The organism is Pedobacter sp. UBA4863, from assembly GCF_002399615.1.
GTDB lineage: Bacteria > Bacteroidota > Bacteroidia > Sphingobacteriales > Sphingobacteriaceae > Pedobacter.
The window spans coordinates 1-57,671 of the sequence record NZ_DHDZ01000059.1 but is presented as its reverse complement, the minus strand read 5'-3'; the positions used below and the strand labels follow the sequence as shown (position 1 = coordinate 57,671).

The window sequence follows — 57,671 nt, the reverse complement described above, 5'->3', positions numbered from 1 at the left end:
TAAGCAAATTAGCTATTTCAAAAAACATCAAATATTTTTAAAAATTCACTTTCATTTTCAAAATATATTCCCTAATATTGCAGTCCGATTTTAAACGTTATAAAAATCGGCTTAATAGCTTAAAATCATGGATTTAGTAAAATTTGTAGAAGAACAGGTAAGCACTAAAAAAGAATTTCCTTCTTTTAAATCTGGAGATACTGTAAGTGTTCATTATAAAATTCGCGAGGGTAATAAAGAACGTATTCAGATTTACCAAGGTGTTGTAATTCAACGCAACAGTGCTGGTGCTAACGAAACTTTCACTGTTCGTAAAATCAGTAATGGTGTTGGTGTAGAGCGTATTTTCCCTTTCAGTTCTCCAAATATCGAGAAAGTAGAAGTTAACAGCTATGGTAAAGTACGTAGAGCTAAATTGTTCTATTTACGTAGCTTAACTGGTAAAGCAGCTCGTATCAAATCTTTAAGGAAGTAATATTCTTTCTATAGAAAAATATAACCTCGACATCATGTCGGGGTTTTTTTGTTTATATCTTTGCGCAACCAAATTAGAAATCTGAATAACAAATGAAAGATCTTTTAAAAAAGTACGAAGAAAAACAACCGGAAATTGTTTTTGAATGGAAAGACCGAGAATCGGAAGCCGAGGGCTGGGTAGTCATCAACTCTTTACGTGGTGGCGCAGCTGGTGGTGGCACCCGAATGCGCAAAGGACTGGACAAAAACGAAGTAGAGTCGCTGGCTAAAACCATGGAGGTTAAATTTACGGTTTCTGGCCCTCCTATTGGTGGTGCCAAATCGGGCATTAACTTTGATCCTGCCGATCCACGCAAGAAAGAAGTTTTAGAACGTTGGTACAAAGCGGTAATGCCCTTACTGAAAAATTACTACGGTACTGGGGGCGATTTAAATATCGACGAAATTCACGAAGTTATTCCAATTACCGAAGGCTACGGCTTATGGCACCCACAAGAAGGGGTAATTAACGGCCATTATCAGGCTAGGGAGAACGAACGCATACACCAAATTGGGCAATTACGCTATGGCGTTTCTAAGGTTTTAGAAGATTTAACCTACACACCAGATATTAGAAGAAAATACAAAGTAGCCGATATGATTACCGGTTATGGCGTTTCAGAATCGATTAAACATTTCTACGATATTTGGGGCGGCAATATCAAAGATAAAAAAGCAATTATACAAGGCTGGGGCAATGTGGCAGCTGCGGCAGGTTACTACTTAGCGCAACAAGGCGTAAAAATAGTGGGCATTATAGACCGCGTAGGCGGATTAATTAATCCCGAAGGTTTTAACGAAGAAGAAATTGCTCAGTTGTTTAACAAACGCGTGAACAACACCTTGGTAGCCGATAATTTAATCTCTTTTGAAGAAGCTAATGAGAAAATTTGGAGTATGGGTGCCCAAATTTTTGTTCCGGCCGCAGCTTCTCGCCTAGTGAAACAAAGCGAGGTAGATCAAATGATCGCTTCGGGAATGGAAGTAATTGCATGTGGCGCAAATGTACCTTTTGCAGATAAAGAGATTTTCTTTGGCAGCATTATGGAACACGCAGACAATCAACTAGCTGTAATCCCCGATTTTATTGCCAACTGTGGCATGGCCAGGGTATTTGCATATTTGATGCAACGCAATGTAGAAATGAGCGATGACGCTATTTTTACCGATGCCTCCAACATTATCCGCAATGCATTGCTTGCCGTACACAAGTCGTCAGACAAAAAAACAAACCTTTCGAGTACTGCATTCGAAATTGCACTAAAACAACTCATATAAGCTATGGAAATTAACTTTTTCGAACAGGTTTTTTGGGGCAATACCATAAAGCAATATGTCATCATCGGTATCATTATTGTAGTTGGCTTATTATTTAAGAGAATAATTTCTCGATTGCTAAGCAAGCTTATTTTTAAACTATTCAAAAAATTTGCCGACCAAGTTAATTCCGACACTTTTATTGGCTTACTTTTAAAACCAATTGAGTTTTTTATTAGTGTTTTTACACTTTACGTTGCTATAAAGCAGTTAAAGCACCCGCTTGAAGTTACTTTTTTCAACTACAAGAAAACAATAGATAAAGTTAAAGTTAATGAGGCTTTTACCATTGGCGAGCTAATAGACAAAGTTTTTCTTTTCTTAATCGTCTTATCAATTTTTTGGATTGTATTAAGGATTATAGATTTTATTGCTCACGTTTTATTGGCACGTTCGGCCAAAACTAAAAACAAGGCCGACGACCAGTTAGTGCCTTTTATTAAAGAACTGTTAAAATTCCTGGTCTCGTTTATAGGTTTCTTCGTATTGCTAGGATATGTTTTCGAAGTAAATGCCGTAAGCTTAATTACAGGCTTGGGTATTGGCGGTATTGCCATTGCAATGGCCGCAAAAGACAGCCTAGAGAACCTTTTAGGGTCCTTTCTTATCTTTATGGACAAGCCCTTTACCGTAGGCGATGTAGTAAAAGTAGATGGCATTGAAGGAACGATAGAACGTGTAGGCTTTAGAAGTACAGTTTTGCGCAGTGCGGATAAAACTACTTATATTATTCCAAACCGATCGATGATTGATGGCGTACTGGAAAACCTCACCATGAGAAATGCCCGCAGGGTAAAGTTCGATATTGGTTTAACCTACGAAACTAGCAACGAGGCACTTAAAAAAATCATCGTTGAAATAAACGAATTTCTTAAAGGCAACACTGGTACAACAGACGCCACAGTTGCCTTCGATTCTTTTGGAGACTCAGCGCTGAACATTCAAATTATTTACCTAGTACCCATGAAAAAGGAATTTGATTTGGCAAAGGTTAAAGAGGAAGTAAATTTTAAAATAATCGAGATTGTGGAACAAAATGGCTCTGAGTTTGCCTATCCAACACAGCGCACAATAGGAGAAATCACCGGTAAGCAAGAGAAGTGATTTTTTAGAAACGCAGCAAACAGCCCGATTAAATAGTTAGTCGGGCTGTTTGCTATAATCTTTTTGAGCTACGCTCTCCGTTATTCCGATATCGGAGAAAATATGTCCTACTAAACCCCTGGCCTAACTCACTAAGATTGCTTTGTACCTCGCAATGGACGACAGCATTGTTCATCAAACAAAAAAGCCCCGTAAGCTCTAAACTTACAAGGCACTAAACTTTATACTTTTAGCTTATTAAGCTAATTCGCCTAAAACAGTTATACCGCCTTTAACCACTTGGTTAAGCTCTAGGTTTACTTTTGTACCCAATGGCAAGAAAATATCAACCCTCGAACCGAACTTAATGAAACCAAACTGCTCGTTTTGTGTTACTTGATCGCCTTCTTTTACGTACCAAACAATACGGCGGGCCAAAGCGCCAGCAATTTGACGGAACAATACAGGCGAACCGTTCTTATGCTCAACTACCACCGTAGTACGTTCATTTTCTGTACTCGATTTTGGGTTCCAGGCTGCTAAATATTTACCTGGATGATATTTAAAAAACTTAACCACTCCAGAAATTGGGTTACGGTTAATGTGCACATTTACGGGCGACATAAAAATAGAAACCTGTAAACGTTTATCTTTAAAATATTCGCCTTCTTCCGTTTCTTCAATTACCACCACTTTACCGTCAGCAGGACAAATAATTAAATTATCACCATTAGTAAAATTACGTTTTGGGCTTCTAAAGAACTGCAATACCGTAACAAACAAAGCAAAAGAAAATATATACACCAACCACCTTAGCACAAACATATCCGCAAACCTGTATTCTACTACGGCATTAATAATGAAAATAAAAAGTACGGTTAGGGCAATGGAAGTATATCCTTCTTTATGTATAGTCATTTGATCTTATGATTTTAGATTTAATTTGGTTTTAATTAGCTGCAAAACTCGTAAAAATTTATCACTTTTTCCTGAACCTTATGGATTTTAAAAAGCGATAAGATTTATAACCAATAGAAATATTAAACAGCTCTATAAATATGGTTTAGGTTTCTGCCCAAGCCATCGTAATCTAAGCCGTAGCCTACCACAAACTCGTTGGGTATTTCAAAACCAACATAACTGAGTTCTTTAATTTCTTCTTTTAATGCTTCGGGTTTAAACAATAGCGTACAAACGGCAACAGAAGCCGGTTCTTGCTCATAAATTTTTGAAAGAATGTACTTCATGGTTAAACCGCTATCAATAATATCTTCAATAATAATAAGATCTCTACCTTTAAGGTTTTGGGGCATGCCTAAAACATCTTTTACAGCACCGGTACTGCTGGTGCCATGGTAAGAAGCTATTTTAATAAACTCTGTTTCGCAAGCTAAATCTATTTCTTTCATTAAATCGGCCATAAATAAAAAGCTACCATTTAATACGCCAATAAACGATGGTTTTTTACCTTCGTAAGCTACGTTTAACTGTATGGCCATTAAACGAATACGCTTGGCTATGGTTTCTTCCTCTAAAAAAAGTTCGAAATCTTTTTGATGAACGCTGATATTAGTTTCCATTTTTTTCTTGCTCTTTTTCCTTTCTACGTTCTTCGCGGCGTTCTTGCCTAAGTTGTTTACTTGTTTTAGCAGTATCTGCAGTGGCTTGCACTTTGATGGTATCTTTTTTGGCAGCTCCTCCAAACAGGCGGTCAAACAAACTTTTTGATTGATCTTGCATGCCTTCTGGGGTCATCATATCGTCTTCGCCAATTTCTACAGCATTGGTGTCTATTGTAGTAGAATCTGGCAATAGGTACTGCCTTAAACCTTCACGTAAGCGTACATCGTAAAAACCGTAACCCGTACTATCTGCCGGCGCCAAGCCACGACGGGCCATAATATTACCGATATACTTAAAGTATGGCAATAGATAGCCTTTTAACGTGCCATTGCTCATAAATTTATATAATGCCGCCTTTGGTCTGGGCACAATGTTGGCTAAAAAAATACCTTCGCCCAAGGTTAAGTCTGCAGGCGTTTTCCCAAAGTAATGTCGCGAAGCCTCTCCAATACCATAAACGTTGTTGCCCATTTCAATAATGTTAAAATAAACCTCCAACATACGAGATTTGCTCACCAAGCGATTGTTCTCGATGAGCCAAACAATTAAAATTTCTTCTGCTTTACGCACCAATGTTTTCTTTCTGCTCAAGAACACATTTTTAACCAACTGCATGGAAATGGTACTTCCGCCTCGTTTAAACTTTTTCTCTTTAAAGTTTACAGCAATAGATTTACGTATAGACTCTTCTACAAAGCCTTTGTGCCTAAAAAACGATGGATCTTCGGCGGTTAACAAGGCGTTTTTAAAGTTTGCCGATATATCTCCAAGTCTTGTAAAATTAGGGTTCGATGGGCCGATGGTGATATTTCGCATGGGCTTACCATACTCGTAGGGCGTATAGATAAAATCAGAATTAATTTTGGTCAAATCGGTTTTTCCGAAATGAAGTACCTTAAAATCTGTAGGCGTTAAAGTAGAGCTAAATTTTACACTATCTGGACTTGCAGTATCTAAGTAGAAATCGAGATTGTATTTTAATTTACCTTGCACTTTAATTCCATCCAAAGATTCGAACAGGCCCACAGGGAAAGAATTAAAAATAGCTTGTGCATCTTGTTCTGGTGCACTTAGCTTCATTTCGTAGATTTTATTGGGCGAAAGCGTATATTTTAAATAAGGATGGATAGAAGCATCTCGCAAATAAACCGTTGAAGTGCTGTCTAAACAAACAAAGTTTTCGCCAATCAACATGTCGGCTTCTACACGGGCATCGGGTACAATAATATCTTCTGCCGAGATACGGGGTTGGTTAATCAACAGATTTTTGATGGCCCAAGAACCAGATATTTTATAATCGCCACCGCTAAAACTTGCCTCTTTCATCTGTGTTTTTACGGTGTCGAAATTAATTTTGGTATGTAGTTTATTTTCTAGGTAAGGCAGTTCAACCTTCTTGCCATCGGCAAATAACATTACGTCTAGTTGTTTATCACCTGGATCTAGATTGCCGTTAATATGCCAAACCGCAGCAGTATCATTTACTTTAATAGTAGATTTTAATTCGCCACCATCAATGGTTGCCGTAGTGGTTAAAAGCTTCACAAAGGCAGTATCATTGTCGTTTAGCTGCATCATAAAATTCTTGATTTCCATGTCATCGGGTATCTTATAGAAAACCTGATTTAACAGATTGCTAGCCAACTCGCTTAAATCTACCTTGTTTTTGGTGGTTGTACTGTCTTTTTTCTTTCTTTTCAGTATAAAATCAATGTTGGTCAACGTATCCTGCATCACCACGTTAAGCTTTCCATCATTCAGGGTTATTTCCGAAAGTTTTACATCGCCAAACAGCAAAGGAAAAAGCTTTACGCCTATCGTAATATCATTTATGGTTGTTAAGGTATCTCTATCTTTTGGCACCACGGCAACTTTATTCATGTGCACGCTACTTAATCCTCTAAAACCGTATTCGCCAATTTCAACAGCTAAACCATAGTCTTTCTTGGCCTTAGCAATGGCCTTTGCCACCATCTTAGCTAGTAGTGCTTCTCTTTTGTTATAAGCCACCGCTCCGCCAGCCAGCAATAAAAGCAAGAAAACGCCTAAAACCCAGGCGCCAATTTTTAAATATTTCTTTGGTATTTTAATCTTCGGTAACTGCATAAACCGTTTAAAAATTACTGCCCTAATACGCCCTAATCTAATGCGCCTCAACGTTTTTTAACAAACGCAGAAAACAATTGTTTATTCCGTGTTAAAATTACAACAAAAAGCCAGATACAAAATTTTTTATAGCTAATGTTTAGTAATTTTGGCAATATGACAATTACCGAGGAAAAAGTTTTAGCTGCACTTAGCCATGTAGAAGACCCAGATTTGAAAAAAGACCTGGTGACCTTGAAAATGATCAAGGATGTTAAAATTGAAGATAAAAAAGTGTCTTTTACGCTCGAGTTAACCACTCCTGCCTGCCCCATGAAAGACATGCTGAAAAATGCCTGCACCAACGCAGTAAAACACTTTGTAGATGCAGCAGCAGAAATAGACATTACTATTACTTCGAGAGTAACCAAACCAATGGACATTAGCCAGCTAAAAGCCATCAAAAATATCATCTTAATCTCTTCGGGTAAAGGAGGCGTAGGCAAATCTACTGTAGCGAGCAATTTGGCCGTTACCTTAGCTGCCGATGGTGCTAAAGTGGGCTTAATAGATGCAGATATTTATGGCCCATCGGTACCTATTATGTTTGATTTGGTTGGGGCAAAACCAAGTGCCAAAGAAACTGCCGATGGAAAAACTTTAATTCTTCCGATAGAGAAATACGGTATTAAGCTGCTTTCTTTGGGCTTTTTCTCAGACCCAGACCAACCCGTGCCTTGGCGTGGGCCAATGGCCTCAAATGCAATTAAACAGCTTTTTAACGATGCCGACTGGGGCGAGCTAGATTATCTTTTGGTAGATCTTCCTCCAGGCACTGGCGATATCCATATTACCATTAGTCAGAGTTTCCCAATAGCGGGAGCGGTAATTGTAACCACACCACAACAGGTTGCACTTGCAGATACTAGAAAAGGATTGATGATGTTCGGTATGCAGGGTATTAACATCCCTGTTTTGGGCGTGATAGAGAACATGGCTTATTTTACGCCAGAAGAATTACCAGATAACAAGTACTACATTTTTGGCAAAGACGGAGGAAAAGAATTAGCACAACGTTTTGAAGTGCCATTTTTGGGCGAAATCCCATTAGTGCAAAGCATTACAGCAGCTGGAGATAAAGGGGCACCAATTGCGCTACAAACAGATCATCCACAAGCTATTTCATTTAAAGAAATTGCCGGAAAAATAGCGCAGCAGATTTCCATCCACAATGTGCAATAAACGGCTAATTGCTAAATTTTTATTATTTTTATCTTTTTAAAATTAACAGCATGGATTTAATAGCAAGAGTAGAGGAAGCTTTAGAAACTATCAGACCTTATTTGATAGCTGATGGAGGTAATGTGGCCATTGAAGAAATTACATCTGATCATATTGTAAAAGTGAGATTGCTTGGCAGCTGCGGCTCATGTAAAATGAGTTTCATGACCATGAAGGCAGGTATTGAGCAAGCTATTATTAAAGCCGTACCAGAAATTAAAGGTGTTGAGGCCGTTGATTTAGCCGAGCAAGCGTAACAATTTAACACATTTTAACCAAATAGAAACTCGATAGCATATACATTTGTTCTATCATTGTATTACAAATGAAATTTTCTTTTATCGTCATATTGCTTTTAGTTGTTAACTCGGTTTTTGCACAAGACAAGAACCCAAAAAACAAATTAGTTCAGTTTTCTGGTATTGTTACCGATGCCGACAGCAATATGGTTGTGCCTTATGTTACCATTACCAACCTCAGCAACAAATCGCAAAAATACGCCGCTAACTACCAAGGCTTTTTCTCTTTTGTGGTTAACCCCGGCGATACGGTAATGTTTTCGGCAGTTGGCTTTACGAGCAAAACATTAGCGCTTCCTAAAGCCATTGTAGATAATAAATACACGGCAATGGTTCAAATTAAATCGGAAGTGGTTTACCTTAAAACCGTGAGGGTAAACCCTTGGGCTACGGTAGAAGAGTTTAATAAAGATTTCCTTTCTTTAAAGGTAGCCGATGATGACATGGCCATTGCCAAGAAGAACCTCTCTCGCCAAAGTATTAATGGCATGAAACTTACCCTGCCTAGAGATGCCGGAGAGATTAGCAATGCCAATTATCGTTATAATTTCGATAGGATGATGAACGTGAATATGCGCCAGACCAATCCGCTGTTAAACCCATTTGCCTGGGGCAAGTTAATGCAAGAAATCTTTAACGGCGATAAAGCTAGGAGTTCAGAACAATAGGTAACTTTTCCACTCCATTAAACCTAATTCCTCAGGTTTTAAATATTTTTTTCATTTCTCGTGCAACAAAACTTCTGTCTTTGCGACTATCTTATAGTTAGCAGCCAAAAAGCTATGCGGTTTAATTAAAAGCTAGAATAACGCAAAGTTTTAAGAAATTAGTAGAAATAAGTTTTAACCCTTGCACCTGAGTATCTCTATAAACGAACAAGAACTGGTAAAGCAATGTTTAGCCGGCGAAGAAAAAGGCTATGCCCTGCTATACAATAAATATGCAAAGCGTATTTATCATGCCGTTTTTAGGGTAATGGGCAACACTGCGGAAAGCGAAGACATAGTACAGGAAGCGTTTTGTACAGCTTTTGAGCAGCTTGGTAAGTTAAAAAACCAAAGCAACTTTGAGGGTTGGTTAAAACGGATTGCCCTGAACCAAGCAATATCTGCCTTGCGAAAAAGAAAAATGGTTTTTACTGATGAAAGCCAGTTGGAAACAGTTGCAGACGAAGAAATTGACATTAGCGAAGAGTTCCTTTTTCAGTGCCAAATTGAGGATATTAAAAAGGCAATAGCCAATTTGCCCGACGGTTACAGAACCATTGTCTCATTACATCTATTTGAAGATATTGGACAAGAAGAAATAGGAAAAATGCTCGGCATTAGCCATGCAACAGTACGCAGTCAGTACCATCGAGCGAAGAAAAAAATTTTTACAGCATTAAAAGATAAAGCATACTATGGAACGTGATTTTTTTAAGCAATATATTCAAGAGCATAAAGATGCTTTTGAGAATGAAGCTTTGCCTCCAAACATGCTAGGCAATATTTTAGGTAATTTAAAAGCGCGCCAACAGGTACAAACGCAGAAAAAGCAGAAACTTATCTACACTTGGTTGGCAGTTGCTTGCTCGCTGTTTATAGTAACCGGAGCTTATTTGTTTCTTTCGCAAGAAAAAAGTGAGCTAACCAACACCGCACCGTTGCTTGTATCAAATAAGAATGAAAGTATTGAACAACCTGTTATTTCTACGGTAGAAGTTGAGCCTATAAAACAAAAAAGCACGATTAGTAAACAAAGAAACTTTGTCGCTCATCACCCAAAGATTGAGGCATATCAAGAAATCTATACAGGTTTAAGCGATAGCTCATCGGTTGCCAAAAGAATGGATGCCCTTATAAAAGCTAGGTCATTAACTACTTTAAATGAAAAAATGAAGATTGAACTTTGCAGAACTTTTAACGAAGACGGCAACGACAATGTAAGGTTAGCCGCTTTAGAGGTTTTATCAACATTCTCAAACGATAAATATATCCATGAACAGTTGATGGTTGGATTGAGCAAGCAAAAAGATCCAATTGTACAGCTAGAACTGGTAAAGATAATGGGCAACAGCAGCAGCCCACAAACTACTGATAAATTGATTGCCATGGCCAACAATCCTTTTACGGTAGAAGCTGTTAAAGAACAGGTTTATTATGCCTTATTAACGAACAATAATTAAGCAAACAGAAGAACATCATCATTAAAAACTATACAGATGAAAAAATTGAAAATTATAGCTTCGATATTGCTCTTTACAGCAGTACAAGCATTGGCGCAAAAAGAGTTTAAGCTAGCAAAAACTGGCGGAAAATTAGTGTTAAACAATATTTCTAACCTAAAAGTTGAAGGTTACGAAGGAAAAGAAATTATTTTTTCTGCAACTGGCACAAAAGAAAAAACTGACGACCCAAGAGCAGCGGGTCTAAGTGCACTAGGTAACTTTGGCTTTGATAATACCGGCATTGGAATTAGCATCACAGAAAAAGACAATATAACATTTGTGGCTGCAATAGAAAAAGAGCTTAGCTTAACCGTAAAACTTCCACAAAATGTAGCGTTATCTATAAAAACAGCTGGATTAATGCAAGGAGATTCTACCGTAATTACGTTAAGCAATATAAAAACAGAGATTGATGCTTCTACCCAATACGAACACATTAGCCTTAAAAATGTTACTGGCCCAGTTAGCATTAAAACGCTTCGTGGCAACATCGAAGGTAAATTAACCCCTTCTTTTAAAGGACCCATCTCTTTGGTTTCGGTGTATGGCTTTATTGATGTTACCGTACCAGAAAACACTAAAGCGGATATGGCTATTAACACCATGTACGAAACTTTGTACGCAGCAAAAGATTTAAAATTAGTAGTTGAAGAGAAGCAATCTAACGAGAACCAGTATCTAAATGCGATAAGTGTAAGAGGAAAACCTGCTACTGTAATTGTTTCTGACAATTCCTCTCCACAAGTGCTTGTAAAAGACATCAAAACTAAAGGTATTAACGAAGTAATTGTAAACGGTGAACCTGCCCCGATAATTAGTACTCATCCAACAACAGTTGAAGGCAAACACCTTAAAGCTAAAAGTACGGCATCCTCTATCGTTAGTGGAAAGCTGACAGAAACATTAAAGCCAACTAACACTGTATCTGGCACTGGTTTTACTTATGATTTCCCTATTTCTAGTTCCTTCTCAAGCAGAGGTACAATAATAAATGGCAAACTAAACGGTGGAGGAGAGAAAATTGTGCTTAAATCTACTTACGGTAAAATCTATTTACGAAAATAAACCACACAAACTATAAACAGAAAGCCCCAAAATATTTTGGGGCTTTCTGTTATCTTCTTTTATTCTGCCTTGGAAACTTCATTTTATAATCTGGATGGATTTCACCTTTCGATATCTTATCTAGCTTTCCTTTAATCAACTGTTTACGCAACATATTTATTTTTTCGGTAAACAACTTGCCTTCAATATGGTCATATTCATGCTGTATTACACGAGCTGCAAAACCCGAAACCTGTTCTTCGTGCTTTGTCCAGTTTTCATCGTAATAGCTAATCAAAATGTTCGGTTTGCGAAAAACCTCTTCTCTAATTTCAGGAATACTTAAACAACCTTCGGTAAAGCCCCAAGGTTCTCCGGTTTCTTCTAAAATCTGTGCATTGATGAATACTTTTTTGTAACGAGGTTCGTCATCAATATCACCGGTATCAACCACAAACAAACGAATTGGCAAAGCAACTTGGGGTGCAGCCAAACCAACGCCACTGGCATTGTACATGGTTTCCCACATATTTGCTATCAGCTCGTTTAAATTCGGGTAATTTTCGTCTATGGGTTCGCAAACCTTCTTTAAAACTGGATCGCCATAGGCTACAATTGATAATTTCATCGTTGTTTTTATCTTTTCTAATGATTGGTGAGCTATGATGGTTTTGGGAATTCTTTTTCAAGAAACGTAAACCATCATGGTTCATGCTACAAAGGTACAAATTTCAGGTTTAAGGTAAAAGATGCAGGCTTAAGACCCTTATCCTTCCGTCGGATTAAATAACAGGCTGGTCCACTTACTTTCATCAAACACATCGTGGATGATGTTATTCATATCTAAAACACTCACTTGTCTAATTTTTTGAAACACTGCTTCCAAACTGTCAATTTGGTTATAGTCTAACAGGCTTTTTGCCATTGCAATAATCAATCCTATTCTGTTCTCTTCTCCTAAAGCAATTTGCCCAATAAACTTATTTTGTGCTTTATGCAACTGTATTTCGGTTAACGGCTTTTGTTTTAGCTTGTTCATTTCCTTACGGATAAGCTGCATCGCCTTTTCGGCTTTTTCTTTGTCGGTGCCAAAGTAAATGGCAAAAATCCCCGTATCAGAAAGTGGGCTATACGCCGATTCGATAGTATAAGCGATACCGTATTTTTCCCGTAGCTGCAGGTTAAGAACCGAACTCATTCCGTTGCCACCAAACAAGTTATTTAACAACAACAAACCCGTTTTATAAGGGTGGTGTAAAGAATAAGTTTGCGTACCCATCATGCAATGGCTTTGGGCAATTTGTTTATCAACTATTTGATGTGATGAAGAATTAATAGGAGGTACTATTCTAGGGCTAGCATTTGTATTTCCCGGAACTTCAGCAAAGTACTTCTCCCCTATTTTAACCAGTTTATTTAACGAATAGTTACCCAAAACAGCAATCACCATTTGATCGGTACGATATTTACTTTTAATAAAAGATTGAATATCTTTTTTAGATAAACGGGAAACCGTTTCTGGAGTACCTAAGATATTTCTACCAAATTGATGCCCTCTAAAAAGAATGTCTTCAAAATCGTCGTTAATGGCTTCTTCGGGCTGGTCTAGGTAAGATGCAATTTCGTCTAAAACCACGCCCTTTTCCTTTTCTATCTCATCTACTGGAAAGGTAGAATGGAAAACGATATCGTTAAAAAGTTCTAAAGTTCTATCTAAATAAGGACGAAGAAAAGAAGCATGAATACAGGTATATTCTTTGGTGGTGTAGGCGTTTAAGTCGGCACCAACACTTTCTAATCTGTTTAAAATTTGAGTAGTATTGCGCTTTTCGGTACGCTTAAAAATAAGATGCTCGATGAAATGAGCCAAACCCATTTGTGCATCTTCTTCGTCGCGGGAGCCAGCATTAACTAAAATACAGGCATGCGATATTGCCGAGGCAGTGGGAACATGCAAAATACGGATGCCATTTTTAAGTGTATGTACGTTGTACTCCATTGAAGCGGCAAAGATACAGATTAACCCCCAACCCCTAAAGGGGAGTTTGGCAAATACGATAATTTTACAGTATATAGATTGTTTAAAGATTAGTAAATTGAATTTTAACCACGAAGACACAAAGAACACTAAGCTTTGTTATTGTAAATGATAATCTGCGATATGCTTGTGAGATTTGCACGGTTTTACAGCACTGTTTTTTGTTAATCAAACCCGATTGAAGCGAACACGTAGGGGCAAACCTATGTGTTTGCCCCAAAGTAAAGCGGAAAGCGGGACTTTCGAAACCGAAGAATTACCGGAACTGCTTTTCAAATTTAAAACACCCTGCCACTTTGACCTATATTTCACTTTGGAACAAGCCTTGATAAACATGTGTATAAGCAAAAAAATTTTTTAAGATATGACAACAGAAAAAGGAAGTATTTCCATACACACAGAAAACATTTTCCCAATCATCAAGAAATTCCTGTATTCGGACAATGAAATCTTTTTAAGGGAATTAGTTTCTAATGCGGTTGACGCGGTGCAAAAGATTAAACGCTTAGGCGCTCTAGGTCAGTTTAACGGCGAGGTTGGCCAACCTTTGGTAGAAGTGAAATTGGATGAAAAAGCAAAAACTATTACCATTAGCGATAATGGTTTGGGGATGACTGCCGAAGAAATCAAAAAATACATTAACCAAGTGGCTTTCTCGGGTGCCAGCGAGTTTGTAGAGAAGTTTAAGGATGCTAAAGATGCTAACGAGATTATCGGTAAGTTCGGTTTAGGTTTCTATTCTGCATTTATGGTTGCCGACTTGGTAGAAATCAATACTTTATCGTACCAAGATGGCGCTGAACCTGCAAAATGGACTTGCGATGGCAGTACTGAATTTGAAATTTCGGAAGGAACAAGAACTACTCGCGGCACCGATATTATTTTACACATAAACGCAGAAAGCGAAGAGTTTTTAAGCGAGCATAAACTGCAAGAAATTTTAGATAAATACGCTAAGTTTTTACCTGTACCCATTAAATTTGGCACTAAAACAGACAGCGTAGAAGATGGCGTTGATGAGGAAGGAAAAGCTAAATATACATCGGTTGAAGTTGATAACATTGTAAATACCACCAACCCAATTTGGACCAAAGCACCTGCAGATTTGTCAGATGCTGATTACTTAGATTTTTACAAGCAATTATATCCATTTTCTGATGACCCATTGTTCTGGATCCACCTAAATGTTGATTATCCTTTTAACTTAACGGGTGTATTGTACTTCCCTAAGCTGAAAGAAGATTTCGACATGCAACGTAACAAAATCAAGTTGTTCTCTCGCCAGGTATTTATTACCGATGAAGTGAAAGATATTGTACCTGAGTTCTTGATGTTGCTACACGGTGTAATTGATAGTCCGGATATTCCTTTGAACGTTTCGAGAAGTTTCTTGCAGGCTGATGGCAACGTGAAGAAAATCAATAATTACATCACCAAAAAAGTAGCTGATAAGTTGAACGAGCTGTTTAAAGCAGACCGCAAAAGTTTTGAAGAGAAATGGGGCGATATTGGCCTGTTCGTGAAATACGGTATGATTAGCGAGGAGAAATTCTACGAAAAAGCAAAAGACTTTGCCTTGTTAACCAACACTAAAAAAGAAGCCTTTACACTTGAGGAATACAAAGAAAAAGTAAGTGCTGCACAAACAGATAAAAATGGCAACGTAGTTTATTTATACGCTACTGATTTAGATAAGCAAGATGGTTTTATCCAAGCTGCGGAGAAAAAAGGTTACGATGTGCTGGTAATGGATTCGGCAATCGACAATCACTTTGTGAGCAGTATGGAGCAAAAACTGGAAAAAACTTCATGGAAACGTGTAGATGCTTCGGTAGCTAACCAGCTAATTGAGAAAGACGAGAAATTAGAATCGGTATTGAGCGAAGAACAATCTACTACGGTTAAGGGCATTTTCGAAAAAGCCATTACCAAACCAGGTTATACCGTAGAGGTGGTTGGCTTAAACCCAGACGATGCGCCTGTAACCATTACTATGGATGAGTTTATGCGTAGAATGAAAGACATGGCTAAAATGGGCGGTGGAATGAGTTTCTACGGCAACATGCCTGATAGCTACAAAGTGGCCATTAACGGCAATCATAAATTGGTGAGCAAAATTTTAGCTGCTGGCGAAGAAGAGCAAAGTAAATTTGCCAAACAAGCGGTTGATTTGGCCTTGCTATCTCAAGGTATGCTAACTGGTGCAGAACTAACTGCATTTGTTAGCCGCAGCGTTGAGTTAATTTAACCCTAAATTGCTCCAATATACGTGGGAGCAAATCCAAAAGGGAATTTTATTAAAACCGCCATTGTAAATTTATAAAACAATGGCGGTTTTATGTTTAGGGTTAATTTCTTTCATCCAACAACTAAGGTGCCTTAAAGGGGTTTAAAAATTAAAAACATGAGAAGAAAAATTCCATTTGTGCCAATACTAATATTTGCATTGGTATTTCTATCCATTAATGGTTACGCCTTAAATGTATTGGCGCCCATTATTGCTGCGCCAGTATTACCTTGGCTATGGGCTTTTCCAATCTCACTGCTAGGCGTGTTCTCGTTTAGCGTAGTTCGGCTTAGTGTAGATGGGTTTAATACCATGTTTAAAATTAGCGCACACACCCTGCTGGTTTACTTTGTTTCTTTACTTGTTTTAATATTAACAGCATTACTAACAGACATTTATAGATTGGCTACAGCAAGCATTAACTACCTTGCTAAAGGAAATTTTAGTTATGCCGAAAGACCATTAAACGCTATATATTTAGGAATGCTATTAAGCCTGTTAATCATCTTAGCTTTTATCTATGGAATTTTTAAAGGCAAATATGCTTATAGGGTTATTAAACATACGCTACATTTTGATGACTTGCCACACGTATTCGACGGCTTTAAAGTAGTGCAGATTTCTGATGTACATGCCGGTAGTTTAAAGAATCCTAAGGCGGTACAAAAAGGCATCAATTTAATTAATCGCCAACAGGCAGATTTGTTTGTATTTACCGGCGATTTGGTAAACAATAAGGCCGAAGAAATAAAACCTTACCTCAACCATTTTTCGCAAATTAAAGCCCCATTTGGTCAGTTTTCTGTATTGGGCAACCATGACTATGGCGATTATACCGCTTGGCCAAATAACGCTGCAAAAAGAGAGAATTTAGAACAGCTAAAGAAATATCATGCCCAAATTGGCTTTAGGTTGTTACTCGATGAACACGTAGAGATTAAAAAAGACGATCAGAAAATTACCTTAGCTGGCGTAGAAAATTGGGGCTTGGGTTTTGGCGAACGTGGAGATTTAGAAAAAGCCCTTCGGGGAACAACAAAAGATGATTTTAAAATCCTACTATCTCACGATCCTACACATTGGGAAGCACAGGTAAAAAAACATGCTTCGAAAATACAGCTAACCTTGGCTGGCCATACACACGGAATGCAATTTGGAATAGAAGCTTTTGGCTTAAAATGGAGCCCCGTTCAGTTCCGCTATAAGCATTGGGCTGGCGTTAAAAAAGAAAACAACAGGTTTTTGAACGTAAATAGAGGCTTTGGTTTCATCGGCTTTTCTGGAAGAGTAGGCATTTGGCCAGAAATTACGGTCATCGAACTTAGAAAGGCAAAAACAACCACTTAAAAATCAGCGGCAAACAAAAAACATTACTAAGATTGTAGCGTTTTTGTAATAGCGTTCGTATTAGAGGTATGAGTTAATGGCAAAAGCCATGTTATTTTAATTATTTTATATCATGATGAAATTTTCGTTAAAGTATAAAGCCATCGCTACGGCGTTAGTGCTTTCGTTAGGTTTAGTTTCTTGTTCTAAAATGGACAATAATTATGAACCAATTCAAGTATCTGGACTAAACGTTATCCAAGCATCTCCTACTACCGAATTGTTAGACGTGTATGTAGATAATTCTAGAACTAATCAGAATTTCGATTTCGAGTTTGGTGATAAAATTGGCTATTTAAGTGCCTATTCGGGAAATAGAACCTTCAATGTAACTAAAAAAGGAAGCCTCACTTCGTTAAAGAGCCTACAACACGTACTTAAACCACAAATAGGTTATTCGCTTTTTGTAGCAAATACTTTAGAAGATATCGAACTTGTAATGCTTGAAGATAATTTAGAGAAACCAGCTACCGGAAAAGCAAAAATTCGCTTCGTAAACTTAAGCCCAGACGGCGGTACTTTAAATCTAAATATAGATGGTGCTGCAACAGATTTAGTTACTGGCAAAGCGTTTAAGGAACATAGCGATTTTGAACCTATTGATGCCGCACAAAGCGTAACGTTTAACATAAAAGACGCTACTAATGGCACTACCGAAACAACTGTTACCCAAAAAATTGAAGAAGGAAAAATTTACACCATTTACGCCAAAGGCCTTAAAGCTAACACTGGCGATACAGGTTTTTCTTCTAAAATATTTGTACACAGCAACAACTAACGTCTCTTAAAAGCAAAATACTCCATCGCCAATGCAATGTCGAGAAACCGCAAATTGTCTAAGCAACAAGGTTTCTTCTATTGCATTGGCGTTTTTTGTGCTTTATTATTACCTTTAGCTAACAAGCATTTAAGCCAAGGTAAATTCGGTTATATGACAAGGTTTCTATTTAGTATTATTCTCCTACTATGGAGTTATCATAGCCAAGCTAACACCGATACCATTATCTTAAAAAATCATCTCAAGAACATTACCAAAACACCTGCTTATCGAAACCACCAAAACCTAACACAACTAAACGCCATTGCAGATTATATCAAAACCGATTTCCTGAAATATAGCGATAGTGTTTCTTTTCAAGAGTACGAAGTAGATGGCAAGATGTACAAAAACGTAATTTGTTCTTTTGGTACAGCAAACCAACAACGTATAATTGTGGGCGCCCATTATGATGTTTGTGGTAACCAAGAAGGAGCAGACGACAATGCAAGCGGTGTAGTTGGCCTGCTAGAGCTAGCTCGACAATTAAAAGAGAAAAAACTAAATAAAAGGATTGATTTGGTTGCCTACACCTTAGAAGAACCGCCCTATTTTAGAACCGAACACATGGGGAGCTACGTTCATGCCAAATACTTAGCAGAACACCAAACAAACGTTTTTGGAATGTTATCGGTAGAAATGATTGGCTACTTTAAAGACGAAAAGAAAAGCCAAGAATATCCGCTTGGCATTTTATCTTGGTTTTACGGCAGCAAAGGCAACTATATTACCTTGGTAAATAAGTTTAGTAAAGGAAAATTTGCCCGACAGTTTAGCAATAACTTTAAAAAAACCAGAACAATCAGCACAAAAAAGTTTACTGGTCCAAAAGCATTGCCCGGAATTGATTTTTCGGATCATTTAAACTATTGGAATTTTGGTTACAGCGCACTAATGATTACCGACACCTCATTTTATAGGAATAAAAATTATCATAAAAAGACAGATAAGCTAGAAACGCTAGATATTAATAGAATGGCAAAAGTTATTGATGGCATTTACCTAACTTTGCTAGCGTTAAGTAATTAGAAATGGAGAAAAAGGACATCAAAAAGTATATTTCAAACGGTATTTTTATAGCTATTTTGGCATTGCTACTCTTCGTTCCATCGGCCAAAGCTTTATTACTGCAAGGCCTAATGAAAATAGGCTTATTCAATCCTAACGTAGAAACGGAAAAAGTGGCAACCAGCCCATCGCTAGATTTAAGGTTTAAAGACCAAAACGGGAAAACAGTAACCCTAAACGAATTAAAAGGCAAAGTAGTTTTCGTTAACTTTTGGGCTACCTGGTGCCCGCCTTGCTTAGCAGAAATGCCATCGATTAATAAATTGTACGAACAGCATAAGAACAATGCCGATGTGGTTTTTATTATGCTAGACGCCGACAACAATTTTGAAAAGGCAACGGGCTATATGAAATCTCGAGAATATACCATGCCCGTATATCAAATGGCCAGCAGCGTTCCAGAGCAGCTTTTTGCAGGCTCGTTACCTACTACGGTAGTTTTCGATAAGCAAGGGCGTTTATCTTTTAAACACGAGGGAGCAGCAAATTACAACAGCAAGAAATTTGTAGCCTTTATAGAGAAGCTGAGAAATCCCTCTCTGCCTTCGGCATCTCTCCCCAAAGGATAGAGAAAAGCATTTTGAAAGTAACTGCCTATTTCGCAGATGAGTCTTGGAGTTTGGATATTGTAATTTGATTATTGGTTATTAAAAAATTTCATATACGTTTTCCTGTCTATCATTTCGGCACCTAAACTTAGTAAATGGTCGTTAGGCAACTGGCAATCTATCAATTCGAAATTTGTTTGTTGGCAAAGGAAAATTAGGGCTGTTTTTGAGGCATTACTTACCAAGCTGAACATACTTTCTCCGCAAAATACATTGCCAACGGCTATACCATAAAGTCCGCCCACCAAATGGTCGTTTTGCCAAACTTCCACGCTGTGCGCCCAACCTAATCTATGTAAATTGAGGTAAGCTTCTTGCATTTCTTTGGTAATCCAAGTGCCAGGCTGGTCTTTACGAGGTATTTTGGCACAATTGGCAATCACCTTTTCAAAAGCTAGATTAACCGTTACTTTAAAGCTGCCATTTTTCAAAGTTTGCTTCATGCTTTTGCTCACCTTAATCCTATCGGGATAAATTACGCACCGCTCATGTGGCGAATACCAACAAATAGGATCGTTTTCGCTAAACCACGGAAAAATACCGTTATGATAAGCCAGAATTAATCTTTCGGCACTTAAATCGCCACCAATGGCAAGCAAGCCATCTTCATTGGCTAACGCATGGTCTGGAAATACAATTTCATCAACAGGTAAACTGAAAACCATGGAAGGTTATTCCGTTTTCACAAAAACCATCAATAACGTTTCGTTTTGGTACAAGTAAAGCTTATTTCCCGAAACTTTGCCAGCTGTTACTTTTTCTAGGTCTGCATAATATCTATTTTCTGCATCGGCTACCGCTTCGCAATACATTTTAGTGCCAAAAATCTTGCTAAACTGTATGGCATTGCCATTAATTACGGCACTGCCTCCGTAAGAATTACAGAAAGACTTGCCACCAATTTTATTTCCGGCCGTAATATTTAGCGTTGCTTTTGCTGCGGTTGGCAAGGCTTTCCCAGGCCATTCGCCAAGCTCCCATTTCGTATCTTTTTGGGTAATCAATTTTAAATCTTTGGTGCAGGCTTGTAGTGCAAAAACTACAAACAAAGCCATCATAATTTTCTTCATATTATTTCTAGTTAATTAAACCTATTTTTTTGGAGTGTGCAATGGCATCTTTACTATGTTCAAAAATACAAGTACTAATGTTTTTGTCCTCTAATTTATTCAATATTTTTTGTGTTTCGAATAATTTAGATTTTCTTACGTTTCGAATATAAATAGCAATTACATTTTCACCATACTTTTGAGCAATTTTAGCATAAATTTCTGTGTCTTTCTGTGAGTTATCGCCAAAAAAAACAAACTTCTGGTTCGGAAACGCATCTATAATACGCATAATGCGCATCAATTTTCCCTCGTGTCCTGTTTTCCCTGTTTTTAGTAAATCTTTACATCGTTTTAACTGATTCAGCAAAAATGTCCCTTCCGGAAAACCGTTAAAGCGAAAAGTCTCTACCAAATAATCGTACAAATTCCATTCACTGCTAGACACGTAGAAGAACGGATTGGGCTGTTGAACTGTGGTATGTGCATTTGCCAAAAGTTCGTAATGAGCCCTCGTAGATTGAAATGTTTTTCGAGTTCTTGGATTTTTTAATAATAGCTCTTTCAATCTTTTAGCAATGGTTTTCGAGTACGACACCATCATCGTATCATCAATATCAGAAATAAAAGCGTACTGCGTAATGTGCGGAATGTAAAGCTTACCGCTTGATGTTGCTATTTCTTTACCCTCTTCATTAAAGGCAGTTACATTTACTTCATGCCAGCCAGCCCCCACATTCTTCTCTGCTGCCCATTCAAATTTAAAAAAACCATCATAAGCCGCGTTAGTAATCACCTGTTGTCCGTTAAAACTTAGCCGAACCTTAGCAAAAGGATAGGGTTTGAGCACAAAAAGCTTAAAAACGTGCATCAAATTAACAAAAAGACCATTTTTATAGCGCTGTTTTGCCTTAGCTCTATATTTAAAAACATGCCCATACACCACTAAATTATGGGTGTGGCCATAACCATGATATATTTTTACTTGAGCTCTTTTTTTCGACATCTAATATTTAAAACAGAGTACCACAAATGTTGTTTTATATCATATTATTTAGATGACCTATAAAAACCATAAACAACGTTTGCTATTTGTAGTAAACCAAGGCTCTGGCAATAAAGACGAAAGCCTTAGCCAGCTTATTATCAATTATTTCAGCAAAAGCGAAATAACCATTGAGCTATTTGAACTGCCCCGCAAATGCACCGTAGAACAGGTAAAAAAAGCAATCGACAAAACAAAAGCAGATAAAGTTATTGCCGTAGGCGGCGATGGCACTTTAAAATTGGTTGCCGAATGCCTGTTAAATACCGAAACACCCATCGGCATTATTCCGGCTGGCTCTGCCAATGGCATGGCTAAAGAACTAGGTATTCCGTTAAACATTGAAGAAGCACTAGAACTTGTTATTACAGGCCACACTCAAAAAATACATGCTACATTAGTTAATAACGAACTTTGTATCCACCTATCAGATATTGGCTTTAACGCCTATCTCGTTAAAAAATTCGACGAATTACCTACCCGAGGGATGTTAACCTACGCAAAATCTGCATGGCATGCCTTTTGGAACCACCGAAAAATGGAGGTACAGTTTAAAATAAACAATCGCAACATTAAAACCGATGCAGCAATGGTAGTTATTGCCAATGCAACCAAGTACGGCACAGGTTTAAAAATAAACCCAAACGGCAAATTAAACGACAATGTTTTTGAAATAATTTTAATCAAGGAATATGCCGTAATGGAAATCCTAAAAATATGGATCAGCAAGCTACCTTGGAACCCTAAAAAAATTGAACGCTTCCAGGCCTCGGCAGTGCAAATTACCACTAAACACAAAGTACATTTTCAGGTAGATGGCGAATATTTGGGCAAAACCAACAAAGTAGAAGCTAAATTACTCCCAAACGCCATTAGCGTGATTATGCCTTAATTTATAATGTGCTTTAACCGTAAGGTACAGCCGCACAAACTCGGCAGCAAAACAAACCTTCAATAAAATAGGGAACCAATTATCATCGTAATTACTAAAAGCCTCTGGCAGTAAAGTGATAAATCCTATAGAGAAAACCCACAAATACAACCTAAAAAGAAATTGAATGTAGTAGCTAATAAAGCCATATCTTTTTTGAAAGAACAAACCATAGGCCCCAATTGCCACCAGTACAAACATAGGAAACATTAACAGACCTTGAATCTTCTCCGAAAGCAGCGTAAATTGAGAAAAATGCTTTGCTACAGCCCACAGCTGCATCGCCATAAAAACCAATGATATGAGATCTAGAAAAGAAAATACACGAAGAAGTACACGCATGTTTAGTTACAATATTTGGCAAGCAGCTTATCCGCTTTTGTAGCGCCCATATATTTCACAAACTTAAGATCTTCGCAAGCGCTTTGCAAATCGCCCTGACTAATTTTTCTCTCTGCAATAGCTATTTTTCTTGTCAGGTAAGCGTCGTCAATTCCCATTTCTTCCTTCAACGCAACAATTTTCTCTTCTTCTACCACATTTGCTACCCCTTGTGCTAGGTTTTTATAAAAATCAGTAATCTTCTTAAGCGAAACCAAGTTATCATTGTACTGCTTTATGGCCAGGCCCACACTGGCCGGGTTTATTTTTTCGCAACCATAATCTTCTAACGAAAACTTCATCGGCGCACGAATAAGGAAAGTGGTATCGTAACCAACAGGCACAGTCCACTTCCCACTCGTCAGTTTAATTAAGCGCAGTGCCTCGTCATCTAAATCTGCACCAATGCCTTTAGTTACTCCTGCGTAGGTAATCTCGCCTTTCTTATTTATTTTAAACGCCACCTCCACACTTCCCTCAATGCAGTTTTCTTTGGCATATATGGGGTAAATCGTACTTACTTTCACAAACGCTTCCAGGCCATTTTTAAGGGTAGGTTGTTGAGCGTTTAGTTGGAATGACAAAGTCATCAAGAAAATTAACATCAATCGGCTCATACCTAAATTTACGAATTATTAAGCAAAGCATAAAACTTGCATTGGTTTTATTGCTCAATTAATTTTTTCAGAAAAGCACTAACAGTAATGCTATCATCCTAAAGCCCCGTTTTACGCTTTACTTCGTGTTCGCTACAACCGGGTTTATTAAACTTAAGGCAATGCTACTATCTAAGAAAGACCTTTCCAAAGCCTAAGGCTTCCCGCCTATACCAATTCAGCTCCATCTCAAAATTAGCCCCTTAGAACTTATTCAGGGCCAAATCACCCTTTAAACACGTATAAGTAGTTGTATAAAAAATGAGCTAAAGCCCCACAGTTCACAAACAAATGCCACAACTCGTGGCTATGCAAATATTTGTGTAAAGGCTTATCTTTTGCGTAATAATAAGTACCGCCAATATAGAAAAGGCCGCCCAAAAACAACCAAAACAAGCCCATTGCTGGTACAGTTTCAATCATCTTTGCCATAAACGGAATAATTAAACAGCCCATGGCAATGTACAGACTGGTAGAGAGTTTGCCCTTTTTTAACTTATTGAAAATTTTAAGCAGGCAGCCTAAAGTTGCAATTAGCCACACCAAGCCAAACAACAACCAACGCAACCAACCATCAAAAACAATTAGTGCAGTGGGCGTAAATGAGCCTGCAATCATTAAATAGATACAACAATGATCAAATTTTTGCCAAAACCTAATGCCATATGCTGTTTTAGGCACGCTATGATAAATGGCACTTACGCTAAAAAGCAGTAAAATACCACCATCGTAAACCAGCGCAGCGGTAGTTTCAAATATAGTTGTCGATTTTTGAAGCAGTAAATACAGGCCTGGCAATGCCAACACCGCAGGCAAGAAATGGGTAATAAAATTTCCGGGTTCGCGGATGTATTTATTCATTCTCGCCGTTTTCCCTACCGTCGGTATCTTTCTCTGAGCGTTCTTTTGCTATTTTATCAAAAATTTGATCCATACGCTCTACATATTCGTTGGTATCATCAACAAAGAAAGTTAAGGTTGGTATTACCCTAGCCTGGTGGCGAATACGAGCCCCTAATTTATACCTTATTTCGCCCGCATGCGAATTTACCGTAGCTACCGATAAGCTCGTATTGTTTGTATTTAAGAAACTAAGGTAAACTTTAGCCACCGCCAAATCTGGCGATACACGCACCTTAGTAATCGTTACCAATGTATTTGGCAAGTAAGCAGCGCCTTCACGCTGAAAAATTGACGCTAATTCTTCCTGTAATAATCCTGCAAACTTCTTTTGTCTGTTACTTTCCATATCTTAATAAATTACCAAATCACAATATTCAATTACCAATAATCAAATTCCAATTACCAAACCATAATACTTGCTATCCAAACCTGTTTTACCTCGTTTCAAAAAACTTAAAAGATATTGGGTATTAAATTGGGATGTAAAAATACTTATATTTAATTAATGAACAACCCAACAAATTTTGACTTAGAGAACAGAACTTTTCTTTTTGCAAAAGCTGTACGAAGTTATTGCAAAGATGTTTCTCTAAACATAGCCAACGCACAAGACATTAAACAAGTAATAAGGTCCTCTGGCTCTGTTGCTGCAAACTATATTGAAGCAAATGAGAGCTTAAGCAAAGTAGATTTCGTTTATAGAATAAAAATTTGTCGAAAAGAAGCTAAAGAAACCAAGCTTTGGCTAAATCTGATAGACATTAACGACAGGCCCTATTTAGACGACATCAAAAGCAAGCTCATTGACGAAGCTGGACAACTCACCCTTATTTTCAACGCAATCATTAAAAAATCGAGCTAGGAATATGCTATAATGTTATCGCTAGTTTGATTTTTGTTTATTGATGATCAGCATCTAACTAATTTGGCAATTGCTGCTTGATTATTGGTTATTTCTAATATAGCAACTTATCATACGGATAACGCGTCGTATGAATATCCTTCACCTTATCGTACAATAATGTTCTAAACTCTTCTAAATTTTCTTTTTTCGTAGCCGAAATAAAGATTGCCGGTGAATTATGTTGTGCCATCCAAGTTTTCTTGAAATCTGCTAAAGTTAATGGCTCACGCTGTTCATCCACATCTACCAAATTATCAAATTCTGGTGCAACATAGGCATCAATTTTATTGAACACCATAATAGTTTCCTTATCTCTGGCACCTAAATCTTTTAAAGTTTCGTTTACCGTATGTATTTGGTCTTCAAAATTCGGATGCGAAACATCTACCACATGCACTAAAATATCAGCCTCGCGAACTTCGTCTAGTGTAGATTTAAAACACTCTACCAAATGGTGTGGGAGTTTTCGAATAAACCCTACCGTATCTGAGAGTAAGAAAGGCAAATTCTCAATCACCACCTTGCGCACCGTAGTATCTAGGGTTGCAAACAATTTATTTTCTGCAAACACATCAGATTTAGAAAGCATGTTCATGATGGTTGATTTACCTACGTTGGTGTAACCTACCAAAGCCACTCGAATGAGCTGTCCGCGGTTTTTACGTTGTGTTTCGTTCTGCCGGTCAATCAATTTTAAGCGTTCTTTTAACAAAGTGATTTTCTCTAAAATCATCCTTCTATCGCTCTCAATCTGGCTTTCGCCTGGGCCACGCATCCCAATACCCCCTTTTTGTCGCTCTAAGTGGGTCCACATACGGGTTAAACGAGGTAATAAATATTGTAATTGCGCTAGTTCTACCTGCGTTTTCGCTTGTGCAGTTTGCGCTCTTCCAGCAAAAATATCGAGAATGAGGTTACTTCTATCTAAGATTTTAACCTTTAGTTCTCTTTCAATGTTACGCAGTTGCGATGGCGAAAGCTCATCATCGAACACTACAATATCAATTTCTTCTACCTTTACATAAGTTTGAATTTCTTCTAACTTACCCGTACCCACAAAAGTAGCACGGTCTGGCTTTTGCATACGTTGGGTAAAAGTTTTTTCTACCACGCCACCTGCCGTATTCACTAAAAAAGCCAGCTCATCTAAATATTCTTGGGTTTGCGCTGGCTTTTCGCCGGGCAAAGCCACCCCTACTAAAATCGCCCGCTCTTGCTTGGACGCTGTATCATAAAATTTCTGTCTTCCCATTAATTACTACAAAGATACGAATGGATTTACGATTTACGATTTTTAAACTTACGATTTGATTGACAACTTGAATAACACCTCAAAATGCGGGATGTTTTATCGGTCACAGCATTTATCCCGATTACGGGATGCACAGATTTAAAAACGACTGAATGAAATTAATTTATTCTGTGGCTAAATGGTTTTAATCCTTAAGCTAGGAAAACCGCAACCTTGCCAAGAACCACCTCACTCGCTCTTCGGAATTTGCAATTCCGAAGTCCTATCGGCAGATTTTTAATTTACTATAACCGTTGTGCATTACAAATGCACGGGGTTCGCGATTACAAATCACGTACAGCACATGTCGGCCACAGATGCGCAGATTTAAAACATACCAATCGGCTACAATTTAATCTGTGCATCTGTGGCTAATTTAATCTCGGTTTAAGATTAATAATATTAAATTTACCGCTTTTAAAACTAACAATGAACAATCACCTACAACATATCTCTACCACGTTAAACATCAATAGCAAACAGGTTAATGCAACATTAACGCTTTTAGATGAAGGGGCAACGGTGCCTTTTATTTCTCGTTACCGCAAAGAGTTAACGGGCAGTTTAGATGAAGTGCAGATTGCTGCAATTAGAGATTTAGCACAGCAGCTAAAAGAACTAGACAAACGCAGGGAGGCGGTTTTAAAATCAATTACCGAACAGGGAAAATTAACGCCCGAGCTTGAGAAGAAAATTAACGCTGCAGAAACATTAACCATTTTGGAAGATATTTACCTACCGTATAAACAAAAACGTAAAACCAAGGCATCGGTAGCGAGAGAAAAAGGCTTGGAACCTTTGGCTTTGCGTATTTTAGCACAAAGCAGCATCGATGTAGAAAACGAAGCCACTGCTTATATTGATGGTGAAAAGGGATTAGCAAATGCCGACCAAGCTTTAGCTGGCGCAAGGGATATTATTGCCGAGATCATTAACGAAGACGCAGACACGAGAACCAAAATGCGCAAGTACTTTGAGCAAAAAGCAACTTACAAAAGTGTAGTAGCTAAAGGCAAAGAAACCGAAGCTATTAAATACAAAGATTACTTTGAATGGGAAGAAAGTGCGAAGAATGCACCATCGCACCGTGTTTTGGCCATGTTACGTGGCGAAGAAGAAGGTTTGCTAAAACTAGATGTATTGCCACCAGATGAAGAGGCTATTTTATTGTTAGAAAAACAATTTATCACTGGAAATAATAGCGCCAGCCAGCAAGTAGAATTGGCCATTTACGATGGTTACAAACGTTTACTTCGCCCCGCTATGGAAACCGAACTAAGAGCAGCAATTAAACAAAAAGCAGACGAAGAAGCGATCCGAGTTTTTGCAGCCAATGCTCGTCAGTTGTTAATGGCGGCACCTCTAGGGCAAAAAAATGTAATGGCCATTGACCCAGGTTTTAGAACCGGCTGTAAAGTGGTTTGTTTAGATAGACAGGGAATTTTATTGGAAAATACTACCGTTTATCCACACACTGGTCAAGCAAATATTAAAGACGCGGAGTGGAAAATTAATCAGCTTTGCGAAAAATATGAGATTGAAGCCATCGCTATTGGAAATGGAACTGCTGGCAGAGAAACCGAAGCTTTTGTGCGTGGTTTAAAGTTAGCCAACGTAACTATCGTGATGGTGAACGAAAGTGGTGCTTCAATTTACTCGGCATCGCCTTTGGCCAGAGAAGAATTTCCCGACCATGATGTTACGGTGCGTGGTGCGGTTTCTATTGGCCGTAGGTTGATGGACCCCTTGGCAGAATTGGTAAAAATTGACCCGAAATCTATTGGTGTTGGTCAGTACCAGCATGATGTTGACCAAAATAAATTACAACAAAGCTTAGATGATACCGTAATGAGTTGCGTAAATGCTGTTGGCGTTGAACTGAACACGGCATCGAAACAAATTCTAGCCTACGTTTCTGGCTTAGGTGAAAGTTTAGCACAAAATATTATCAATTACCGCACTGTTAATGGGGCTTTTAAAAACAGAGCAAGCTTGAAAAAAGTACCGCGTTTGGGCGAAAAGGCTTTTGAACAAGCGGCTGGTTTTTTGCGTATCCGCAATGCCGAACAGCCTTTAGACAGCAGTGGTGTACACCCAGAGCGTTACGATTTAGTAAAACAAATGGCTAAAGATTTGGCTGTTTCTGTAGCAGAGTTGATGAAAAACACAGCATTACAAAAGCAAATTAACTTACAAAAGTACGTGAGTTCCGAAGTTGGTTTACCAACTCTGCAAGATATTGTGAAAGAATTGGCCAAGCCGGGTCGCGACCCACGTGAGCAATTTGAGGCTTTTAGCTTTGCCGATGGCGTAAACAGCATTGAAGATTTGAAAAAAGGGATGAAGCTGAAAGGAATTGTAACCAACATTACCAATTTTGGTGCTTTTGTAGATATTGGCGTTCATCAGGATGGTTTGGTGCATACCAGTCAGTTGGCCAACAGATTTGTAGCCAACCCTAACGAAGTGGTAAAAGTAAGCCAAGTGGTACAAGTTACCGTAACCGATGTTGATGTTGAGCGCAAACGCATTTCTTTGTCGATGAAAGAGGATGGCGTTGCCAAGGACAAAGAACAAGGAGCAAGGAATAAAGATGAGGTACAGAAACGCAACGAGCAAACTCGTAAACCATTTAACCAAAATCCACATAAAAAAGAAAAAGAAGTTGATGGTGATTTGCAAGCTAAATTGGCAAAATTGAAAGGGATGTTTAAGTAGCCAATGGCTACTTAAACATCTTTATAACCGTGTGCATTATATAATGCCTACAAATGCACTACGTTGATTAAAATATAACTACAGCATATTAAAATATCAGCTGTGCATCTGTAGGTAAAAAAACGCTAAACATCAACACTACATAAGCTCTATTTGTCGCTTAATACTCTCTTCTAACGAAATAAGTGTTTCGGTACGCTGAATACCTTTTACTGCCTGTATTTCTTCGTTAAGCACGTGACGCAGGTGATCGGTATCTCTACAAGTAATTTTAGCAAACATACTATAAGCCCCCGTGGTGTAATGTAGCTCTACCACTTCTTTAATTTTGCTTAATTGTTCTACAGCATCTTTGTACAACGAACCCTTTTCTAAATAAATACCCAAAAAGGCCGTAATATCATAACCAGCTTTCCGCGGATCGATAATTAAATGAGAGCCCCTGATAATACCCATATCGGCCAGTTTTTTCATACGCACATGCACTGTACCTCCAGAAACGATGAGTTCTTTAGCAATTTCTGTATAAGGTTTGGTCGCATCTTGCATTAATTGCGTAAGTATCTGTATATCGAGGTTGTCAATTTCGAAATTTTGTGTTTCCTTTTTTAGCATAAATTATATTTTTAGCAATGAATTATAAATATAAATGAAAATATAATAAAAATAAAATTAAATCATTAAAAAATTTGCAATGTATTTGGTAAACGGCCTATATTTGTATCAAGCAAAAGCCAGTAGGCGGCCCGCAGTTCTCGGTTAGCAATTCGTAATTGTTAATCAAAACTGGAGATTGAAAAACTAAAATAATGTAGGGTGGTGAAATTGGCAGACACACCTCCTTGTCTCGGTGGTAGAGAATTTGGGAAATCCGGCAACGGCACAACCACTCTATGAAGGTTCGACTCCTTCCCCTACAGCTTTTAAGTTATAGTTAACTAAACGTAACGACATACAACTTAAAACATTTAAAATGTTGGGTGGTGAAATTGGCAGACACACCTCCTTGTCTCGGTGGTGGGGATTATGGGATAAACGCAGTTTATGGGTTGACCACAAATTAATTTTTGAACTGTAGCTAACTACCCCTTGAAGGTTCGACTCCTTCCCCAACAGCCATTTTTATAAATAATAAGTTAGTTAAGAAAGCGGTTCTGGATTGAATCGCTTTTTTTTATTTCTATTAATTTTCAAAGAGCATACTTTGTTTTTATCATTTTTCAGCTTTCATCTAAGCCACTTACGTCGCTGCAAGGCGCAAAGCAATTCGGCACGTAAACCTTAAAGCAGCCTTAAGGTTGCTTGTTCAAACAATTGGGATAAAAGCTGCCCAACAATGACGTAGATTTTGTTAAAAACGAAAAGACAAAGGTACAAAATAATCATTTATATACTTTTTTAACGAAAAAACTAATAATATTTCAACGCATCTCAAAAGATAAAACCATTTTAACAAAAAAATCCTCCCGCTTACACCTATCGTGTGGACACAAATATTGGAAAATGTTATTTTCCTCCCCCTGCCCCCTCGGAGAGGGGGATATGCAAAATGCTTAAGCACCATGTGTCCCCCTCTTGGAGGGGGATTTAAGGGGGAGGAATGAGATGTGTCCACACGATAGGAATAGTCGGGTAAACAAGGAGGATTTTGATCAACTATTTGTTGGCAATAACACCGAACGCACAATTGCTATTTATTGGTGTACTTATCGCTAAACTTCTTATCCAGTTGTTTGTGTAGGTTATCTAAGTTGATGTCCCTACCTTGAATAAAAGCTTTCTCTATTTTGTTCGATTTCATGTCTAGCGCATCGCCAGTAGAAATAAACAACGTGGCATCTTTGCCCACTTCTAAACTGCCAACGGTTTTATCGATCCCTAAAATTTTGGCCGTGTTTAGCGTAATGGTTTGCAACGCTTTTTCTTTATCTAAGCCCCAAGTTGCCACAGTACCCGCCATAAAAGGCAAGTTGCGTTGTTGCCAAAAATCATCGATGCTTACTGCTACGGTTACCCCTGCATTATACAAAATAGCTGCATTTTTGTAGGGCATGTTTACATCGTCATCAACGTTGTTTGGCAAAGCATGTGGTTGTTTTACAATTACGGGCACATTGTTTTGCTTCAAGAAATCTGTTACCAAATAAGCTTCACTACCACCAATAATTACTGGCGTAATGTTAAACTTTTTGGCAAAGTTTACCGCAGCAACAATATCTTTTTGGGTATTGGCCGTGATATACAATTTCTGCTCGCCTTTAAACAGTTTGGCCATGGCTGCCATACGCGTATTGGTTTCGGCAGGTTTAGCCCCTTCGTTATAAGCTTTTGCTTCGGCAAAGAAACTATTTAACTCGGCAATGGCAGCTTGTGTACGTTCAGCCATTGCTTCGGCAGAGAAACCAGTTCTTCCACCAAAACCTCTAAAACGAGGTACCACTGGCCAATTTACATGCATGCCCTCATCGGTTTTAACAGCGGCATCTTCCCAGTTCCAAGCATCTAGCTGTACTATAGAAGAACTACCAGAAATTGCGCCGCCACTTGGTCTAATTTGGGCCATTAAAACGCCATTGCTACGCAAGGTAGCTGGCACCTTAGAATCGGTATTGTAAGCTACTAATGATCTAATATGTGGGTTAAAGGTACCTATTTCTTGAAAATCTAAAGTTGCCTTAACCGATTCGTACTCTACCAAACCCAAGGTGTTTACCGGCGCTATAAAACCCGGGTAAACGTGCTTGCCGTTCACATTAATCAGTTCGCCATCATTGCTTGCAAATTTCACGGTAGTGGCATCGCCAACACCGGTAATTTTGCCTTTTTCGAACACCACGTAACCGTTATTGATGACCTGTCCGTTACCGGTATGCACTACCCCACCCAACAAAATTACTTTTTTGGCTTGGGCTTTGGCCGGAGAGATATTCGCTTGAGCAAAAGCCGACACACTTGCCGCCATTGCTAAAAACAGGGTTAAAATTTTCTTATTCATGGTGGTGTCCTCCTTCTGTTGCAATTGCTTCGAAGCCATTAGAAAAATCGCTTGCAGTTTCGCAATTGTATAATGTAGGTGTTGTACCCATTGGACGTTGAGTTCTTCCTCCCTTATTTTTACTGTCTAACATTTTTTGAATTAACCTGGCTCGCTCTATTTGTTGTTGTTTTAATTTCTGAGCATCTTTTTCGATATCCCAATATAAAACGCCGTCAACAAAAGTTTTTTCTGCTTTGGCATAAATAGACAGCGGATGGTCTGACCAAACCACTACGTCGGCATCTTTACCGGCTTTTAAACTACCCACTTTATCATCAATATGCAGCATTTTAGCAGGGTTTAAGGTTACAAATTTGAACGCATCTTCTTCTGGAACACCTCCGTACAATACTGCTTTACCGGCTTCCTGATTTAAACGGCGAGCCATTTCTGCATCATCTGAGTTAAATGCCGTAGTAATGCCTACGTTGTGCATAATTTTGCCGTTGTACGGAATTGCCTCTGCCACCTCAAATTTATAAGCCCACCAATCGGAGAAAGTAGAAGCTGCAATACCATGAGCTTTCATCTTATCGGCCACTTTATAACCTTCTAAAATGTGGGTAAAGGTGTTGATTTTAAATCCTAAACTATCGGCCACGTGGATTAACATATTAATTTCCGACTGTACATAAGAGTGACAGGTAATGAAACGTTTGTTGTTCAGAATTTCTACCAAAGCATCTAATTCTAAATCTCTACGTACGTTGTTGCCTTTCACTTTTAAAGCCAATTCGTAATCTTTAGCACGCGTAAAAGCATCAACAAATGTTTGCTCTACACCCATACGTGTTACTGGGAAACGCTGACCATTACCAAAATTACTTTGCTTTACGTTTTCGCCTAATGCAAATTTGATGAATGGATCTGCTCCTGCAAATTTCAATTCTTCGGGCAATTTACCCCAACGCAGCTTGATTAACTGCGATTGACCACCAATTGGATTGGCCGAACCGTGAAGAATTTGCGAAGTAGTAACGCCACCCGCCAACTGACGGTAAATGTTTACGTCTTCAGAGTTGATGATGTCGCCAATGCGAACCTCAGAAGAAACCGATTGTGCACCTTCGTTAATGCCGCCTGTACCGGCAATGTGCGAGTGCTCATCAATAATACCCGGTGTAACGTGTTTACCGGTAGCATCAATTACTTTTGCAGCACCAGCAGCAAGGTTTTTACCAACCGCTTTAATTTTTCCATTCTCCAAAAGTACATCTGCATTTTGCAGGATGCCGTCTTTTTCGTTTGTCCAAACTGTAGCATTTTTTAACAACACGCTTTCTGCCTTAGGCTGTACTTCGTTACCAAAGGATTGAAATGGATAGATCAAAGGTGCATTGGTAGCTAAAGCAGCTTTTGGTTCTTCTCTTTTAGGAGCCTCTTTGCCAGCTTCTTTAAAGGTTGCCGTCCACTTGCCTTCCGAGCCATCGCTTAAAGCCGACACGCCTTTCATTGCAATTGGCGATTCGGAAGAGATATATCCCGTTAAACGAACATCGCCTTTCGGATTTTTCTTTAAGTTAAAGCTCAACGTCACCCAGTCGCCATTACGACCTAAAGTTGCGGTAGTTTTAACGCTATCGGCACCTGTTCTTTCAATAGCGGCTGTGGTAGGCCCAGTTATTTTTAACGTTAACGAACCTACGCCATCAACGTTTAAATTGTAAACACCTTTTAAATCGCTTACATCCATTTTGTTAACGATGTAGCGTTTACCTTGTACCCAATTTTCGTGGATGATATTGCCGCTCTTAAATAAATTATCGGAAGTGATTAAGAAGTTGGCCAACTTTCCTTTTTCTAAAGAACCTACTTTATCGCTAACGCCCAACAATTTTGCAGGCACTTCGGTTACAGACATTAAGGCCTGTTTCTCCGTTAGTCCGCTTGCTATGGCGGTGCGGATGTTTGCCCAAAACTCGCGAGTGTTATCTAAACCAAAAGCAGTAAGTGCAAAATTAATCCCAGCTTTTTCTAAAATACCAGGGTTTGAAGAGGCCATTTCCCAAGCCTTCATTTGCGCCAAAGTTACGTTTCTAGCTTCGGCAGGATCTTCAACATCGTAAGCTTTAGGGTAAGCAATAGGGATAATTAAACTCGCTCCCGTAGCCTTCACCGCATCTACGCGTTGGTATTCGTCGCCATTAGATTTGATGATGTATTGTTTGCCAAACTCCTTCCCAATTTTATCGGCACGAAGGATGTTTTGCCAGCCATCGGCCTCAAAAAGCTGAGGTAGGTTTTGTTGTTTATTAAATTCATCTAACGAGATGTTGTATTCTTCTTTTTGGTTCTTATACCAAGCCGCATCTAAATAAGTTTGGCGTAACAAAGCGATAGAACCCATTAACGAGGTGGGATAATCGTTAGTTGAACTTCCCTTACTGAACGAGTAGTTGGCCGCAGTTTGGTCTTTCAAAATCACCTTGTGTTCAAACTCGTCGTTTAAGGTAACCGCAGCCGAAGTACCACGGGCAATACCATCGCGATTAATTACATTTACACTGCCAAAACCTGCTTTACGCAAATCATCGGCTTTTTTACTATCGATAGCAAAGATGGCTCTTACTTCTGTTTCTGGGCGAATAGCCGCATTCCAGTTGTAAGCTCCTTTTTTCTGTGAAGTAAAAATAGATTGACGCTGTCCGCCAAAACCACTACGTTGGGCGGCAGCCTCTACAGTAATGCCATAGCTGGTAAAAGCATCAATTAACGAAGGGTAGATGTATTTCCCTTTGAGGTCAACAACCACATATCCTTTTGGAATTGCAGTACCAGCACCTACCGATTGGATGACCTGGTTTTTAATGAGCAACGTACCATTGCTAATGGTTTGGTTGGCATTTACCACAATAGTTGCATTGGTAAAGGCATATTGCCCACTTCGCACATCGTATGACCCGTTTACCGGATAGGTTTGTTGCGCAAATGCAAATACAGTAGAAAACACCAACGCTAACGCTAGTAAAATTTTCTTCATGTTAGTTAATGTTTAGAATTAATGCTTAAAGCTATTTATAATTCTAATGCTTTTAATTACCTAACATATTTTTTACTTAGCAAAGCTTTTTCATTCCTTTACAAGACGGGGCATATTAATGCAATTGCACCGGTGATCACGCCAATTATGGGTTAACATAAAGCAAAAAAATGAGATTTTAACTTTGTCAACTTTCTGGCAAACTGTATAGAAAGTTGACAAAGTTTTATTTTACTTGTGGCTGGTATTGTAGGTTCCCCTTTGCTGTTCGACATTTGTAATGTCGAACCCACATCTACGGATTTGCAATCTGGTTTGTATAATTCAAATCAAAGATCTTATGATAAGGCTTCGGAGTTACAAACTCCGAAAAGCGGGAGTAGCGTTAAGGTTGTTAGCTTTTAATTACAACAAATTTGCCCTAAATTCCTTAACTTTGCACTAACAAAACTCCCCGCCCACCTGGGCCACCAACCTTAGCTAAAAACACCAATTTTATCCCACATTATAGCGAGGTTATAGCGACCTTATAGCGACTTTACTTCCAATCTAGTTCGGTTGTACTTCGCCTTAACTTGCGGTATAGTACCATTAAGCTTGCTGTTGTCATTGTTCCAGCTTCGCAAAAACAAGATTTTACCGAACAATCCCCACACAAGCTACAAACCAAGTCCAAACATAAAGCCCAAAAAGGAATTATATTTCAACTTTGTCAACTTTCTGGCAAACTGTATAGCAAGTTGACAAAGTTTTATTCCCTTTAATTAAATCAGTCCATAGACTTCCGTTACTTAATACATCTTTTGATTTAATTGGATCATAGACCATAGACCTATCATTATTATAGATGTTGATATATGAGTTTTCATTAAGCAATAATTTGTCAAAAATTAAATTTAAACTAAATGCCTTAGAAGACTGTAATGATAAATAGTGAAAAATAGTATCGCCACTTTTGTAGGCTTCTCCTTCTTTAATAAAGTCGATATCAACATCTATAGCTTTACCAAATCTATAAGGATACCCTAATTTACTTTCGACGGAGTCTTGTTTAAGCATACGATCGACATCCTCGTTTTTTAACACAAAATCTTTGGTTAGTTTTGTTGATTGAAATCGAGGTAAAAAAGTATTTCGCTTGTCGATTTTAGATGCAATTTGACAATTTGCATTTAAGCAGTTTGTTAATTGAATTATACAAATTAACAAGATACATAGGAGTTTAGATGATTTCATAATTTATTAGTCTAATTATTCATTTGGCATACAATTTTCATAAAGCTTCATTACATTCACTTTTATTGTAGGAAGTCCTCCTATATCACAAAAATTTCCATCTCCAAATTGACTAACTATTTGATACTTGATAGATATCACAATACCTTCTTTTTGTTTATCTGAAGGTATATTGCCTACAAGTACACAGCTATTATAGGTAGGCTTTTCTGCTGCACTTGCATCTGTCCATACATTGCCAACATTTTCAGGCTTTAGAATCTGCACAACGGTACCTCCACAGGTAGTTTTAATAATTTTTGCATTGTTACAGTATTGTACCTCTGCTTTTTCATCTTGTTTGTCACAAGAAAACGCTAACAAAATTATTAGAGTGTAAAATGAATTAAGCTTCATAACATTATGATTTAATAATTAATCTAAGGGACTATTAGGCAAAAAAAAAGAAGGGAAACGAGCAATTAAATAATATTTCAAATAAAGCTAAATTTTAGCTTGTTAATATCCAACACCTTACGTGTTTATTTTTAAATCCATTCCGTTATTTAAAACGATTACAAATTACATCCTAAATCTGCGCTTGCTAAAATCGCTCAATTAAATCCCTATTTTTCTTCTTTGAGAAAGATATTCCTAATGGATGAGGAGAGAACAATAAAATTGCATACAAAAGCAATTTTATCTAAGTTTGAAAATAAAAACCGAAATCATGGATTCATTGTACAACATTTTAAAAAGTGCGCACTCGGGATGGCGCTATGTAGTTTTAGCTTTATTGGTTATTGCCCTTATACAAGCCCTAGTAGGTTGGTTTGGCAATAAAAACTATACAGAAAGTAACAGAAAGCTAAATGTATTTACTTTAATTAGTGCACACATCCAGTTTTTAATTGGCATAGGTTTATATGTTCAAAGTCCGTTTACAAGTGGCCCAACCAGCGAAGCTTTATACCGTTACTGGAAAATGGAGCACCTTGCCATTATGATTATAGCTATTATTTTAATTACCATTGGCAATTCTAAATCTAAAAAGGCGGCTACTGCGGTAGCAAAACACAAAGCCATTGCTATTTTCTTTGGCATTGCGTTAATTTTAATCATTGCTTCTATTGCCATGATGGTTAAAAACGACCCATCTAGAACTTTCTTTGGAATTTCGTAGTTTTCTGTCATTCTGAACGCAGTGAAGAATCTGTTACGCTAGTGCACTCATTAAACAATTTTCTCCTAATGCTGAAATGACAAAGGAATGGCTAAAACAATAAAATTTGTATAAATATTTTTATTATTTAACATTTTGTATAAATTTGCTTTACAATGATTAACAAAATAAACACTTGGCAATGGCGTCTTAATTCGAAAGAAAGTTTCGTCAATGGCTGGTGCAAAATATAGTTATATCAAATAACCCTAAACTTAAACCACATTTAAACCCGACGGAACCACACGTCGGGTTTTTTTATTGGATTTCTCCGTCATGGCGAGGAACGAAGCAATCCAAAAAACTAAATGCTATACTTCCTCGCAGCTACGACAACAAGAAGAGATGAATAACTATACGATACATACCTATAGCAAAAAAAGACTAGCAGACACTACCACACCGGTTAGCATTTACCTGCGCTTAAGAGATGTTTTTACCAACACCATACTATTAGAGAGTTCCGACTACCACAGTAGAGAAAATGCCACCAGCTATGTTTGTGCCGAACCTGTGGCTGGATTTATTTTGAAAGACGGGGAGTTGAACATCAACTACCCCGATGGGAGCAAAGAAACCAAGAAAGATTTTGTACTTGCCGAAGAAATCACAGCTTTTAAAGAGCAGTTTAAACAAGCTACTTTAACAGAATCGAAACACATTTCTAGTGGTTTATTTGGTTACTTTACTTGGAATACCGTTCAGTATTTTGAGGACATCAAATTCTCATCGGCTACGCCCGAAGATGACAAAATACCTGAAATGCAGTACCATATTTACCGGTACATTATTGCCATTGATCACTTTAAAAATGAAATCACTTTGTTTAAAAACACTTTTAACAATGATGATAGTGATGATTTGAGCAAGATGGAATACATTATCCAAAACAAGAACTTTCCAGAGTACGGCTTTAGCACCAATGGCGAAGAAAGCTCTAACCTAAGCGACCAAGGTTTTATGGATATGGTAGAGAAATTGAAAAAGCATATTTACCGTGGTGATGTTTTTCAAATTGTGCCATCGAGAGCGTTTAAGCAAGGTTTTTTAGGCGACGAGTTTAACGTTTACCGTTGCTTGCGTTCTATCAATCCATCGCCATATTTGTTCTATTTCGATTATGGCAGCTTTAAGCTTTTTGGCTCATCGCCCGAAGCGCAGATTACCATTAAGAATGAAACAGCTAACATTTTTCCTATTGCTGGCACCTTTAAGCGCAGCGGCAACGACGAAGAAGACGCAAAAATTGCCAAAGCTCTGGAGAACGACCCAAAAGAAAGTGCCGAACACGTAATGCTGGTCGATTTAGCTAGAAACGATTTAAGCAGGCATTGCAAACAAGTAGAAGTAAAATCATTTAAAGAAGTGCAATATTATTCGCATTTAATCCACTTGGTATCGAAAGTAAGCGGGCAGTTGCAAGACAAAGGCAGCTCGTTTAAAGTAGTAGCCGATACCTACCCTGCCGGAACCTTGAGTGGCGCACCAAAATACCGAGCAATGCAATTAATAGATGAAAATGAAAATTTGGGGCGTAATTTTTATGCAGGTGCCATTGGTTACATGGGCTTTAACGATGATTTTAACCATGCCATCATGATTAGAACTTTCATGAGTAAAAACAACCAATTACATTACAGGGCGGGTGCCGGTATTGTGGCAGATTCGGTTGCTAAAAACGAATTGAACGAAGTAAATAATAAGATTGCCGCATTGCGTAAAGCAATTGAAATGGCAACGGAGATAACCCCCTAACCCCCAAAAGGGGGAATGCTAACCAAATTGGTTATAGCGAAACAAAAAGATAAATTAAAAAAGATTTTATATCATAAATGGACGATAGCAATACAAAGTCCCCTTTAGGGGATTTAGGGGTAGTTTTAATCATAGATAACTACGATAGTTTTACTTACAACTTGGTGCATTTAATTAACGAATTAGGCTATGAAACCGAAGTTTGGAGAAACGATAAATTTGAACTGGCCGATGTAGCTCGCTATGATAAGATTCTATTATCACCCGGCCCTGGTATTCCGGAAGAAGCAGGTTTATTACTAGACGTGATTAAGACTTACGCCCCAACAAAAAGTATCATGGGTGTTTGTTTAGGTCAGCAGGCAATAGCTGAGGCTTTTGGTGGCAGCTTATTAAATTTAGGCAGGCCCATGCATGGCATTGCCACGCCCGTAACAAAAACTGTTGAAAGCGAACTCCTTTTTAGGAATATTGATGCACCATTTGAAGTTGGCCGTTACCACAGCTGGGTGGTAGATCCAGCGCATTTGCCTGAAAGTTTAATGGTTACTTCGGTAGATGCAGACGGACAGATTATGTCGGTAAGACATAAGGAACTGGATGTTTGCGGTGTACAATTCCACCCAGAAAGTGTATTAACACCACAAGGCAAGCAAATAATGAAAAACTGGTTGGAAGGAAGTGAAAAGCGGAGCGTAAAAAGTTAAAAGTTAGAGAAGCATAGACCATTACCATACTGTCATTGCGAGGCACAAAGCAATCTTACCATCTCTAACTTTGTCAACTTTCTGAACAGTTTGCCGAAAAGTTGACAAAGCTTTACTACTATGGTTTTAAGATTCCTTCGTACCTCACAATAATGAACGAAATAAAAACATGAGCCAAAATATTTTAGACAAAATCGTTTTACGAAAAAGAGAAGAAGTTGCCCTTGCTAAACAACAGGTAAGTGTAAAAGAGTTAGAAAACAATCCTGTGTTTAACAGAACGCCTTATCGTTTTAAGGATTTCCTGTTAGCTGCAGATAGAACGGGCATTATTGCCGAATTTAAAAAGCAGTCGCCTTCTAAAGGCGTAATTAATGGCAATGCCGATGTAAAAGCAATTACACAAGCTTACAATGCGGCAGGAGCCTCGGCCTTATCAGTATTAACAGATACTGACTTTTTTGGCGGCAAAAAGGAAGATTTACTGCAAGCCCGCAGCGTTAACGAAATTCCTATTTTACGGAAGGATTTTATGGTTGACGAATACCAAATTTTGGAAGCAAAGGCTTGGGGAGCCGATATTATTTTATTAATTGCAAGTATTTTAACCCCCCAACAAATTGCCGATTATGGTAAATTGGCACAAAGCTTAGGCTTAAACGTATTGTTAGAAGTTCATGATTTGGCAGAGTTGGAAAGAAGCATTTGTGCACATTTGGATGCTATTGGCGTAAATAACAGAAACTTGGGAGATTTTACGGTAAACATCCAAACTTCATTCGATTTGGTGGATAAAATACCTGATGAGTTTTTAAAGATTTCGGAAAGTGCGATTAGCAACCCACAAACCATTAAAGATTTAAAACAGGTAGGTTTTCAAGGTTTCTTGATTGGGGAAAATTTTATGAAAACGGAGAACCCAGGTATGGCGATGAAGGATTTTGTTGAGGAATTATAATAAAGAGCCAAAAAGCGGATTGCAAATCCTCAGATAGTGAGTTCGACATTACAAATGTCGAACAGCAGCGGTTGTAGGTTTTCTTGTCGTCATTTCGATGAGTGTAAGGAAGAGAAATCTAGCAAATTGTATATAAGCTGTTAGATTACTCCTATCGTCGATGACGACAAGAGTAAAAATGCTTACAATTTTTTCGAAACTGTAAATCACGCTAGAAAAGCGGGGTTAAATGTCGTAAAATCTATAGATGGAACGAAAGTCTAAATTTTAATTTTCCAAGCAAAATCTAAACTTATAGTATGCTCGTACCTAAGTTTCTCTATTAAAGGACGGTAAAGTGAAGGTCGATAAATTAACCCTATACCAAAATATTTCGCTAGCTGCACATGTGACGGGAACACTAAACCAAATGTATAATGCGACTTAGACACTGGTTCTCTACTTGGAGAAGGAACTTCCCATCTATCATAATACTTTAAATCCCAAGTATTTTTCGTTGCCAATAACCCATATCCAAATGAAAATCTACCAAGATGATGATTATTCGATAAACTTATCGTCAAGGCATTCATGGCTTCATGTTCACCAGCAAAATCAACTGCAGCTGGAAAGGGGATAAAAAAATCTGTAATTCCAGAAACTGCCAATTCCAAAAACTGATAATTGGTGTGATAATAATCTACCCCTAAATTAATTCCCCAATAGCCAGTATTAGATTTATACTTTTCATTAGCTGGCCTTAAATAAAATGAGTTTATCCAAGGCAATGAAATGTGCAATTTGACTGCTCCTTTTTTAAAGTTATTCTCAAAGTTATTATATGTTGTATACTTACTTTTCGAAGTATCTGATACCGTTACATAAACGTGATTAGGATGACCAAATCTCTTATCATTACCTTTGTCTATGAACAACCCAATTCCGTAAGTGTACGGTATGTTTAGCCAGTATGTTAAAGATTTAAAAGGCTTAATCGCAACTTTTCTATTTAAACTATCGCTAAATATCTGAAACTCCTTTAGGCTATTATTTCGTTGAAAGCTAAGAACTACTTCGTCATTTATAGTTCTGATACTATCTTTTTTATATACTACTATAGCCGGTGCAGAAGTATGAATTTTTACGTCCTGATAATAGCCATTCATTATTGTAGCACAAGAACTTAGCAAAAATACCACTATAAAACATAGAAAAGTATATCTCGAAAAAAATGTCATTTTTCTAAAAAAACAGATTACAAACTTTACATGAAGCTACCAGTTTTTCAAATGCTTAACAACGAAAACAGAGCCGTCATTTCGATGAGTGTAGTGAAGAGAAATCTAACGTGATGCATAGAAATTGCTAGATTTCTCTCTTCGTTCGAAATGACGGCAAGTGCAAGAAACAAGTCAAACGACTAATAGTTAATCCCAGCAACTAACTCCTAGTCACTAACACCTAATCCCTATTACCTGACTACTGATACCTGTCCCTAATTAACTATCAAACTTTACACATTCCTTCAATTGTTTTTCGGTATAAGCCAGCTTGTACTGCTTCAACACGTCATCTGGCACGCCATTCCATTGATTTGGTGCATTACCAGCATAACCAATATCGGCTACGCCAATTTCTGACGTATAAAAACCAGAAGCCACCAAATTGCGTAAGCGGTTAAAGAACGCTACACCTTGGCTCATTTCTTTTGGGGCTTTGTTGGGGTAGGCTATTAGCTCTACCAATTCAATTTGCTGCTTATCGGTGCAGTCTCTAAAAGGTTTTCCAAAACGGTTTAAGCACTGCATGTCTATCCAACGCAAACCACCCCGCATCGGGATTTGGTGCGAAGGCATATCCTTCACAATAAATTCAATAAAATCTGGCACTTTAGCATCAGAGGCACTGCCACTCACTTCATCTTTAGGGATAATAATATCCGCTAGAATGGTAATGGTTGCCATTTCTTCTTTCGTAAAAAACGTTGGCTGTGCCAATAGCTCTTTTTCTCGAGCCAGTTCTTCCTTTGCTCGGTCGTAGGTAAATGCTGGATCGCCAGTTGCTCCTTCCTTTTCATCTTCGCGAGGTTTACAGCCACTTACCAAGGCTGTGGCAGAAATAGCACCAACGCCCAACATTTTTAAGGTTTCTCTTCTGTTCATGGCTTATAAGTTTTGTTTTTTCATTTCCGAAATAATGTATTCGCTAGCCCTCATCGAAAGTGCCAAAATAGTCCAAGTAATGTTTTTATCTGCCTGCGAAGTAAAGGCCGCACCATCTACCACAAATAAGTTTTTACAATCGTGTGCTTGGTTATATTTATTTAGCGCTGATGTTTTTGGATCGTTGCCCATACGTGCCGTTCCCGCTTCGTGAATAATTTTACCGGGAGATTCTAGCCCATAGTTATTCTCTTTGTTATAATCGCCTCCCCAAGTTACAATAGCCCCCATATTGTGCATCATCTCATCAAAAGTTTCTTTCATATGTTTGGCCTGTAAAATTTCATGGTCGCTCCACTTTACATTAAACTTCAATACCGGAATACCGAATTTATCGACCACATTTGGGTCAATTTCGCAACGGTTATCATACAATGGAATTGCCTCGCCACGACCAGCCATGCCCACACCTGCGCCATAGAAATAACGGTAATCTTCTTTTAAGGATTTACCGTAGCCGCCCGCTTCTTTCTGTACCCCACGAACGGCAAATTTACCATTCATTCCTTCAATACCGCCACCAAAACCATAAGCCGGTTGGCTCATACCACCCCAATATTCGATATGGTAGCCGCGAGGGAAATCGAGCTTTTTATTATCTAGCCACCAAGGCGAATAAATGTGCATACCCCCTACACCATCTTCGTTGTAACGTTTTCTATCAAATAATTGAGGTAAAACGCCTCCCATTGCCGCTCCAGTAGAATCATGTAAATAACGGCCAACTACATCGCTATTATTAGCCAAACCATTTGGATGACGCTTTGATTTTGAGTTTAACAGCAAACGAGAAGATTCGCAGGCACTTGCCGCCAAAATAACGGTACGGCCAGTTACTTGATATTCCATCATATCATCTTTATTGATGTAGGAAATGCCCGTAGCTAAACCTTCTTCATTAGTAAGTACTTCTCTTGCCATCGCGTTCGGAATAATATCTATGTTTCCTGTAGCCAAAGCCGGATAGATCAGTACGTTGGTAGAAGAGAAATCGGCTTTGGCCATGCTGCAGTTTCTATTGCACTGTCCACAAAAAAAGCAAACCCCTCTATCGTCGTTCAATTTTTGGGTAAGAATAGATAGCCTTGAAGGAATAACCTTTACACCAGAAACTGCCGCTCCTTTTTGAATAAAAAGCTCGTGTAAACGCGGCTTTGGCGGAGGTAGAAAATAACCATCTGGATGGTCTTCTAAACCTTCGTTAGTACCAAAAATACCAATCAGTTTATCTACCCTATCGTAAAATGGCTTGATGTCGTCGTAATCAATTGGCCAATTTTCGCCCAAACCATCTATGTCCTTTCTTTTGAAATCTTTAGGGCCAAAACGCAAAGAAATACGCCCCCAGTGGTTGGTTCTACCGCCTAGCATACGTGCCCGCCACCAATCCCATTCGGTGCCAGGCGCTTTGGTGTAAGGTTCGCCCTCTACGTCCCAACCGTAATAACAGGCATCAAAATCGCCAAAAGGGCGGAATTTGGTACTTGCTCCCCTACGTGGCGACTCCCAAGGATTTTTTAACTGCGTAATGTTCTTTTGCGGGTCGTACATGGCTCCGGCCTCTAAAAGACACACTTTTAAACCGGCTTTAGCAAGGGTATAGGCAGCCATACCGCCACCCGCACCCGAACCTACAATTACCGCATCGTAATGTTTGCTTTGTTTTTTGATTTGCATCTAGGCTTATAAATTAGTTAGGTGAATTGAAGTTAGGTGAATTTTATTTCAAGAACAAATAGTTTTATGAAAGCCCCTTCGTGAAAGAATTAACTAGGTTAAAAGCCATCCAAAACAAAAACTTGTTCTAAATTATAAAAACAGTAATAATATGCTCACAATTAAGCATATTTATTATCGAAATGTTAACTTCAACTATTAAAAGCAAAAAATGAAGAATTATATACTAGCGGCAGTGCTCTTAGGCTTAGCCACCACTGTAAAAGCCCAACAAGAAATTAGTTACGAAGTAAGTTTCCCCAATGCAGTACACCACGAGGCCGAGGTGAGCATGACTATCCCTAACGTGCCTGCAAATGTGCCGCTAAAAGTGCGCTTTGCCCGATCTTCGCCCGGGAGGTACGCTACGCATGAATTTGGCAAAAATGCCTATAACCTTAAAGCTTTTGATGCCAACGGCAAACCTTTAGCGCTAAAACAACCTGCTGGCGATGTTTTTGAAATTGCAAAACCCAGTGCTAAAGTAAAAATCACCTACACCATTTTCGGCAATTGGATAGATGGCACCTATTCGGGTTTCGACGAAACACATGCACACATGAATACCCCCGCGGTTTTTGCTTTTCCTATTGGCATGGACAAACGGGCCAGAACCATAAAATTTAGCTACGCAGGCAAGGCCGGTTGGAAAGTTGCCACCCAACTTAAACCTCTAGGCAATGGTATCTATTACGCTAAAGATTTCCAATATTTTATGGATAGCCCCATAGAGATTTCTAATTATAAAGCGGCAAGTTTTGAGGTTAAAAGTGCCGACGGAAAAACACAGACAGTTCATTTGATGGCGCATTCTGAAGATGACGAAATGACCATTTTTAATTACACCAACATGCTGAAAAAGATGGTGGAAGAACAAAAAGCGGTTTTTGGCGAAATGCCAATCTTTGATTACGGCCATTACTATTTTTTGCACTGTGTGCATCCTAGTTACGCTGGCGACGGAATGGAACACAGAAACTCGACTGTAATTGTACAGCGCACCCCTAAAATTGCAGGTTACGAAAGTAGTTTATTGGGCACTTTCGCTCACGAGTTTTTCCATGCTTGGAATGTAGAGCGCCTGCGCCCTAAAACTTTGGAGCCTTTTAACTTCACCCAGTCGAACATTAGCGATGAACTTTGGATTGCGGAGGGTTTTACGCAATATTATGGCAATTTAACCTTAAAAAGAGCTGGTTTTAGAGACTTAGAAAACATCACTCGAGTTTTTAGTGGCTTAGTAAACGCTGTAAGTAACATGCCAGGAGCAAAGAACTTTTCTCCTGTACAGGCAAGCAGGTATGCTGTATTTGCAGACGCAGGTGTAGCTGTTGACCAAATGAACAAACAAAATATCTTTACCTCTTATTATACCTATGGTGCTGCAGTAGCTTTGGCTTTAGATTTACGTTTAAGAACCGATTTTAAACTTTCGTTAGACGATTACATGAAAGCACTTTGGAAAGCTTATGGCAAAACCGAAATTGCTTACACCATTTCAGACTTAGAAAAAACGTTGGCGAGCCTTACCAAAAACCCTAGCTTTGCGCAACAGTTTTTTAAAAACTTTGTGTATGCTACCAAAAAAGAAGATTATGCTGCTTTATTATTGAAAGCAGGCTTGGTGTTACAAAAAGAAAACCCCGGCAAGGCCTTTAATGGCATGGGGCGTTTAGAAGAGCGTGAAGGTAAAATGCTGGTTCCCGCAACTTTGGTTGGCTCTCCGGCCTATATTGCTGGTTTAGACCTTAACGATATTATTTTAAAGGCCGATGGCAACGACATTAAAAGTGCCAAAGATTTTGAAAGCTTAACCGCAAAACACAAACCCGGCGAAACAATTGAAGTGGTTTATAGTAGAAAAGGCGAAGAAAGAACTACTAAACTAACCTTTGCAGAAAATCCATCGTTAACATTGCTGCCCATTGAAAACACTGGAGCAACTTTAACGGCAGAAATGAAAGCCTTTAGAACAAAATGGTTAGAAAGTGCGGTGAAGTAATTGAATGGTGGAGTAAAAAATAAAGATGATTGGCATGAACGCTAAAAATCTAAACAAAAAAAGAACTAACTAAAAAACAAATAAATGAAAAGGACCATATTTGCAATGGCATTAGCAGTTACCTCATTAACGGCAAGTGCGCAAAACATTGACAAGGTGATTACCAAAGATTACGTAGATCACTTAATTAAAACCCTAAGCGCTGATGAAATGCAAGGCCGTAAAACATTTACGCCCGGCATAGAAAAAGCAGCTACTTTTATCGAGAAAGAATTTGCTACGATTGGCTTAAAGCCCTTAGACGGTGCACAAAATTACCGCCAAACTTTCTACAAATATCAGTTAAAACCAATTTCGACAACGGTTACCATAGACGACCAAACCGTTGCCGATGAGAACATCTTAGTTTACGGCAACAAAGCAGAAAATCTTTCTTTTAACCAAAGCAATAGCGATGGCTGGATAAAGCTAGACGAAAACAGGGATTTTATGAGCCAGTTTAGGACTTTAGCCCGTAGCGGCAAAAAACAAGTGGTTTTGGTTGATATAAAATTTGTTGATGCCTTTAAGCGTGTTAAAGGAATGTTAGGTAGAGAAGCCATTGTTGACGAGGCCGAAATGAAAAGTGGTAAAAGTGCGGCAGTGGTGTTTGTGTTAGACAAAGACACCGTGAGCAGCGGCTTTAACGTAGCTCTTAAAAACTCGGTAAAGCAAATGCCTTTGTTTAACGTAGCAGGTATCATTCCGGGTAAATCTAAAGCCAAGGAGTTGGTTATTTTTTCGGGCCATTACGACCATATGGGCATTGTGCCTGCAAAAAATGGCGATAGCATTATGAACGGTGCCGATGATGATGCTTCGGGAACCTCGGCGGTAATAGCTTTGGCCAAATACTACAAAAAACTGAACAAGAACGAACGTACCTTAATCTTCGTAGCTTTTACCGGTGAAGAAATGGGAATGCTAGGTTCTAAGTATTTTTCTGAGCAGTTAAATCCGGATGAAGTTGCAGCCATGTTTAATATCGAGATGATTGGTAAAGACAGCAAGTTTGGTAAAAACACGGCTTTCATTACCGGCTACGATAAATCTGATTTGGGTAAAATTCTACAGAAAAACCTAGCAGGTACCGAATTTACCTTTCACCCAGACCCCTATACGGCACAAAATCTATTCTATAGAAGCGATAACGCCACACTAGCAGCTTTGGGCGTACCTGCACATACCATTAGTACAGACCAGATAGATTCTGATCCGCACTATCATCAAGTTACCGATGAGTACAAGACCTTAGATGTGGACAATATCTTATCGACCATTAAAGCTATTGCCAAAAGTGCGGTAAGCATTATTAGCGGAGCCGATACACCTTCAAGAATTCCGAAGTTGAAGTAGCCACCTAGCTTCCTGAAGGGAGATGCCCACAGGACAGAGAGTTTTACAACGCTCTCTCCATCACATAATCATTCATATAGAAACCGTTGCCAATATTAACGTCAACGGTTTCTTTTATTTTAAAGCCAGCTTTTTCGTAAAAATATTTGGCTTTATTGTTTCTATTCACATTTAGTTGTAAAAACTTTGCACCTTGTTTTTTAATTTGATCTACCACCTCGTTCATTAAGATTTTACCTACACCTTTGCCCTGCATTTTAGGTCGCACATACAATTTGTGTAGTTTAAAAGTTTGCGTTTCCGAATTAATTACCGAAAAACCTGCAAAACCAACATCGTCTTTTAAATCAGAGGCGATTAAAAAAGTATGGCCCTCTCTCAACTGATTAAGCAGCTCGCCTTGATTGTACATTTTATCCAGCATGAAAGTAATCTGCTCTGCCGAAATAATATCGTCGTAGGCAGTAGGCCAAGTTTGTTCGGCCAAATTGCTAATGATTGGTAAATCTTCTTCTTTAGCTTTTCTTAGGTAAATCATTTTTTAAGGGGACAGGTATCAGTTAAGTAGTAAGTAGTAGGTTTTAAGTCTTTGTTCCTTATTCCTTGTTCCTTCCTCTATTACAACAACTCTCCAATAAACAAATAAGGCGCTTGAAAACGGAAAGATACCAAACCATCTTCTACCACTACAAATTTACCTTCATCTTGTTGCATTAAGTTGTCTGCTTCGAAATAAGCAACAATATCAATCAAGAAAATAGTGCCTGCTGGTTTCCAAATGCTAAAATTATTTTTTATGGCATAGTGCTTGCCCTGCTCGGTAAACAGCACCAGGTTAATAGCTGGCAAATAACAAGTTAAATCATCGAAACTGCTAAGCTTACTAATGATATTTACGGCTGGATATTTTTCCTTTACCAAAAACTCCATCACATCTTCCATTCCATTTCTTTGTTGTGGAATAATGCGCATATTTTCTTGCAGTGTAACTCCTACATCCAAATTTCCCACTACTACATCAACCTTTAAACCCAGAGAAACAACTTTTTCGTATTCGCTAGCAAGCACAATTAATGTTGGGCTCCACTCTAACAATTGCCCCAGGTGCTCTTCGTTAAAATTTGCAAGCTCGTGGATATATAAAGCAGGCTCTTGTTTTTCTCTTACAATATGATGTGACGACATGGCTTCTAAGTTAAAGGTAAAAAGTGAAAAGTAAAAAGTTTTCAGTTAACCGAACATTTCAACTTTCCAACATTAAGTGCTATCTTAGGATATGAGCACAAGTAAATTCGAAATATCAAAAGAAAGTGGCCCACATTTAAAGCTACTTAATTTAGTAGGTACCTGGGACGGCACCACTCGTACTTGGTTTGAAAAAGATGTTTTAGCCGACGAATCTGTAACCAGCAGTAAAATTATTGCCTTACTGAACAAAAGATTTATCCGTTACGAATACCGTGGTATAATTAATGGTAAACCACACGAAGGCTTAATGGTTTGGGGCTACGATTTAGGCAACGAAAAATGCGTTTGCAGCTGGATAGATAGCTTTCACATGGGTACTGGCATTATGTTTTCTGAAGGTGACGAAACACCTAATGGGTTTTCGGTAACTGGAAAGTACGACAATTTAGAATGGCCCGAACCTTGGGGTTGGCGTACAGAATTGGAAATTGTACGTCCCTATCAGTTTATTTTACGAGCTTTTAATATATCGCCAGATGGCGAAGAAGTTAAAGCCATTGAAACCATTAACCTAAGAGTAGAGCTTTAGCAGCTGTTAGCTGTTGCGGAGCGAGGAGGCTAATCGATTAACCATTTTAAACAGTTAACCGATTAACCTAAAAACTTACTTTTTATCTGCTGCCACTTGATTAGCTCTCGTTTGCTGCATCGCCATCATTTGTTTCATCGTGTTGTTCATTCCCTCGGTACTACCGTCTAAGAAAATTACATTGCCTTCGCTGTATTCAGCAAATTGTTTGATGGCTTCTGTCCACATGGTAAATAAAATTACCGAGGTATCTAGGTTAGCTTGTTGCATTTCGTGGGCAGCATTGGTCATTCCTTTTGCTACTTCTTCTCTAAACAAAGCAATACCTTGTCCGCGTAGTTGTGCCGCTTCACGTTCTGCCGTAGCCGCAATTTTAATGGCATTACCATCAGCTTCGGCTCCTTTAGTTTTAGTAATTAATAAGGCCTGACCTTCGTTTTCAGCCGCAGCTTTTAAGTTATTCGAAGCCACTACTCTGCTCATAGAGCGCATAATTTCTTCATCAAAAGTGATGTCGTTTAACTGCAAATCTTGCAGGTGGTAGCCCCAACTTTCTAACACTTGATCTATTTGATGTTTTACATGCTCTACAATTTCATTACGCTGTGCCAATACATTTGCTTGCTTTTGTGTAGCTACATAAGCACGTATTGAACCTTCGATGGTACGGATCAACGCCTGCATCAAGTTATTAGAATCCACAAACTTAAAGGCTACGTTTTTGATGGTCTCTTCATCGTGGTTTAATACCGAATAAAGCAACATCGCTTTAAAATATACATTGGCTTGGTCTTGCGTTACCGCCTGAAAAGAAAGTTCTACCGAACGATTTTGGATAGAAATTCTGGAATGAATTACCTCAATTAATGGGATTTTTAAGCTTAAGCCCGGACGTAAAAGTCGGCGGTATTTACCAAAAATGGTAATTACAGCAATGGTACCTTGCTTAACCGTTACAAAAGAACTGAAGAGAATAATTAGCGCAAATGCTAGTACGCCATAGCCGAAATAATCCATATCATTTAAAGTTTGATAGTCAATAATACTAAAAATAATTACTAATCGCTATCATTAATACATTCTTAGCAGAAAGAAAAACAAAAAAAGCTAAACAACTGTTATTAAATTTACTTTAACCAACTATCATGAACGTAAAAAGAACTTTCGGCACTATATTAACCATACTTGGTATTATTGCCCTTATTTACTGTGGCTGGGGATTTGTAAACCATAATGTTGGTAGTCGCGAACTAATTGTTGCAGGCATTATTGGCCTTATTTTCTTTGTTTCGGGAATTGGTTTAGTAAAAAACACCAAAGATGTAGCTTAACAGTCTTTATTTATTGGCAGATTTTTTCTTTTGCCTAATGATAAGAATTTGTCCCACCGCAACAACGGCGCAGCCAATAATGATAATCAGTAACGATTTGGTACGCTCAGGATTTAGATACAACAGATACAAGGCATATATTGCAATTGCAAAAGCAATTACTCCAATTATGTAATGTAAGATAAATTTATTCTTCATTTTAAGGATATTCTATTGTTTTCAAATTTAAGCTGATGTCCTTTAAAATCCGCATCTGTCAGTGCTTTAATTCTCTTAAACGCCGCTTTAGTATTGTCTAAAGTCAGTCGGTTAGTGTTATCCTGTTTTACAGAGACTACATCGGCATAAAGGAAATCGCCTTTAGCGTTTAATTTAAGTTGCAATAATGGCGCAAAACCGTTTGGCCCTTTTAAACTAAACATGCCATACGTACAGAAATTGCCCAAACTATAAGCAATAAATTTGTTCTTGTAAACCTCTACCGCCCTGGTTACGTGTGGCCCATGCCCCAAAACTACATCTGCCCCAGCATCTATTACGCCGTGCGAAAAAGCATAAACATTTCCTCTATTTTCCTTATAAAACATTTCTATTTTGCGGGTTACATGCTCAAACCTGGCGCCTTCTCCTCCGCCATGAAAAGATACAATTACAATATCGGCTTGTTTTTTCAATGCAGCCACTAACAATTTAGCGCTATCAATTTTCCTAAGATCAACCGTGTTTTCGTTTGGTGCAAAGGCTATAAAGGCATACTTCACACTGCCGATGGTAAACAGGTCGAAAGGTTTATTCAATTGCCCTGCATAATGTATTTGTAGCGAATCTAAAATCTTTGCCGTGTTTTTTCTTCCTTTATTATTGAAATCTCCAACATGATTATTGGCCACACTCAGTACATTAAAACCTGCTTTTTTAAAGATACCTGCATAACGATCTGGCATTCTAAAAGCATAACAATTGTTTGGGTTGATGCCTTTACATTTGACAGAATTTCCCGAGTTTAAAAAGCATCCCTCTAAATTACCGAACACAATATCTCCTTTTAAAAAACTGTCAACCGCTTTGAAACTGTTCACCGCATCGTCTGGTGGTAAATTTAACTTGCTCGGAAAAGCAGAACCCAACATGATATCGCCTACGGCAACAATGCTTATGGTATCTTTCTTCTCCATCACTCTCGAAGGAGCGGGCTTTTCCAAACTATCTATAGCAACCGCCTTTTGCGACGGCTGACCTTGGCAGCTCATGAAAGTACAAATGATTGCGAAAGCGACAAGCAGTCCAACAAGTTTCTTCATTTTATCCCAAAAAAAATCCTCCCCAAAATGGGAAGGATAATAACCCCAACCCCTCAAGGGGCTTAATATCTAAATGTACACTGCAAACCGTTTACTATATTATTCTATTACTCCAGCGTCGCTTGGTTCTAAAATTCTGCCACCTTTGTAAAAATAGCGACTGTAATAAGGCTCATTCAAATTGCTAATTACTACACCTCTGGTACTAGATGCGTGAGCAAAGCGATTTTCGCCCAAATAAACACCTACGTGAGAGATGCTACGGCTTTTAATCTTGAAGAAAACTAAGTCGCCTTCTTTTAACTCGTCTTTAGACAATGGATCTACCATGCTAAAAATATCTCGGGAGTTACGCAGAATACTGGTATTAAATACCTTATCGTAAATAGCTTTAGTAAATGCAGAGCAGTCAATTCCTTTGCTAGTGTTGCCACCAAAACGGTAAGGAGTGCCAATCCACTCGTAAATAAACTTGTATAATTTAAGGTTAGAAGTTGCGTTTACTGCAACACCCATTACTTGCGAGAAATATTGCGAAGCTAAATTGTCTGGATCTTCTACTTTGGCAGCTTCTTTTTTTGTTTGGGCAATAGTTACCGAAAAAGCCGAGAGAACAATTAAGGTAGAAAACAAAAACTTTTTAATCATGTTATACTATTAAGTTTGGGTAAAAACAACACTTACACTTAACGTAAACCAACTAGGGCTTATTGTTAGCGCCACAAAACTAAGGCTTCATATTGTTTTATCCAAGAATAAAGTGTTAAAAATTCAGCGTTATTAACATTTCCCTTGCTCCAGCATCAACCTTCGGCTCTTTTTATAAGATTATCTTGCAGCGTTACACGCTATCTTTAGCAAAGATAAAAATTAGGTTAAAGCCCAACTATACCAAATAAAATTTCTGTTTTGAAAGTCTTTGAGTTTCGGCAAATCATCATAAAACCAATTTGTAAAATTTACCATTTCTAAAAACGGTATAAAAAGCAGTACAGCAATAGGTTCAATTAATACTTCATGATGTTTTTACATTTGTAGATATACAAAATCCCAAGAAAATAAACTAGATTTGCTCTCGTAAATAAAAATTTATCATCAAAACATGAGTGCAGTAGAAATTAATAAAGATACTTATTTGAAGTGGTTTGAATCGATGTTGCTGATGCGCAAGTTCGAGGAAAAAACTGGTCAACTTTACGGTCAGCAAAAAATCAGAGGTTTTTGCCATTTATACATTGGTCAAGAGGCCGTAGTTGCAGGAGCGATCTCTGCAATGCAAAAAGGCGATTCGATGATTACTTCATATAGAGATCATGCTCATGGTTTGGCATTAGGAATGAGTGCCAACAGCATTATGGCCGAAATGTATGGTAAAGTAACTGGTTGTTCTAAAGGTAAAGGTGGCTCCATGCACATCTTCAGTAAAGAGCACGATTTTTATGGTGGTCACGGTATCGTAGGTGGTCAAATGCCGCTAGGTGCTGGTATCGCTTTCGCAGAAAAATATAAAGGTACAAACAACGTAAACATCTGCTACATGGGCGATGGCGCTGTTCGTCAAGGAGCGCTAAACGAGTCGTTCAACATGGCGATGTTGTGGAAATTGCCAGTAGTTTTTGTTTGCGAAAACAACGGTTATGCCATGGGTACTTCGGTACAACGTACCACTAACATGATGGACATCTACAAAATTGGTTTAGGTTTTGATATGCCATGCGCACCTGTTGATGGCATGGACCCAGTTGCCGTACACAATGCAATGGACGAAGCAATTCAACGTGCTCGTGCTGGCGAAGGACCAACTTTCTTAGAAATGAGAACTTACCGTTACAGAGGTCACTCGATGTCAGACCCAGCTAAATACCGTACCAAAGAAGAATTGGAAGAGTACAAAGCAAAAGATCCAATTGAGCAAGTAAGAGAGGTTATCCTTAAAGAAAAATATGCTGATGAAGCTTGGATTACCGAAATTGAAGAAAAAGTAAAAAGTATTGTTGACGAGTCAGTGAAATTTGCTGAAGAATCTCCTTGGCCACAACCAGAAGAACTGTTCGACGATATCTATGTTGACACCAACTACCCTTTTCAACAAGTTTAATTTTTAATTAATCATATCGTCATGCTGAACTCGTTTCAGCATCAGTTAAACAGACCCTGACCACGCAGCAGCTACGAAGCAAAACGAGTTAAGGGTGACGAGGAGACAAAAAGACAAGCATTCATAATAAAGATAGAGCAATGGCTGAAGTAATTAATATGCCTAAAATGAGCGACACCATGACCGAAGGGGTTTTGGCAAAGTGGCACAAAAAAGTAGGCGATAAAATAAAAAGTGGCGATGTTTTAGCAGAAGTTGAAACAGATAAAGCAACCATGGACATGGAGTCTTATTGGGACGGCACTTTATTATATATTGGTGTAGAAGAAGGTCAAGCTGTACCAATTGATGCCCTAATGGCAATTGTTGGAAAAGAAGGCGAAGATTATAAAGCCTTATTAGAAGAATCGAAAGGTGGCGCTGCAAAAGCAGAAGAACCTAAAGCTGAAAGTAAAGAGTCAGAAAAATCCGAAAGTCCGAAAGAAGCTGCTCAAGGTGGTGGTTTAAGCGAAGCAGAACTTTCTGCTAAAGGTATTACGGTAATCCGTATGCCTTTGTTAAGCGATACCATGACCGAAGGTGTAATTGCTGAATGGCATAAAAAAGTAGGTGATAAAGTTAAAGACGATGACATCTTAGCTGACGTAGAAACTGATAAAGCGACTATGGAAGTAATGGGTTACGCTACTGGAACTTTATTGCACGTTGGTGTACAAAAAGGCGAAGCCGCTAAAGTAAATGGCATTATTGCTATTGTTGGTCCAGAAGGAACTGATGTAAGCGCTATTTTAGCTGGTGGCGATGCTCCTGCAAAAGCTGAAAGTCCAAAGACTAAAGGCCAAAGCGAACAACCAGCTGCAAAAACTGAAGCACCAAAAGAAGAAGCTGCTCCTGCGGCAGTAGCCAACGCTAATGGTGGTCGTATCATTGCATCGCCTTTGGCTAAGAAAATTGCAAAAGATAAAGGAATTGATTTAGCACAAGTTGCTGGTAGCGCAGAAGGTGGCCGTATCATTAAGAAAGATATCGAAAACTTTAAACCTTCAGCTGCTCCTGCTGCAAAAGCTGATGCTCCAGTTTCATCAGAAAAAGCTGCTGCGGCTCCAGTAATCCCAACGTATGTTGGCGAAGAGAAATATACAGAGAAACCAGTTTCGCAAATGCGTAAAGTAATTGCGAAACGTTTAGGCGAAAGTTTATTTACAGCGCCACATTTCTACTTAACTATTAGTATTGATATGGACAACGCAATGGCGGCTCGTACGCAAATCAACACGGTTGCGCCTGTAAAAGTATCTTTCAACGATATCGTAATTAAAGCGGTCGCTGTAGCATTGAAAAAACACCCAGCGGTTAACTCATCATGGGGTGGCGATAAAATCCGTTTCAACGAGCATACTAACATTGGTGTAGCTATGGCTGTTGAAGATGGTTTATTGGTTCCTGTAGTTCGTTTTGCTGACGGCAAGTCTTTATCTCACATTTCTGCTGAGGTAAAAGAGTACGGTGCTAAAGCAAAAGCTAAAAAATTACAACCATCAGATTGGGAAGGCTCAACTTTTACCGTATCTAACTTAGGTATGTTCGGCATCGATGAGTTTACTTCCATCATCAACTCTCCAGACGGAGCAATTTTATCTGTAGGCGCTATCCAAGCAATCCCTGTAGTTAAAAATGGTGCTGTAGTACCTGGAAACGTAATGAAATTAACTTTAGGTTGCGACCACCGCGTGGTTGATGGCGCAACTGGTGCAGCTTTCTTGCAAACCTTAAAGCAATTGTTAGAAGCTCCTGTTACGTTATTAGCATAAAAATCTCTCTTTCGAGAATAAATACAAAGGCTTCCAATTTTGGGAGCCTTTTTTATAAAGCCAAACAATGAATTCTAATTTAATATTTAGTCTAATTTCCTCAGTTGCACTTATTGGTTTAGGCTTTTACTTCAAATATGCCAACGAAAAAGCCAACGAGCAAAAACAAATGGTAAACGGTTACTTTAAAAAAAATTGGTACATTTTTGTCGTGGTGGGCATTGCTTGTTTATGTATCGATATTTATCGAATATTGAAATAAAAAAGCAAAAGCAAAGCTAATATTCAAGCAAGTCCCGCTTTCGCTCATAGTCCTCGTCTCCGTTGTATTTCGGCTGTGAGCTAATCCGCTCAATCGGGTTTAGAATGGCAAAACCTGCATTTCATGCTCCCCCACAACATGGGCCAAAAATTAAATAATTAGCCCACGTTATTTTTATATGTACAAAAAAGCTATTTTTTGGCCGATGTTAATTACGGTTATTTTTAAAAATGATATTAATATTTACAGGTTGGGTTTGGTGGTGACACCAAACTATAGCTATGGGCTGTAGGCGGGTTTCCCCACCCGCCTATGTATTTATTCTTATTGAAATTTAAACAGTTTCTCAGTTTTATAGAAGCTT

General features: G+C 38.4%; 55 protein-coding genes and 2 tRNA genes. 30 read left to right on the top strand and 27 right to left on the bottom strand.

All coding sequences use genetic code 11. The features are described 5' to 3' along the window. Positions 1–127 precede the first annotated feature (127 nt). The 3 genes from rplS (at position 128) to B3I52_RS14985 (ending at position 2,937) form a co-directional block, all read left to right on the top strand. The gene (gene rplS / locus B3I52_RS14995; protein WP_293302754.1) at positions 128–475 is read left to right on the top strand and encodes a 50S ribosomal protein L19; all 348 of its coding nucleotides are present in this window, start codon (positions 128–130) and stop codon (positions 473–475) included. A 92-nt stretch (positions 476–567) separates the two neighbouring features. After that, entirely contained in the window at positions 568–1,794 is a 1,227-nt protein-coding gene (locus tag B3I52_RS14990; protein WP_293302751.1) for a Glu/Leu/Phe/Val dehydrogenase dimerization domain-containing protein, read from the top strand. Between the two features lie 3 nt (positions 1,795–1,797). Next, complete coding sequence (locus B3I52_RS14985) at positions 1,798–2,937, top strand: mechanosensitive ion channel family protein (protein WP_293302749.1); 1,140 nt, start codon at positions 1,798–1,800, stop codon at positions 2,935–2,937. A 237-nt stretch (positions 2,938–3,174) separates the two neighbouring features. On the opposite strand, the gene B3I52_RS14980 is transcribed toward B3I52_RS14985, so the two are convergent. From B3I52_RS14980 to B3I52_RS14970, 3 genes are all read right to left on the bottom strand, one after another. Next, positions 3,175–3,834: a phosphatidylserine decarboxylase family protein gene (locus B3I52_RS14980; RefSeq protein WP_293302746.1), complete on the bottom strand. Its 660-nt coding sequence runs from the start codon at positions 3,832–3,834 to the stop codon at positions 3,175–3,177. A gap of 122 nt (positions 3,835–3,956) precedes the next feature. Further along, complete coding sequence (gene hpt / locus B3I52_RS14975) at positions 3,957–4,496, bottom strand: hypoxanthine phosphoribosyltransferase (protein ID WP_293302743.1); 540 nt, start codon at positions 4,494–4,496, stop codon at positions 3,957–3,959. Next, positions 4,486–6,645 (bottom strand): transglycosylase domain-containing protein, encoded by a 2,160-nt coding sequence (locus B3I52_RS14970; RefSeq protein WP_293302741.1) that lies wholly within the window; start codon positions 6,643–6,645, stop codon positions 4,486–4,488. The genes hpt and B3I52_RS14970 overlap by 11 nt, the downstream gene beginning before the upstream one ends. Before the next feature lie 156 nt (positions 6,646–6,801). Between B3I52_RS14970 and B3I52_RS14965 the strand changes: the two genes are divergently transcribed. The 6 genes from B3I52_RS14965 to B3I52_RS14940 all read left to right on the top strand — a co-directional run bounded on the left by B3I52_RS14965 (position 6,802) and on the right by B3I52_RS14940 (position 11,478). Beyond that, a complete protein-coding gene (locus B3I52_RS14965) occupies positions 6,802–7,866 on the top strand; it encodes an Mrp/NBP35 family ATP-binding protein (protein ID WP_293302981.1) in 1,065 nt (354 codons plus the stop codon). A gap of 50 nt (positions 7,867–7,916) precedes the next feature. After that, on the top strand, positions 7,917–8,162 hold the full coding sequence (locus B3I52_RS14960) for a NifU family protein (protein WP_293302738.1): 246 nt from the start codon (positions 7,917–7,919) through the stop codon (positions 8,160–8,162). Between the two features lie 68 nt (positions 8,163–8,230). Next, the gene (locus B3I52_RS14955) at positions 8,231–8,872 is read left to right on the top strand and encodes a hypothetical protein (protein ID WP_293302736.1); all 642 of its coding nucleotides are present in this window, start codon (positions 8,231–8,233) and stop codon (positions 8,870–8,872) included. Between the two features lie 181 nt (positions 8,873–9,053). Next, on the top strand, positions 9,054–9,617 hold the full coding sequence (locus tag B3I52_RS14950) for an RNA polymerase sigma factor (RefSeq protein WP_293302734.1): 564 nt from the start codon (positions 9,054–9,056) through the stop codon (positions 9,615–9,617). After that, positions 9,607–10,371, top strand: coding sequence for a HEAT repeat domain-containing protein (locus B3I52_RS14945; RefSeq protein WP_293302733.1), 765 nt, complete (start codon positions 9,607–9,609; stop codon positions 10,369–10,371). The genes B3I52_RS14950 and B3I52_RS14945 overlap by 11 nt, the downstream gene beginning before the upstream one ends. Positions 10,372–10,407: 36 nt before the next feature. Continuing rightward, the gene (locus B3I52_RS14940) at positions 10,408–11,478 is read left to right on the top strand and encodes a hypothetical protein (RefSeq protein ID WP_293302731.1); all 1,071 of its coding nucleotides are present in this window, start codon (positions 10,408–10,410) and stop codon (positions 11,476–11,478) included. A gap of 49 nt (positions 11,479–11,527) precedes the next feature. On the opposite strand, the gene def is transcribed toward B3I52_RS14940, so the two are convergent. Together def and B3I52_RS14930 are read right to left on the bottom strand one after the other, a co-directional pair. Next, a complete protein-coding gene (gene def / locus B3I52_RS14935) occupies positions 11,528–12,085 on the bottom strand; it encodes a peptide deformylase (protein WP_293302729.1) in 558 nt (185 codons plus the stop codon). Positions 12,086–12,223: 138 nt separating this feature from the next. Beyond that, positions 12,224–13,456 (bottom strand): M16 family metallopeptidase, encoded by a 1,233-nt coding sequence (locus B3I52_RS14930; protein ID WP_293302726.1) that lies wholly within the window; start codon positions 13,454–13,456, stop codon positions 12,224–12,226. Between the two features lie 403 nt (positions 13,457–13,859). On the opposite strand from B3I52_RS14930, the gene htpG reads away from it, so the two are divergent. From htpG to B3I52_RS14905, 5 genes are all read left to right on the top strand, one after another. After that, positions 13,860–15,743 (top strand): molecular chaperone HtpG, encoded by a 1,884-nt coding sequence (gene htpG / locus B3I52_RS14925; RefSeq protein WP_293302723.1) that lies wholly within the window; start codon positions 13,860–13,862, stop codon positions 15,741–15,743. Between the two features lie 156 nt (positions 15,744–15,899). Then, a complete protein-coding gene (locus tag B3I52_RS14920; RefSeq protein WP_293302720.1) occupies positions 15,900–17,129 on the top strand; it encodes a metallophosphoesterase in 1,230 nt (409 codons plus the stop codon). Between the two features lie 112 nt (positions 17,130–17,241). Further along, positions 17,242–17,946: a DUF4397 domain-containing protein gene (locus B3I52_RS14915; RefSeq protein WP_293302717.1), complete on the top strand. Its 705-nt coding sequence runs from the start codon at positions 17,242–17,244 to the stop codon at positions 17,944–17,946. A gap of 36 nt (positions 17,947–17,982) precedes the next feature. Beyond that, positions 17,983–19,014: a M28 family peptidase gene (locus B3I52_RS14910; protein ID WP_293302715.1), complete on the top strand. Its 1,032-nt coding sequence runs from the start codon at positions 17,983–17,985 to the stop codon at positions 19,012–19,014. A 2-nt stretch (positions 19,015–19,016) separates the two neighbouring features. Then, positions 19,017–19,622, top strand: coding sequence for a TlpA family protein disulfide reductase (locus B3I52_RS14905; RefSeq protein WP_293302712.1), 606 nt, complete (start codon positions 19,017–19,019; stop codon positions 19,620–19,622). Between the two features lie 68 nt (positions 19,623–19,690). Here the strand turns inward: B3I52_RS14905 and aat are convergent, their stop codons facing one another. From aat to B3I52_RS14890, 3 genes are read right to left on the bottom strand one after another with little or no spacing between them, the layout of a single operon-like run. Further along, complete coding sequence (aat, locus tag B3I52_RS14900) at positions 19,691–20,326, bottom strand: leucyl/phenylalanyl-tRNA--protein transferase (protein ID WP_293302709.1); 636 nt, start codon at positions 20,324–20,326, stop codon at positions 19,691–19,693. Between the two features lie 6 nt (positions 20,327–20,332). Further along, positions 20,333–20,731, bottom strand: coding sequence for an META domain-containing protein (locus B3I52_RS14895; RefSeq protein ID WP_293302707.1), 399 nt, complete (start codon positions 20,729–20,731; stop codon positions 20,333–20,335). A 7-nt stretch (positions 20,732–20,738) separates the two neighbouring features. Further along, the gene (locus B3I52_RS14890; protein WP_293302705.1) at positions 20,739–21,716 is read right to left on the bottom strand and encodes an App1 family protein; all 978 of its coding nucleotides are present in this window, start codon (positions 21,714–21,716) and stop codon (positions 20,739–20,741) included. Positions 21,717–21,768: 52 nt separating this feature from the next. Between B3I52_RS14890 and B3I52_RS14885 the strand changes: the two genes are divergently transcribed. Then, positions 21,769–22,647: a diacylglycerol/lipid kinase family protein gene (locus tag B3I52_RS14885; protein WP_293302703.1), complete on the top strand. Its 879-nt coding sequence runs from the start codon at positions 21,769–21,771 to the stop codon at positions 22,645–22,647. On the opposite strand, the gene B3I52_RS14880 is transcribed toward B3I52_RS14885, so the two are convergent. The 4 genes from B3I52_RS14880 to rbfA form a co-directional block, all read right to left on the bottom strand. Next, positions 22,612–23,028, bottom strand: a complete 417-nt coding sequence (locus B3I52_RS14880; RefSeq protein ID WP_293302701.1) for a hypothetical protein — start codon at positions 23,026–23,028, stop codon at positions 22,612–22,614. The two genes, B3I52_RS14885 and B3I52_RS14880, sit on opposite strands and share 36 nt — an antisense overlap. A gap of 2 nt (positions 23,029–23,030) precedes the next feature. Beyond that, positions 23,031–23,684 (bottom strand): TonB family protein, encoded by a 654-nt coding sequence (locus tag B3I52_RS14875; RefSeq protein ID WP_293302699.1) that lies wholly within the window; start codon positions 23,682–23,684, stop codon positions 23,031–23,033. A gap of 264 nt (positions 23,685–23,948) precedes the next feature. Further along, on the bottom strand, positions 23,949–24,584 hold the full coding sequence (trhA, locus tag B3I52_RS14870) for a PAQR family membrane homeostasis protein TrhA (RefSeq protein ID WP_293302697.1): 636 nt from the start codon (positions 24,582–24,584) through the stop codon (positions 23,949–23,951). After that, positions 24,577–24,972 (bottom strand): 30S ribosome-binding factor RbfA, encoded by a 396-nt coding sequence (gene rbfA / locus B3I52_RS14865; RefSeq protein ID WP_293302694.1) that lies wholly within the window; start codon positions 24,970–24,972, stop codon positions 24,577–24,579. Before rbfA ends, trhA begins: the two co-directional genes overlap by 8 nt. A 159-nt stretch (positions 24,973–25,131) precedes the next feature. On the opposite strand from rbfA, the gene B3I52_RS14860 reads away from it, so the two are divergent. Further along, positions 25,132–25,488, top strand: coding sequence for a four helix bundle protein (locus B3I52_RS14860; protein ID WP_293302691.1), 357 nt, complete (start codon positions 25,132–25,134; stop codon positions 25,486–25,488). Positions 25,489–25,582: 94 nt separating this feature from the next. Here B3I52_RS14860 and hflX read toward each other — a convergent pair whose 3' ends face one another. Beyond that, positions 25,583–26,782, bottom strand: a complete 1,200-nt coding sequence (hflX, locus tag B3I52_RS14855) for a GTPase HflX (RefSeq protein WP_293302688.1) — start codon at positions 26,780–26,782, stop codon at positions 25,583–25,585. Positions 26,783–27,250: 468 nt separating this feature from the next. Between hflX and B3I52_RS14850 the strand changes: the two genes are divergently transcribed. Further along, positions 27,251–29,539, top strand: coding sequence for a Tex family protein (locus tag B3I52_RS14850; RefSeq protein ID WP_293302686.1), 2,289 nt, complete (start codon positions 27,251–27,253; stop codon positions 29,537–29,539). A gap of 138 nt (positions 29,540–29,677) precedes the next feature. On the opposite strand, the gene B3I52_RS14845 is transcribed toward B3I52_RS14850, so the two are convergent. Next, on the bottom strand, positions 29,678–30,154 hold the full coding sequence (locus tag B3I52_RS14845) for an Lrp/AsnC ligand binding domain-containing protein (RefSeq protein WP_293302683.1): 477 nt from the start codon (positions 30,152–30,154) through the stop codon (positions 29,678–29,680). Positions 30,155–30,349: 195 nt separating this feature from the next. On the opposite strand from B3I52_RS14845, the gene B3I52_RS14840 reads away from it, so the two are divergent. Together B3I52_RS14840 and B3I52_RS14835 are read left to right on the top strand one after the other, a co-directional pair. Continuing rightward, positions 30,350–30,459 (top strand) — tRNA-Asp (locus B3I52_RS14840). Between the two features lie 54 nt (positions 30,460–30,513). After that, a tRNA-Asp gene (locus B3I52_RS14835) sits at positions 30,514–30,658 on the top strand. A gap of 571 nt (positions 30,659–31,229) precedes the next feature. Here the strand turns inward: B3I52_RS14835 and B3I52_RS14830 are convergent. The 4 genes from B3I52_RS14830 to B3I52_RS14815 all read right to left on the bottom strand — a co-directional run bounded on the left by B3I52_RS14830 (position 31,230) and on the right by B3I52_RS14815 (position 37,188). Then, the gene (locus B3I52_RS14830; RefSeq protein WP_293302680.1) at positions 31,230–32,534 is read right to left on the bottom strand and encodes an amidohydrolase family protein; all 1,305 of its coding nucleotides are present in this window, start codon (positions 32,532–32,534) and stop codon (positions 31,230–31,232) included. Further along, entirely contained in the window at positions 32,527–35,556 is a 3,030-nt protein-coding gene (locus B3I52_RS14825; RefSeq protein ID WP_293302677.1) for an amidohydrolase family protein, read from the bottom strand. Before B3I52_RS14825 ends, B3I52_RS14830 begins: the two co-directional genes overlap by 8 nt. A 696-nt stretch (positions 35,557–36,252) precedes the next feature. Continuing rightward, positions 36,253–36,792 carry a hypothetical protein gene (locus B3I52_RS14820; protein WP_293302674.1) on the bottom strand — a complete coding sequence of 180 codons (540 nt, stop codon included), beginning with the start codon at positions 36,790–36,792 and terminating at the stop codon, positions 36,253–36,255. 15 nt (positions 36,793–36,807) lie between these two features. Next, positions 36,808–37,188 carry a hypothetical protein gene (locus B3I52_RS14815; RefSeq protein WP_293302672.1) on the bottom strand — a complete coding sequence of 127 codons (381 nt, stop codon included), beginning with the start codon at positions 37,186–37,188 and terminating at the stop codon, positions 36,808–36,810. Between the two features lie 313 nt (positions 37,189–37,501). Here B3I52_RS14815 and B3I52_RS14810 point away from each other — a divergent pair, with 313 nt between their 5' ends. The 4 genes from B3I52_RS14810 to trpC all read left to right on the top strand — a co-directional run bounded on the left by B3I52_RS14810 (position 37,502) and on the right by trpC (position 41,413). Beyond that, on the top strand, positions 37,502–37,954 hold the full coding sequence (locus tag B3I52_RS14810; RefSeq protein ID WP_349678686.1) for a cytochrome B: 453 nt from the start codon (positions 37,502–37,504) through the stop codon (positions 37,952–37,954). Between the two features lie 384 nt (positions 37,955–38,338). Further along, entirely contained in the window at positions 38,339–39,748 is a 1,410-nt protein-coding gene (locus tag B3I52_RS14805) for an anthranilate synthase component I family protein (RefSeq protein ID WP_293302670.1), read from the top strand. Between the two features lie 77 nt (positions 39,749–39,825). After that, complete coding sequence (locus B3I52_RS14800) at positions 39,826–40,455, top strand: anthranilate synthase component II (protein ID WP_293302669.1); 630 nt, start codon at positions 39,826–39,828, stop codon at positions 40,453–40,455. A gap of 169 nt (positions 40,456–40,624) precedes the next feature. Beyond that, complete coding sequence (gene trpC, locus B3I52_RS14795; RefSeq protein WP_293302667.1) at positions 40,625–41,413, top strand: indole-3-glycerol phosphate synthase TrpC; 789 nt, start codon at positions 40,625–40,627, stop codon at positions 41,411–41,413. A 260-nt stretch (positions 41,414–41,673) separates the two neighbouring features. Here trpC and B3I52_RS14790 read toward each other — a convergent pair whose 3' ends face one another. From B3I52_RS14790 to B3I52_RS14780, 3 genes are all read right to left on the bottom strand, one after another. Beyond that, positions 41,674–42,558, bottom strand: coding sequence for a hypothetical protein (locus B3I52_RS14790; RefSeq protein ID WP_293302665.1), 885 nt, complete (start codon positions 42,556–42,558; stop codon positions 41,674–41,676). Positions 42,559–42,891: 333 nt separating this feature from the next. After that, positions 42,892–43,554 (bottom strand): gluconate 2-dehydrogenase subunit 3 family protein, encoded by a 663-nt coding sequence (locus tag B3I52_RS14785; protein ID WP_293302663.1) that lies wholly within the window; start codon positions 43,552–43,554, stop codon positions 42,892–42,894. A gap of 3 nt (positions 43,555–43,557) precedes the next feature. Next, positions 43,558–45,291: a GMC oxidoreductase gene (locus B3I52_RS14780; protein WP_293302660.1), complete on the bottom strand. Its 1,734-nt coding sequence runs from the start codon at positions 45,289–45,291 to the stop codon at positions 43,558–43,560. A 211-nt stretch (positions 45,292–45,502) separates the two neighbouring features. On the opposite strand from B3I52_RS14780, the gene B3I52_RS14775 reads away from it, so the two are divergent. Continuing rightward, a complete protein-coding gene (locus B3I52_RS14775; RefSeq protein WP_293302659.1) occupies positions 45,503–47,332 on the top strand; it encodes a M61 family metallopeptidase in 1,830 nt (609 codons plus the stop codon). An 84-nt stretch (positions 47,333–47,416) separates the two neighbouring features. Continuing rightward, positions 47,417–48,727, top strand: a complete 1,311-nt coding sequence (locus B3I52_RS14770; RefSeq protein WP_293302656.1) for a M20/M25/M40 family metallo-hydrolase — start codon at positions 47,417–47,419, stop codon at positions 48,725–48,727. A gap of 43 nt (positions 48,728–48,770) precedes the next feature. On the opposite strand, the gene B3I52_RS14765 is transcribed toward B3I52_RS14770, so the two are convergent. Beyond that, on the bottom strand, positions 48,771–49,265 hold the full coding sequence (locus B3I52_RS14765; protein ID WP_293302654.1) for a GNAT family N-acetyltransferase: 495 nt from the start codon (positions 49,263–49,265) through the stop codon (positions 48,771–48,773). Between the two features lie 80 nt (positions 49,266–49,345). Further along, on the bottom strand, positions 49,346–49,912 hold the full coding sequence (locus tag B3I52_RS14760) for a thiamine pyrophosphokinase (RefSeq protein WP_293302651.1): 567 nt from the start codon (positions 49,910–49,912) through the stop codon (positions 49,346–49,348). Positions 49,913–50,003: 91 nt separating this feature from the next. Here B3I52_RS14760 and B3I52_RS14755 point away from each other — a divergent pair, with 91 nt between their 5' ends. Further along, positions 50,004–50,504, top strand: a complete 501-nt coding sequence (locus B3I52_RS14755; RefSeq protein WP_293302650.1) for a DUF1579 domain-containing protein — start codon at positions 50,004–50,006, stop codon at positions 50,502–50,504. 75 nt (positions 50,505–50,579) lie between these two features. On the opposite strand, the gene B3I52_RS14750 is transcribed toward B3I52_RS14755, so the two are convergent. Next, the gene (locus tag B3I52_RS14750; protein WP_293302647.1) at positions 50,580–51,521 is read right to left on the bottom strand and encodes an SPFH domain-containing protein; all 942 of its coding nucleotides are present in this window, start codon (positions 51,519–51,521) and stop codon (positions 50,580–50,582) included. Positions 51,522–51,649: 128 nt separating this feature from the next. Here B3I52_RS14750 and B3I52_RS14745 point away from each other — a divergent pair, with 128 nt between their 5' ends. Next, positions 51,650–51,835 (top strand): hypothetical protein, encoded by a 186-nt coding sequence (locus B3I52_RS14745; RefSeq protein ID WP_293302645.1) that lies wholly within the window; start codon positions 51,650–51,652, stop codon positions 51,833–51,835. A 6-nt stretch (positions 51,836–51,841) separates the two neighbouring features. Here B3I52_RS14745 and B3I52_RS14740 read toward each other — a convergent pair whose 3' ends face one another. The 3 genes from B3I52_RS14740 to B3I52_RS14730 all read right to left on the bottom strand — a co-directional run bounded on the left by B3I52_RS14740 (position 51,842) and on the right by B3I52_RS14730 (position 53,784). Beyond that, complete coding sequence (locus tag B3I52_RS14740; protein WP_293302643.1) at positions 51,842–52,033, bottom strand: hypothetical protein; 192 nt, start codon at positions 52,031–52,033, stop codon at positions 51,842–51,844. Continuing rightward, positions 52,030–53,136 (bottom strand): CapA family protein, encoded by a 1,107-nt coding sequence (locus tag B3I52_RS14735; RefSeq protein ID WP_293302641.1) that lies wholly within the window; start codon positions 53,134–53,136, stop codon positions 52,030–52,032. The genes B3I52_RS14740 and B3I52_RS14735 overlap by 4 nt, the downstream gene beginning before the upstream one ends. 99 nt (positions 53,137–53,235) lie before the next feature. Then, positions 53,236–53,784: a C40 family peptidase gene (locus B3I52_RS14730; protein WP_293302638.1), complete on the bottom strand. Its 549-nt coding sequence runs from the start codon at positions 53,782–53,784 to the stop codon at positions 53,236–53,238. Positions 53,785–54,238: 454 nt separating this feature from the next. Here B3I52_RS14730 and pdhA point away from each other — a divergent pair, with 454 nt between their 5' ends. The 3 genes from pdhA to B3I52_RS14715 all read left to right on the top strand — a co-directional run bounded on the left by pdhA (position 54,239) and on the right by B3I52_RS14715 (position 57,307). Continuing rightward, positions 54,239–55,234 (top strand): pyruvate dehydrogenase (acetyl-transferring) E1 component subunit alpha, encoded by a 996-nt coding sequence (gene pdhA / locus B3I52_RS14725; RefSeq protein ID WP_293302636.1) that lies wholly within the window; start codon positions 54,239–54,241, stop codon positions 55,232–55,234. Between the two features lie 140 nt (positions 55,235–55,374). Next, positions 55,375–57,045 carry a 2-oxo acid dehydrogenase subunit E2 gene (locus B3I52_RS14720; RefSeq protein WP_293302633.1) on the top strand — a complete coding sequence of 557 codons (1,671 nt, stop codon included), beginning with the start codon at positions 55,375–55,377 and terminating at the stop codon, positions 57,043–57,045. A gap of 67 nt (positions 57,046–57,112) precedes the next feature. Beyond that, positions 57,113–57,307, top strand: a complete 195-nt coding sequence (locus B3I52_RS14715; protein WP_293302630.1) for a hypothetical protein — start codon at positions 57,113–57,115, stop codon at positions 57,305–57,307. Positions 57,308–57,671 lie beyond the last annotated feature (364 nt).

Coding starts and splice junctions, on each gene's coding strand:
- rplS (WP_293302754.1), top strand. CDS start 128: ATGGATTTAGTAAAATTTGTAGAAGAACAGGTAAGCACTAAAAAAGAA.
- B3I52_RS14990 (WP_293302751.1), top strand. CDS start 568: ATGAAAGATCTTTTAAAAAAGTACGAAGAAAAACAACCGGAAATTGTT.
- B3I52_RS14985 (WP_293302749.1), top strand. CDS start 1,798: ATGGAAATTAACTTTTTCGAACAGGTTTTTTGGGGCAATACCATAAAG.
- B3I52_RS14980 (WP_293302746.1), bottom strand. CDS start 3,834: ATGACTATACATAAAGAAGGATATACTTCCATTGCCCTAACCGTACTT.
- hpt (WP_293302743.1), bottom strand. CDS start 4,496: ATGGAAACTAATATCAGCGTTCATCAAAAAGATTTCGAACTTTTTTTA.
- B3I52_RS14970 (WP_293302741.1), bottom strand. CDS start 6,645: ATGCAGTTACCGAAGATTAAAATACCAAAGAAATATTTAAAAATTGGC.
- B3I52_RS14965 (WP_293302981.1), top strand. CDS start 6,802: ATGACAATTACCGAGGAAAAAGTTTTAGCTGCACTTAGCCATGTAGAA.
- B3I52_RS14960 (WP_293302738.1), top strand. CDS start 7,917: ATGGATTTAATAGCAAGAGTAGAGGAAGCTTTAGAAACTATCAGACCT.
- B3I52_RS14955 (WP_293302736.1), top strand. CDS start 8,231: ATGAAATTTTCTTTTATCGTCATATTGCTTTTAGTTGTTAACTCGGTT.
- B3I52_RS14945 (WP_293302733.1), top strand. CDS start 9,607: ATGGAACGTGATTTTTTTAAGCAATATATTCAAGAGCATAAAGATGCT.
- B3I52_RS14940 (WP_293302731.1), top strand. CDS start 10,408: ATGAAAAAATTGAAAATTATAGCTTCGATATTGCTCTTTACAGCAGTA.
- def (WP_293302729.1), bottom strand. CDS start 12,085: ATGAAATTATCAATTGTAGCCTATGGCGATCCAGTTTTAAAGAAGGTT.
- B3I52_RS14930 (WP_293302726.1), bottom strand. CDS start 13,456: ATGGAGTACAACGTACATACACTTAAAAATGGCATCCGTATTTTGCAT.
- htpG (WP_293302723.1), top strand. CDS start 13,860: ATGACAACAGAAAAAGGAAGTATTTCCATACACACAGAAAACATTTTC.
- B3I52_RS14920 (WP_293302720.1), top strand. CDS start 15,900: ATGAGAAGAAAAATTCCATTTGTGCCAATACTAATATTTGCATTGGTA.
- B3I52_RS14915 (WP_293302717.1), top strand. CDS start 17,242: ATGATGAAATTTTCGTTAAAGTATAAAGCCATCGCTACGGCGTTAGTG.
- B3I52_RS14910 (WP_293302715.1), top strand. CDS start 17,983: ATGTCGAGAAACCGCAAATTGTCTAAGCAACAAGGTTTCTTCTATTGC.
- B3I52_RS14905 (WP_293302712.1), top strand. CDS start 19,017: ATGGAGAAAAAGGACATCAAAAAGTATATTTCAAACGGTATTTTTATA.
- aat (WP_293302709.1), bottom strand. CDS start 20,326: ATGGTTTTCAGTTTACCTGTTGATGAAATTGTATTTCCAGACCATGCG.
- B3I52_RS14895 (WP_293302707.1), bottom strand. CDS start 20,731: ATGAAGAAAATTATGATGGCTTTGTTTGTAGTTTTTGCACTACAAGCC.
- B3I52_RS14890 (WP_293302705.1), bottom strand. CDS start 21,716: ATGTCGAAAAAAAGAGCTCAAGTAAAAATATATCATGGTTATGGCCAC.
- B3I52_RS14885 (WP_293302703.1), top strand. CDS start 21,769: ATGACCTATAAAAACCATAAACAACGTTTGCTATTTGTAGTAAACCAA.
- B3I52_RS14880 (WP_293302701.1), bottom strand. CDS start 23,028: ATGCGTGTACTTCTTCGTGTATTTTCTTTTCTAGATCTCATATCATTG.
- B3I52_RS14875 (WP_293302699.1), bottom strand. CDS start 23,684: ATGAGCCGATTGATGTTAATTTTCTTGATGACTTTGTCATTCCAACTA.
- trhA (WP_293302697.1), bottom strand. CDS start 24,584: ATGAATAAATACATCCGCGAACCCGGAAATTTTATTACCCATTTCTTG.
- rbfA (WP_293302694.1), bottom strand. CDS start 24,972: ATGGAAAGTAACAGACAAAAGAAGTTTGCAGGATTATTACAGGAAGAA.
- B3I52_RS14860 (WP_293302691.1), top strand. CDS start 25,132: ATGAACAACCCAACAAATTTTGACTTAGAGAACAGAACTTTTCTTTTT.
- hflX (WP_293302688.1), bottom strand. CDS start 26,782: ATGGGAAGACAGAAATTTTATGATACAGCGTCCAAGCAAGAGCGGGCG.
- B3I52_RS14850 (WP_293302686.1), top strand. CDS start 27,251: ATGAACAATCACCTACAACATATCTCTACCACGTTAAACATCAATAGC.
- B3I52_RS14845 (WP_293302683.1), bottom strand. CDS start 30,154: ATGCTAAAAAAGGAAACACAAAATTTCGAAATTGACAACCTCGATATA.
- B3I52_RS14830 (WP_293302680.1), bottom strand. CDS start 32,534: ATGAATAAGAAAATTTTAACCCTGTTTTTAGCAATGGCGGCAAGTGTG.
- B3I52_RS14825 (WP_293302677.1), bottom strand. CDS start 35,556: ATGAAGAAAATTTTACTAGCGTTAGCGTTGGTGTTTTCTACTGTATTT.
- B3I52_RS14820 (WP_293302674.1), bottom strand. CDS start 36,792: ATGAAATCATCTAAACTCCTATGTATCTTGTTAATTTGTATAATTCAA.
- B3I52_RS14815 (WP_293302672.1), bottom strand. CDS start 37,188: ATGAAGCTTAATTCATTTTACACTCTAATAATTTTGTTAGCGTTTTCT.
- B3I52_RS14810 (WP_349678686.1), top strand. CDS start 37,502: ATGGATTCATTGTACAACATTTTAAAAAGTGCGCACTCGGGATGGCGC.
- B3I52_RS14805 (WP_293302670.1), top strand. CDS start 38,339: ATGAATAACTATACGATACATACCTATAGCAAAAAAAGACTAGCAGAC.
- B3I52_RS14800 (WP_293302669.1), top strand. CDS start 39,826: ATGGACGATAGCAATACAAAGTCCCCTTTAGGGGATTTAGGGGTAGTT.
- trpC (WP_293302667.1), top strand. CDS start 40,625: ATGAGCCAAAATATTTTAGACAAAATCGTTTTACGAAAAAGAGAAGAA.
- B3I52_RS14790 (WP_293302665.1), bottom strand. CDS start 42,558: ATGAATGGCTATTATCAGGACGTAAAAATTCATACTTCTGCACCGGCT.
- B3I52_RS14785 (WP_293302663.1), bottom strand. CDS start 43,554: ATGAACAGAAGAGAAACCTTAAAAATGTTGGGCGTTGGTGCTATTTCT.
- B3I52_RS14780 (WP_293302660.1), bottom strand. CDS start 45,291: ATGCAAATCAAAAAACAAAGCAAACATTACGATGCGGTAATTGTAGGT.
- B3I52_RS14775 (WP_293302659.1), top strand. CDS start 45,503: ATGAAGAATTATATACTAGCGGCAGTGCTCTTAGGCTTAGCCACCACT.
- B3I52_RS14770 (WP_293302656.1), top strand. CDS start 47,417: ATGAAAAGGACCATATTTGCAATGGCATTAGCAGTTACCTCATTAACG.
- B3I52_RS14765 (WP_293302654.1), bottom strand. CDS start 49,265: ATGATTTACCTAAGAAAAGCTAAAGAAGAAGATTTACCAATCATTAGC.
- B3I52_RS14760 (WP_293302651.1), bottom strand. CDS start 49,912: ATGTCGTCACATCATATTGTAAGAGAAAAACAAGAGCCTGCTTTATAT.
- B3I52_RS14755 (WP_293302650.1), top strand. CDS start 50,004: ATGAGCACAAGTAAATTCGAAATATCAAAAGAAAGTGGCCCACATTTA.
- B3I52_RS14750 (WP_293302647.1), bottom strand. CDS start 51,521: ATGGATTATTTCGGCTATGGCGTACTAGCATTTGCGCTAATTATTCTC.
- B3I52_RS14745 (WP_293302645.1), top strand. CDS start 51,650: ATGAACGTAAAAAGAACTTTCGGCACTATATTAACCATACTTGGTATT.
- B3I52_RS14740 (WP_293302643.1), bottom strand. CDS start 52,033: ATGAAGAATAAATTTATCTTACATTACATAATTGGAGTAATTGCTTTT.
- B3I52_RS14735 (WP_293302641.1), bottom strand. CDS start 53,136: ATGAAGAAACTTGTTGGACTGCTTGTCGCTTTCGCAATCATTTGTACT.
- B3I52_RS14730 (WP_293302638.1), bottom strand. CDS start 53,784: ATGATTAAAAAGTTTTTGTTTTCTACCTTAATTGTTCTCTCGGCTTTT.
- pdhA (WP_293302636.1), top strand. CDS start 54,239: ATGAGTGCAGTAGAAATTAATAAAGATACTTATTTGAAGTGGTTTGAA.
- B3I52_RS14720 (WP_293302633.1), top strand. CDS start 55,375: ATGGCTGAAGTAATTAATATGCCTAAAATGAGCGACACCATGACCGAA.
- B3I52_RS14715 (WP_293302630.1), top strand. CDS start 57,113: ATGAATTCTAATTTAATATTTAGTCTAATTTCCTCAGTTGCACTTATT.